This is a genomic window from Pseudomonas sp. MF6767 (genome assembly GCF_016405475.1).
Taxonomy (GTDB): domain Bacteria; phylum Pseudomonadota; class Gammaproteobacteria; order Pseudomonadales; family Pseudomonadaceae; genus Aquipseudomonas; species Aquipseudomonas paracarnis.
Genome location: NZ_JAEKCY010000002.1, coordinates 1 through 57,671, shown reverse-complemented (window position 1 = coordinate 57,671; position 57,671 = coordinate 1). Strand labels below are relative to the sequence as shown.

General features: G+C 59.0%; 47 protein-coding genes and 1 pseudogene. 15 read left to right on the top strand and 33 right to left on the bottom strand.

Going from position 1 to position 57,671, the window contains the following annotated elements; all coding sequences use genetic code 11:
• Positions 1–41 precede the first annotated feature (41 nt).
• Complete coding sequence (locus tag JFT58_RS03655) at positions 42–1,079, top strand: alpha/beta hydrolase family protein (RefSeq protein ID WP_054895936.1); 1,038 nt, start codon at positions 42–44, stop codon at positions 1,077–1,079.
• Here JFT58_RS03655 and JFT58_RS03650 read toward each other — a convergent pair.
• From JFT58_RS03650 to JFT58_RS03640, 3 genes are all read right to left on the bottom strand, one after another.
• On the bottom strand, positions 1,073–2,245 hold the full coding sequence (locus JFT58_RS03650) for an MFS transporter (RefSeq protein WP_054895935.1): 1,173 nt from the start codon (positions 2,243–2,245) through the stop codon (positions 1,073–1,075). The two genes, JFT58_RS03655 and JFT58_RS03650, sit on opposite strands and share 7 nt — an antisense overlap.
• A gap of 220 nt (positions 2,246–2,465) precedes the next feature.
• Positions 2,466–4,052, bottom strand: coding sequence for an ABC-F family ATPase (locus JFT58_RS03645; protein ID WP_003191057.1), 1,587 nt, complete (start codon positions 4,050–4,052; stop codon positions 2,466–2,468).
• 142 nt (positions 4,053–4,194) lie between these two features.
• Positions 4,195–5,433, bottom strand: coding sequence for an MFS transporter (locus JFT58_RS03640; RefSeq protein ID WP_054895934.1), 1,239 nt, complete (start codon positions 5,431–5,433; stop codon positions 4,195–4,197).
• Positions 5,434–5,587: 154 nt separating this feature from the next.
• Between JFT58_RS03640 and JFT58_RS03635 the strand changes: the two genes are divergently transcribed.
• Positions 5,588–6,400: a class I SAM-dependent methyltransferase gene (locus JFT58_RS03635; RefSeq protein ID WP_054895933.1), complete on the top strand. Its 813-nt coding sequence runs from the start codon at positions 5,588–5,590 to the stop codon at positions 6,398–6,400.
• A gap of 318 nt (positions 6,401–6,718) precedes the next feature.
• On the opposite strand, the gene JFT58_RS03630 is transcribed toward JFT58_RS03635, so the two are convergent.
• On the bottom strand, positions 6,719–7,105 hold the full coding sequence (locus JFT58_RS03630) for a TIGR03067 domain-containing protein (RefSeq protein WP_054895932.1): 387 nt from the start codon (positions 7,103–7,105) through the stop codon (positions 6,719–6,721).
• Positions 7,106–7,445: 340 nt separating this feature from the next.
• Between JFT58_RS03630 and JFT58_RS03625 the strand changes: the two genes are divergently transcribed.
• Together JFT58_RS03625 and lpxO are read left to right on the top strand one after the other, a co-directional pair.
• Positions 7,446–8,771 carry a Wzz/FepE/Etk N-terminal domain-containing protein gene (locus tag JFT58_RS03625; protein ID WP_054895931.1) on the top strand — a complete coding sequence of 442 codons (1,326 nt, stop codon included), beginning with the start codon at positions 7,446–7,448 and terminating at the stop codon, positions 8,769–8,771.
• 264 nt (positions 8,772–9,035) lie between these two features.
• Entirely contained in the window at positions 9,036–9,935 is a 900-nt protein-coding gene (gene lpxO, locus JFT58_RS03620) for a lipid A hydroxylase LpxO (protein ID WP_014718362.1), read from the top strand.
• 18 nt (positions 9,936–9,953) lie between these two features.
• Here the strand turns inward: lpxO and ligD are convergent, their stop codons facing one another.
• Entirely contained in the window at positions 9,954–12,473 is a 2,520-nt protein-coding gene (ligD, locus tag JFT58_RS03615; protein WP_054895930.1) for a DNA ligase D, read from the bottom strand.
• A 24-nt stretch (positions 12,474–12,497) separates the two neighbouring features.
• Entirely contained in the window at positions 12,498–13,337 is an 840-nt protein-coding gene (gene ku, locus JFT58_RS03610; protein ID WP_034127353.1) for a non-homologous end joining protein Ku, read from the bottom strand.
• A 185-nt stretch (positions 13,338–13,522) separates the two neighbouring features.
• On the opposite strand from ku, the gene JFT58_RS03605 reads away from it, so the two are divergent.
• A complete protein-coding gene (locus JFT58_RS03605) occupies positions 13,523–13,831 on the top strand; it encodes a hypothetical protein (protein ID WP_034127354.1) in 309 nt (102 codons plus the stop codon).
• Between the two features lie 12 nt (positions 13,832–13,843).
• Positions 13,844–15,001: a PQQ-dependent sugar dehydrogenase gene (locus JFT58_RS03600; protein WP_054895929.1), complete on the top strand. Its 1,158-nt coding sequence runs from the start codon at positions 13,844–13,846 to the stop codon at positions 14,999–15,001.
• Positions 15,002–15,174: 173 nt separating this feature from the next.
• On the opposite strand, the gene JFT58_RS03595 is transcribed toward JFT58_RS03600, so the two are convergent.
• Both JFT58_RS03595 and JFT58_RS03590 read right to left on the bottom strand, forming a co-directional pair.
• A complete protein-coding gene (locus JFT58_RS03595) occupies positions 15,175–15,654 on the bottom strand; it encodes a nuclear transport factor 2 family protein (protein WP_054895928.1) in 480 nt (159 codons plus the stop codon).
• A gap of 54 nt (positions 15,655–15,708) precedes the next feature.
• Positions 15,709–16,272: a TetR/AcrR family transcriptional regulator gene (locus tag JFT58_RS03590; protein WP_072448602.1), complete on the bottom strand. Its 564-nt coding sequence runs from the start codon at positions 16,270–16,272 to the stop codon at positions 15,709–15,711.
• Between the two features lie 124 nt (positions 16,273–16,396).
• On the opposite strand from JFT58_RS03590, the gene pssA reads away from it, so the two are divergent.
• The gene (pssA, locus tag JFT58_RS03585) at positions 16,397–17,740 is read left to right on the top strand and encodes a CDP-diacylglycerol--serine O-phosphatidyltransferase (protein ID WP_054895926.1); all 1,344 of its coding nucleotides are present in this window, start codon (positions 16,397–16,399) and stop codon (positions 17,738–17,740) included.
• Positions 17,741–17,860: 120 nt separating this feature from the next.
• A complete protein-coding gene (locus JFT58_RS03580) occupies positions 17,861–21,292 on the top strand; it encodes a hypothetical protein (RefSeq protein ID WP_198834297.1) in 3,432 nt (1,143 codons plus the stop codon).
• A 56-nt stretch (positions 21,293–21,348) separates the two neighbouring features.
• Here JFT58_RS03580 and efeO (JFT58_RS03575) read toward each other — a convergent pair whose 3' ends face one another.
• Genes efeO (JFT58_RS03575) through efeU form a run of 4 tightly spaced genes read right to left on the bottom strand, consistent with a single transcriptional unit; the run spans position 21,349 to position 25,567 of the window.
• Positions 21,349–22,164: an iron uptake system protein EfeO gene (gene efeO, locus JFT58_RS03575; RefSeq protein WP_034127360.1), complete on the bottom strand. Its 816-nt coding sequence runs from the start codon at positions 22,162–22,164 to the stop codon at positions 21,349–21,351.
• Between the two features lie 25 nt (positions 22,165–22,189).
• A complete protein-coding gene (gene efeB / locus JFT58_RS03570; RefSeq protein ID WP_198834296.1) occupies positions 22,190–23,494 on the bottom strand; it encodes an iron uptake transporter deferrochelatase/peroxidase subunit in 1,305 nt (434 codons plus the stop codon).
• A 14-nt stretch (positions 23,495–23,508) separates the two neighbouring features.
• Positions 23,509–24,711 carry an iron uptake system protein EfeO gene (gene efeO, locus JFT58_RS03565; protein ID WP_054895924.1) on the bottom strand — a complete coding sequence of 401 codons (1,203 nt, stop codon included), beginning with the start codon at positions 24,709–24,711 and terminating at the stop codon, positions 23,509–23,511.
• 10 nt (positions 24,712–24,721) lie between these two features.
• Complete coding sequence (gene efeU, locus JFT58_RS03560) at positions 24,722–25,567, bottom strand: iron uptake transporter permease EfeU (RefSeq protein WP_034127362.1); 846 nt, start codon at positions 25,565–25,567, stop codon at positions 24,722–24,724.
• A gap of 168 nt (positions 25,568–25,735) precedes the next feature.
• On the opposite strand from efeU, the gene JFT58_RS03555 reads away from it, so the two are divergent.
• The 3 genes from JFT58_RS03555 (at position 25,736) to JFT58_RS03545 (ending at position 31,160) form a co-directional block, all read left to right on the top strand.
• Entirely contained in the window at positions 25,736–26,749 is a 1,014-nt protein-coding gene (locus JFT58_RS03555) for an AraC family transcriptional regulator (protein WP_054895923.1), read from the top strand.
• A 303-nt stretch (positions 26,750–27,052) separates the two neighbouring features.
• Positions 27,053–30,454 carry a hypothetical protein gene (locus JFT58_RS03550; RefSeq protein WP_140915277.1) on the top strand — a complete coding sequence of 1,134 codons (3,402 nt, stop codon included), beginning with the start codon at positions 27,053–27,055 and terminating at the stop codon, positions 30,452–30,454.
• Between the two features lie 322 nt (positions 30,455–30,776).
• A complete protein-coding gene (locus JFT58_RS03545) occupies positions 30,777–31,160 on the top strand; it encodes a hypothetical protein (RefSeq protein WP_140915276.1) in 384 nt (127 codons plus the stop codon).
• Between the two features lie 64 nt (positions 31,161–31,224).
• On the opposite strand, the gene JFT58_RS03540 is transcribed toward JFT58_RS03545, so the two are convergent.
• From JFT58_RS03540 to JFT58_RS03520, 5 genes are all read right to left on the bottom strand, one after another.
• The gene (locus JFT58_RS03540; RefSeq protein WP_054895921.1) at positions 31,225–31,749 is read right to left on the bottom strand and encodes a hypothetical protein; all 525 of its coding nucleotides are present in this window, start codon (positions 31,747–31,749) and stop codon (positions 31,225–31,227) included.
• 218 nt (positions 31,750–31,967) lie between these two features.
• Positions 31,968–33,383 (bottom strand): efflux transporter outer membrane subunit, encoded by a 1,416-nt coding sequence (locus tag JFT58_RS03535; RefSeq protein WP_054895920.1) that lies wholly within the window; start codon positions 33,381–33,383, stop codon positions 31,968–31,970.
• The gene (locus tag JFT58_RS03530) at positions 33,380–36,559 is read right to left on the bottom strand and encodes an efflux RND transporter permease subunit (protein ID WP_034127367.1); all 3,180 of its coding nucleotides are present in this window, start codon (positions 36,557–36,559) and stop codon (positions 33,380–33,382) included. Before JFT58_RS03530 ends, JFT58_RS03535 begins: the two co-directional genes overlap by 4 nt.
• Positions 36,560–36,574: 15 nt before the next feature.
• Positions 36,575–37,816 carry a multidrug efflux RND transporter periplasmic adaptor subunit MexE gene (mexE, locus tag JFT58_RS03525; protein ID WP_038452140.1) on the bottom strand — a complete coding sequence of 414 codons (1,242 nt, stop codon included), beginning with the start codon at positions 37,814–37,816 and terminating at the stop codon, positions 36,575–36,577.
• 217 nt (positions 37,817–38,033) lie between these two features.
• Positions 38,034–38,930, bottom strand: a complete 897-nt coding sequence (locus tag JFT58_RS03520) for a LysR substrate-binding domain-containing protein (protein WP_054895919.1) — start codon at positions 38,928–38,930, stop codon at positions 38,034–38,036.
• Between the two features lie 103 nt (positions 38,931–39,033).
• Between JFT58_RS03520 and JFT58_RS03515 the strand changes: the two genes are divergently transcribed.
• Positions 39,034–40,311 carry a DUF2254 domain-containing protein gene (locus JFT58_RS03515; RefSeq protein WP_054895918.1) on the top strand — a complete coding sequence of 426 codons (1,278 nt, stop codon included), beginning with the start codon at positions 39,034–39,036 and terminating at the stop codon, positions 40,309–40,311.
• Positions 40,312–40,338: 27 nt separating this feature from the next.
• Here JFT58_RS03515 and JFT58_RS03510 read toward each other — a convergent pair whose 3' ends face one another.
• The 8 genes from JFT58_RS03510 to oxdA form a co-directional block, all read right to left on the bottom strand.
• Positions 40,339–40,920: a TetR/AcrR family transcriptional regulator gene (locus JFT58_RS03510; RefSeq protein WP_054895917.1), complete on the bottom strand. Its 582-nt coding sequence runs from the start codon at positions 40,918–40,920 to the stop codon at positions 40,339–40,341.
• The gene (locus tag JFT58_RS03505; protein WP_054895916.1) at positions 40,917–42,557 is read right to left on the bottom strand and encodes an AMP-binding protein; all 1,641 of its coding nucleotides are present in this window, start codon (positions 42,555–42,557) and stop codon (positions 40,917–40,919) included. Before JFT58_RS03505 ends, JFT58_RS03510 begins: the two co-directional genes overlap by 4 nt.
• Positions 42,558–42,627: 70 nt before the next feature.
• A complete protein-coding gene (locus tag JFT58_RS03500; protein WP_054895915.1) occupies positions 42,628–43,872 on the bottom strand; it encodes a GTP-binding protein in 1,245 nt (414 codons plus the stop codon).
• Positions 43,869–44,525 carry a nitrile hydratase subunit beta gene (gene nthB, locus JFT58_RS03495; RefSeq protein ID WP_054895914.1) on the bottom strand — a complete coding sequence of 219 codons (657 nt, stop codon included), beginning with the start codon at positions 44,523–44,525 and terminating at the stop codon, positions 43,869–43,871. Before nthB ends, JFT58_RS03500 begins: the two co-directional genes overlap by 4 nt.
• A 41-nt stretch (positions 44,526–44,566) precedes the next feature.
• Entirely contained in the window at positions 44,567–45,160 is a 594-nt protein-coding gene (nthA, locus tag JFT58_RS03490; RefSeq protein WP_054895913.1) for a nitrile hydratase subunit alpha, read from the bottom strand.
• A 75-nt stretch (positions 45,161–45,235) separates the two neighbouring features.
• Complete coding sequence (locus tag JFT58_RS03485) at positions 45,236–46,750, bottom strand: amidase (RefSeq protein ID WP_054895912.1); 1,515 nt, start codon at positions 46,748–46,750, stop codon at positions 45,236–45,238.
• Positions 46,751–46,920: 170 nt separating this feature from the next.
• Positions 46,921–47,787: a transporter gene (locus JFT58_RS03480; protein ID WP_054895911.1), complete on the bottom strand. Its 867-nt coding sequence runs from the start codon at positions 47,785–47,787 to the stop codon at positions 46,921–46,923.
• Between the two features lie 82 nt (positions 47,788–47,869).
• Entirely contained in the window at positions 47,870–48,928 is a 1,059-nt protein-coding gene (gene oxdA / locus JFT58_RS03475) for an aliphatic aldoxime dehydratase (RefSeq protein WP_054895910.1), read from the bottom strand.
• Between the two features lie 586 nt (positions 48,929–49,514).
• Between oxdA and JFT58_RS03470 the strand changes: the two genes are divergently transcribed.
• Complete coding sequence (locus JFT58_RS03470; protein ID WP_054895909.1) at positions 49,515–50,450, top strand: helix-turn-helix domain-containing protein; 936 nt, start codon at positions 49,515–49,517, stop codon at positions 50,448–50,450.
• A gap of 529 nt (positions 50,451–50,979) precedes the next feature.
• Positions 50,980–51,885 (top strand): tetratricopeptide repeat protein, encoded by a 906-nt coding sequence (locus JFT58_RS03460; protein ID WP_169918805.1) that lies wholly within the window; start codon positions 50,980–50,982, stop codon positions 51,883–51,885.
• Positions 51,886–52,662: 777 nt separating this feature from the next.
• Here the strand turns inward: JFT58_RS03460 and JFT58_RS03455 are convergent.
• From JFT58_RS03455 to JFT58_RS03430, 6 genes and pseudogenes are all read right to left on the bottom strand, one after another.
• Positions 52,663–53,019 (bottom strand): type II toxin-antitoxin system RelE/ParE family toxin, encoded by a 357-nt coding sequence (locus JFT58_RS03455; protein ID WP_065950676.1) that lies wholly within the window; start codon positions 53,017–53,019, stop codon positions 52,663–52,665.
• Between the two features lie 2 nt (positions 53,020–53,021).
• Positions 53,022–53,312 carry a type II toxin-antitoxin system ParD family antitoxin gene (locus JFT58_RS03450; protein ID WP_153351194.1) on the bottom strand — a complete coding sequence of 97 codons (291 nt, stop codon included), beginning with the start codon at positions 53,310–53,312 and terminating at the stop codon, positions 53,022–53,024.
• A gap of 109 nt (positions 53,313–53,421) precedes the next feature.
• Positions 53,422–53,871, bottom strand: a pseudogene (locus tag JFT58_RS03445) (exodeoxyribonuclease III); the annotation flags it as partial.
• A 93-nt stretch (positions 53,872–53,964) separates the two neighbouring features.
• Entirely contained in the window at positions 53,965–55,071 is a 1,107-nt protein-coding gene (locus tag JFT58_RS03440) for a Gfo/Idh/MocA family protein (protein ID WP_198834295.1), read from the bottom strand.
• Between the two features lie 198 nt (positions 55,072–55,269).
• Positions 55,270–56,046: an OBAP family protein gene (locus JFT58_RS03435; RefSeq protein WP_198834294.1), complete on the bottom strand. Its 777-nt coding sequence runs from the start codon at positions 56,044–56,046 to the stop codon at positions 55,270–55,272.
• A gap of 150 nt (positions 56,047–56,196) precedes the next feature.
• Positions 56,197–56,451, bottom strand: coding sequence for a DUF6555 family protein (locus JFT58_RS03430; protein ID WP_198834293.1), 255 nt, complete (start codon positions 56,449–56,451; stop codon positions 56,197–56,199).
• Between the two features lie 226 nt (positions 56,452–56,677).
• On the opposite strand from JFT58_RS03430, the gene JFT58_RS03425 reads away from it, so the two are divergent.
• A complete protein-coding gene (locus JFT58_RS03425; RefSeq protein WP_198834292.1) occupies positions 56,678–56,962 on the top strand; it encodes a DUF1652 domain-containing protein in 285 nt (94 codons plus the stop codon).
• 125 nt (positions 56,963–57,087) lie between these two features.
• Here JFT58_RS03425 and JFT58_RS03420 read toward each other — a convergent pair whose 3' ends face one another.
• Positions 57,088–57,498, bottom strand: coding sequence for a response regulator (locus JFT58_RS03420; RefSeq protein ID WP_078048973.1), 411 nt, complete (start codon positions 57,496–57,498; stop codon positions 57,088–57,090).
• A 64-nt stretch (positions 57,499–57,562) separates the two neighbouring features.
• The coding region (locus tag JFT58_RS03415) for an IS3 family transposase (protein WP_138762977.1) at positions 57,563–57,671 on the bottom strand (109 nt) is incomplete at its 5' end.

Here is a 57,671-nt window from a genome sequence, read left to right as displayed (position 1 = left end):
TTCGACAGGCCGGTTCTTGTGCAGCAAAGGTGGACGTCCCCATGATGCGTCTTTGTGCTGTTTTGGTACTTTCGCTGTTGGGCAGCCTGGTTTCAGTGCACGCCGCACCGGCATCGCACCCCCATTGGAGTGTGGGGTTTCATCGCATGAGTGTGCTCGACCCGCTGGATTCGCAGCCGATGAAGGCCATCGCGTTTTACCCTTCCACCGATACCGAACGCACCACGCCGCTGGGCGCCTATCAGGTCGCGGCCAGTGAAGATGCCAAGGTTGCTATCGGCCGTTTTCCGATGCTGATGCTGTCCCACGGCAACACCGGCACGCCCCTGGCCCTGCACGACCTGGCTACGTCACTGGTGCGTAAGGGGTTCGTAGTGGTGGCGGTCCTGCATCCCGGCGACAACTATAAGGACCACAGCCGCCTGGGCACCGTGAGTAATCTGTATGGCCGGCCGATCCAGATATCCCAGGCGATCACCGCCACCCTGGCCGATCCGATGCTGTCGCCCTTTGTCGATGTCGATCAGATTGGTGTCATCGGATATTCAGCCGGTGGCGAGACGGCATTGATTCTGGCAGGCGCCAAGCCTGATTTCGAGCGCCTGCGTCGCTACTGCCAGGAACGCCCCGAAGACCGCGACGCGTGCACCACCAAGGGCGAGTTGGTGGTTGATCGCGACGACTTGCAACCCCAGGCTGACCCGCGCATCCATGCGTTGATGCTGATGGCGCCGCTGAGCTTGATGTTTGGCCGCCATACCCTGGCGGACGTGCATGTGCCAGTGCTGCTCTACAGTGGCGATGGCGACCAGTTGGTGGCAGTGGACAAAAACGCCGCCGCCCTGGCGCGCAAACTGCCAGAGCCGCCGGACTTCAAGCTGTTGGCCGGGGCAGGGCACTTTGTATTCATGGCCCCGTGCGACAGTGATCAACTGGCGACAATGCCGGGCATCTGCACCGATGCCGATGGTGTCGACCGTGAAGGGATTCACCGCGATATGGTCTCCGAGGCCGGGCGCTTTTTCAGTCGCACCCTCGGTGAGGCAACGCGTGCCGGCCTGCAGACGGCTGATCAGTAGGCGCGGCGCCTGAGCAGTACGGTCAGGGCGAGCGCGCTGACCGACAGCAACGCGGCGCAGAAGAATATCCAGCCGTAGCCAAGATTCAACGCCACGGCGCCCATCAACGGCCCGGCGATCGCCAGGGCCAGGTCGAAAAATACCGCATACGCACTCAGCCCCGCGCCGCGGCTGCTGTCCGGCACTTGCTTGATAGCTTCCACGCCGAGCGCCGGGTAAACCAGTGACAAACCAAAACCGGTCAACCCTGCGCCGATCAAGGCCACGCTGGTAGACGGTGCCAGCCACAGCAGCGTCAGGCCCAGGGTTTCGATGAGCATGCAGGCGATGGCGGCGGTGAACCCGCCAAACCGGCTGATGGCTGAGATAAACACCAGGCGCGAGAGAATAAAGCACACACCAAATACCGTCAGGCAATACGCCGCACCGGCCCAGCCACGATTCAGGTAATACAGGGTGATAAAGGTCGTCAACGTGCCGTAGCCAATCGAAGCCAGGCACAGGCTGGCGCCGAATGGTGCGATACGCCCGAACACCGCCCAGAACGGCAGCCGCTCGCCACGTACCACCGGCACCGACGGTTTATTGCGGATCAGCACCAGGCCCAACGCCGCCAACACCGTCAGGGCAAGACCGAGGCTGGTGTAGCCGTAATCAGCCACCATCACCACGCCAAGTGGCGCACCAATCGCAATCGCGCCGTAGGAGGCGATGCCATTCCAGGAAATCGAGCGTGCGATGTGCTCGGCGCCCACCGCGCCCATGCACCAACTGATGGTCCCCACGCCAATCAGGCCCTGGGCCACGCCGAGTAACAGGCGACCGGCGATCAGAATACCCAGGCTCAAGCTCGGCAGACTTTCCAGCAGCGTGGCGATAAAGGTCAGTACACCGCTGATCAGAATGCCGGCCAGGCCCAGCACGATCGCGCGTTTGGTACCGACGTTATCCGACATCCGCCCGGCCATCGGACGGCTGAGCAGCGTGGCCAGGTACTGCGAACCGATGGTCACCCCGGCCACCACGGCGCTGAAACCCAGTTGCTCGTGCACATAGCCTGGAATCACCGCTATCGGCAGGCCGATGCAGATAAAGGCAATGAAAGTGTAGAAAACGATGGAAACGATCTGCAGGGTGATCGACAGGGAGGAGGGGGCGGCAGGCATGAGTACTCAATCGCTGGCGGGCGGTAAAGCATCATGGCATATCCCGCATTACTGTAGGAGCGAGCTTGCTCGCGAAGAACGTCAACGATAACGCGGGTTGCCTGATTCTGCGCGGCGTCCTCAGGTTTTTCGCGAGCAAGCTCGCTCCTACAGTAGTAGAGCGTATGCAAAAAAGCCCTGTCACAGGGACAGGGCTTTTGCTTGCAGCTAAGTGCTGTTCTTAGAACACCACACCCTGGCTACGCAGGTAGTCGTCATAGGTGCCGCTGAAGTCGATCACGCCGCTTGGGCTCAACTCGATGATGCGGGTGGCCAGGGACGATACGAACTCGCGGTCGTGGCTGACGAAGATCAGCGTGCCCGGGTAGTTCTCCAGCGCCAGGTTGAGCGCCTCGATGGATTCCATGTCCAAGTGGTTGGTTGGTTCGTCCATGATCAGCACGTTGGGCTTTTGCAGGATCAGCTTGCCGAACAGCATGCGACCTTGTTCACCACCGGAGATCACTTTGACCGACTTCTGGATCTCGTCGTTGGAGAACAACATACGACCCAGGGTGCCGCGAATCATTTGCTCGCCTTGGGTCCACTGGCCCATCCAGTCGAACAGGCTCACGTCGTCTTCGAAGTCGTGGGCGTGGTCCTGGGCGTAGTAGCCCAGTTCGGCGGCGTCGGTCCACTTGATGCTGCCGGCGTCCGGGGTCAGTTCGTTGACCAGGGTGCGCAGCAGGGTGGTCTTGCCGATACCGTTGGGGCCGATGATCGCCACGCGCTCGCCCGCTTCAACCTGGAAGCTGAAGTCCTTGAACAACGGCTTGCCGTCGAAACCTTTGGCCATTTTTTCGACCATGACCGCCTGGCGGTGCAGCTTTTTGTTCTGCTCGAAACGGATGAACGGGCTCACACGGCTCGACGGCTTGACTTCGGCCAGCTGGATCTTGTCGATCGCCTTGGCACGGGAGGTCGCCTGCTTGGCTTTCGAGGCGTTGGCCGAGAAGCGGCTGACGAAGGATTGCAGTTCGGAAATCTGCGCTTTCTTCTTGGCGTTGTCCGACAGCAATTGCTCGCGGGACTGGGTCGCCACGGTCATGTACTCGTCGTAGTTGCCCGGGAACAGGCGCAGCTCGCCGTAGTCCAGGTCAGCCATGTGGGTGCACACGCTGTTCAGGAAGTGACGGTCGTGAGAGATGATGATCATCAGGCTGGAGCGCTGGGTCAGGATGTTTTCCAGCCAGCGGATAGTGTTGATGTCCAAGTGGTTGGTCGGTTCGTCGAGCAACAGCACTTCCGGGTCGGAGAACAGCGCCTGGGCCAGCAGTACGCGCAGCTTCCAGCCGGGGGACACTTCGCTCATCGGGCCGAAATGCTGTTCCAGGGGAATACCCAGGCCCAGCAGCAGCTCGCCGGCGCGGGATTCGGCGGTGTAGCCGTCCATCTCGGCGAACTCGGTTTCCAGCTCGGCCACGGCCATGCCGTCTTCTTCGCTCATTTCCGGCAGCGAGTAGATGCGGTCGCGTTCGGCCTTGACCTTCCACAGCTCCTCGTGGCCCATGATCACGGTGTCGAGCACGGTGAATTCTTCGTAGGCGAACTGGTCCTGGCGCAGTTTACCCAAGCGCACATTCGGCTCCAGCATGACCTGGCCGCCGGACGGGTCGAGGTCGCCACCGAGGATTTTCATGAAGGTCGACTTGCCGCAACCGTTGGCACCGATCAGACCATAGCGGTTGCCGGCGCCGAACTTGACCGAGACGTTCTCGAAGAGCGGCTTGGCGCCGAACTGCATGGTGATGTTAGCTGTGGAGATCAATTACTTTACCTATCAATGGGTTGCGAGCGTGACGGCAGGTGCCTTCAGGCATGCGTCAACAGCGACATCAAGGCGCGAAACCCGGTCGCTGAACACAAAATTGGGGATGTGTGTTGGAATTTGGCGCGCATTGTCGCATATGTCAGGCGACAGTTGTATGGCGAGCGAAGGATGGTTTTGCCAATGTCTCAGGCATAGCCAGCCACAACAGCATCAAGGCAGCGGCTGCAACCGCTGCCAACGTCAGGAAGGCCGCGTTGTAGCCAGCCTGCTGCACCACGAAACCGGCCAGGCTGTTACTGAGTGCCGCGCCCAGGCCGAATACGGTGGAGAGGGCGCCCAGGCTGACGTTGAAGCGGCCAGTGCCTTGGGTAAGGTCCTTGACGATTACCGGGAACAGGGCGCCGAAAATACCAGCGCCGATACCGTCGAGCATCTGCACGGCTACCAACCAATATGGGTCGCTGGATAGGGTATAGAGCACGCCACGCAACGGCAGTATCAGGAAACCGGCAAGCAGCAGTGGCTTGCGCCCCCAGATATCGGCCTTGAGCCCGACCAGCCAGGCCATCGGCACCATCACCAACTGTGCGGCGACAATGCAGGCTGACGTCAGCGGGGTGGCCATCTGCAGATTGATCTGCGCCAGTTTCTGGCTGACCAGCGGCAGCATCGCGGCATTGGCCAGGTGAAACAGTGCGCAGCAGATGGCAAACAGTAGCAGCGGTTGGTTGGCCAGCAATGCTTTCAGGCCCGAGGGCTGTTCGTGGTCGGTGTGATGGGCCGGATCAAAACCACGGGCGACCTCATGGTCAATCGCCTCGGCCGGCACGCAACTTACCGCAATGACACTGGCGACGGCCATAAACGCCATCAGGTAGAACACCACCACCGGCCCGAACAGGTAGGCCAGCCCGCCGGCCAGCAATGCGGCCACGGCATTGCCGGCATGGTTGAAAGTCTCGTTGCGCCCGGTACGCCGGGTGAAGGCACGCGGCCCGGTGATCCCCAGCGAAATGGCGGAAATTGCTGGGGCAAAGACAGAGGCTGCTACGGCGCTGGCGGCCTGGGTCAACGCCACCCAGCCAAATGAACTGACAAAGGGCAGCATCAGACAACTGCCCGTCACCAACAGCGCGGCCAGGGCGACCACCGCACGTTTGCTGCGAGTGCGGTCGATCAACGCACCCGCGGGGCCTTGGGTCAGCAAGGCAGCGATGCCTGCGAGGGTCATGACCACGCCAATGCTGGCCGGCTCCCATTGATGCACGGCCAGCAGGTAGATCGCCAGGTACGGTCCGAGACCGTCGCGCACATCGGCGAGAAAGAAGTTCAGGCTGTCCAGGGATAAAGCGATGCGCAGGTCTGAATGACGGGCCACGATGCGACCTTCAAGAGCGGCGTTCAGGGGCTGAACACGCGTTGAATTAATGACTGGTGGGCTGGGTGATAAGTTTCGCGGTGGGCCAGGGTTTCCTCCTGCGCGCATTTAATTTACTTTCCGAAGCCCACTGGAATGAATTTCTGGAGAAGCAATGGACATGCCCTCAGCGCAAGAGGCGATCGCCAGCAATAGAAATGCCTGGGACGAATCCGCCGGGTTGCATAAAGACACCGCGACCTGGGCGGCACTGCTGGACTCGGTAGCCGAGCCTGATTTTTCCTGCCTTGACCCGACCATCACCACCTTGCTGCAAGAGGTAGGCGTGGTGGGCAAGGACGTGGTGCAATTGTGCTGCAACAACGGGCGCGAAAGCCTTTCGTTGTATGGCTTGGGCGCCCGTTCGGTGGTGGGGGTTGATCAATCCCGGGCGTTTCTTGAACAGGCGCGGGAGTTGGCCGAGGCCTCGCCACACAGCCCTGAGTTCATTGAGACCGATATCCACCATTTGCCCGAGCGTTTGCAGGCACGGTTCGATATTGCCCTGGTGACCATCGGCGTGCTGGGCTGGATGCCGGATGTGGCGTTGTTCATGCGCCAGGTTGCCAGTGTGCTGAAGCCCGGCGGTACGTTGGTCATGTACGAAACCCATCCCTTTCTTGAGATGTTTGACCCCTGTGGGGCCAACCCTATGCTGCCTGCCAGTTCTTACTTCCAGCGTGAACCCTTTGTGCTGCAGGAGGCAATTATCTATGAAGGGAAGGATGAGCGGCCCGGGCCGACCTCCTATTGGTATGTACATACCCTGGGCAGTGTCGTCAGCGGGGCTATCGCAGCGCAGTTGCAGATCGCTCATTTGCAGGAATACCCGCATTCCAACCGGGAAGAACTCTACGATCAATATGAGCATCAGGCCGCGCAACTGCCCCTGTGCTTTACCATGACAGCGATCAGGCGTGATGGCTGATCAAGGTTTGCACACGCAAAAAAAGGCCCGCGAGGAGAAGGCGGGCCAAGGGATTCACTGGAGTAGGTAGGCTTCACCCTATAGGTCGAAAAGTGAAGGCCTTGTGAAAATGCCGTGATCAAATCGGATAATCACGTCTTATGTGTCCACCTGTGCCGAGGGAGCTTGCTCCCGTAACGGCCTGCCAGCCACCGCCTATCTGCCTGACGCCCCGCGTTCAAACCTGTGGGAGCTGGCTTGCCTGCGATAGCGGTGTATCAGTGACAGATTAGTTGACTGACCCACCGCTATCGCAGGCAAGCCAGCTCCCACATTTGATCAAGAGCGCCGCACGAAGGTGCGCATGGTTTGCCCTGGGCCGGTGCTGAATACAGTGGGCCTGGGCATGCCCTCATCCGCTGCGATAAACACAAAATCATCGCCGTCGAGCCGGTAACTGGCGGGGAGTTGCTTGCCTGCATCTTCGCCGATGGCGTCCGTCCAGGTGATGCTTTTGGGCGTAGTACTGGCGTCCAGTACGAACCGCCCCGCCAATAATATTTCGCCATTGACCGTGGTCACTTCGAAGCGATCCCCCGCAATTGTCGTCATTGCTCCCGGTGCGCTGTGAGCATCCACGGGGTTGAGCACGCCACTGTCTTCAAGGGCTGTTTGTTCCCATTTGCCTTGCAGTGCGTGAAAGTCCGAGGCTGAAAGCGGTGACATGCAAACTCCTTATTGCTGTTCAAAAAAATGTTCAATTGTCTTGAGGCTGCCACTGTCCCCCATGAAGGCGAAATTTTTTTCTTTATAAGACAGGTATTTGACAGCTTTTTCATGTTGGATTGACTACGCTTGCAGCCAGATCAGTCTGACATGGCTGTGTGATTTGGCTTACTCACCGAAATGAAACCGAAATAATCCCTAAGTTTGTGGGATATTTCAGGGGACTGAGTGGTCACATCGCCACTGGTCTGCCGTATCCAGGGCGTTGTCCCTGATTTTTGAAGTCATTCAGACTTCTGAGAATGATGGCCTTTTAGTATTATTTTAAGGTGTTCTTATTTTGAATCGTACTTCCCCGCTTCCGCCTTCCGCAGCGTCTGATGAAATTGATTTATTTGAATTGTTTCACGCCATCTGGCGACAAAAAAAGCTGGTGGTCGGGTGTACGCTTCTGGCCGGGGTATTAGGCGCAGGTTATGCCTTCCTGGCACCCAAGACCTATGAGGTCAGCAGTGTGTTACGGCCTGCGGCTATCAACGAGTTGGACGCCTTGAACCGTTCGGAAGTGTATAAGTTGCCGCCTGCCGATGCGCTGCTCAAGGTGGGCGCGCAGTTGGATTCCTATGATGCGCGCCTGGGGTTCTTCAAGGATCATGAGGAGTTGTTCAAGGCGTTCAAGAAACCGGGGCAAACCCTTGAGCAGAGCTTTGAGGCGTTCAACCGCAATTCCGTCAATCTGATTCTGCCCGACCCCAAGAAATCCGATTCGTTGAGCAGTTATATCCGTCTGGAGTTGCAATACCCGACCGACGTCGATGGTGTTGCGATCCTCAACGGTTTTGTGGACTACGCCATCGCCGCCGAGCGTCAGCAGGTGGGTGCCGACCTGAAGGTTATCGTCAATAACCGCTTGAGCGAGCTCAAGGGCAAGATCGACGCTGCCCGCGCCAATTACGATACCGATAAAGAATCGAAAATCGCCAAGTTGCTGGAAGCTGACCGGCTCAAGCGTGCCCAATTGCAGGACGAGCTCAGCGCTTTGCGCTTGCAAATGAAGATGGAGCGCACCAACCGCTTGGCCGAGTTGGCCGAAGCGATCAGCATTGCCAAGTCCATGGGCATTCGTACACCAACAACGCCGTCCTCTATGGCCGACTCCACCCGCACAGGTTCGAGCCAGGTCATGCGGACCGAGGTGAACAACCAGAAGATTCCGCTGTATTTCATGGGGACCGAGGCGCTGGAAGCCGAACGCGCTGCATTGCAGCAGCGTACCAGCGACGATTTCACCAACCCGCGCATTGCCGAGATCGGCAAAGACTTGCAACTGTTGGAAAGCAACCGCGAGGTTGAGGTACTGCGCAAGCGGGGCAATGAAGACATCTTCTTGCAGGACGTCGAGCCGCTTCGCGCTGAAGTCGCCAGGTTGCGTGGTTTGAATATCGATATGAGCAACCTCAAGCTGGTGACCATTGACCGTCGAGCCCAGGAGCCTCTGTCGCCGATCAAGCCGAAAAAGCCGCTGGTTATCGCGTTGAGCCTCGTTGGTGGCCTGTTGCTGGGCCTGATGATTGCGCTGATCCGCTACTTCGTTCGCAGCCGCACTCAGGCCGTGCCCTATACGGCATTAGGGGATCGCCGCGAGGGTAAAGATTCGCCGCTTTAACCCTTCAAACGCCCTCAAACAGGCAGGCTCAAGGGCCTGCCTGCTCCTACCCCCAGCACACTCAATAGACAGCTTTTCACAATTCTTAGTTAACCTTTGGTTACAAAGTGTGGCTAAATAACTGCCAATGGTCGCACGCAGGCGGTTATCCCGCCGGCCGTGTCACCTGTATGTGAATTGTGATTTCAGGTGCTGCTTATCCATCCTCGGCCGTTGTGGGCCCGCAGGAGCAGCCTGTTCTCTCCCTGACGTGTGACGAATCCCTTGAAACTCATCATTGTTGCTCTCTACGTTGCTTCCATTGCGTATGTACACCTGCGTGGTCGGGTGCGACACAAGCTGGGTCGCCAGCTTAGTGATCACTCGACGTTCCTGGCGCCGATCAACTGTTTCCTGTACCTGTTCTCCAAGCAGCCCAGCCGTCCCTACCTTTCGCCCAGCGACTTTCCAGACCTGAGCCCATTGCAGGAGCACTGGGAAGAGATCCGCGAAGAAGGCCAGAATCTGATGCGGGCGGGTGAGATCAAACGCTCGGAGCAATACAACGACGTAGGGTTCAACTCGTTCTTCAAGACCGGCTGGAAGCGTTTCTACCTCAAGTGGTACGGCGACAGTCACCCCTCGGCGATGAAGCTGTGCCCACGCACCACCGAGCTGGTGCAAAGCATCGGCTCGATCAAGGCCGCGATGTTCGCCGAACTGCCTCCGGGCTCCAAGCTGGTGCGTCACCGCGACCCGTATGCGGGCTCGTACCGCTATCACCTGGGGCTGGATACGCCTAACGATCCAGGCTGCTACATCAACGTGGACGGCGAAAGCTATTACTGGCGCGACGGCGAGCCGGTGATGTTCGACGAGACCTACATTCACTACGCGGAAAACACCACCCAACAGAACCGCATCATACTGTTCTGTGATATCGAACGGCCGATGAAGTACCGCTGGGCGGCTGCGTTCAATCGCTGGTTTAGCCGCAATGTGATGGCGGCCGCAGGTTCGCCCAACGATGAGGGTGACAAGACCGGCGGCCTCAACCGTGCCTTCACCCGGCTGTACAAGATTCGCCTGCGTGGCAAGGAGCTCAAAAAGCGCAACCGCACGCGCTACTACCTGGAAAAGTGGGCGATCTTTGCCGGTCTGGCGCTGATCTTCATTCTTATCTGACCTGGCTCAGGGCGCGGATCACCCAGGGGGTTGCGCGCCCAACTTGTCCCACATTTTTTTGCTGATCTTCTGCCGATTGGCATACCCCGCCCACGGGTCGTCCTTCAAGGCCTGCAACCGTTGGTGCAGGTTCGCCACTGTCCACTGTTGGGCGCCGCGCAATCCTTTCAACTCCTCTCGACTCACCGGCACCGACACTGGCAAGCCCGGGCGTGCCCGCACTGAATACGCCGCCACGGTACTGGCGCCGCGGGCGTTACGCAGGTAATCGATAAAGATCTTGCCCACGCGGTTCTTGGGGCCACTGGTGGCGGTAAAGCGTTCGGGCAGTTGGCGGGTCATGAATTGGGCAATGGCTTTGGCGAATGCCTTGACGGTGTCCCAGTTATCGCGCCGGGCCAATGGCACGATCAAGTGCAGGCCCTTGCCGCCGCTGGTTTTGACGAAAGCCTGCAAGCCCAGCTCATCAAGTACCGACAGAGTCAGTTGGGCCGCTTCCAGCATGGCTTTCCAGGGCAAGGTCGGGTCCGGATCGAGATCGAGCACGAACAGGTCGGGCGTTTCAATCTTGTCTGCGGTAGCGCCCCAGGTGTGAAACTCGACCGTACCCATTTGCACCGCGCCGACCAGGGCTTCCACGCTGTCTATTTCCATCAGGCGCGCATGGCCTGGATCCAGCGCCGGGTCCAATTGCTTGATGTGGGGGATTGCCATGCGCTCTGAGTGTTTCTGGAAGAACTGCTCACCTTCGATCCCTTCCGGCGCGCGCAGCAGGGACACGGCACGTGCGCGCAGAAAGGGCAGGATCCATTCGCTGATATCGGTGTAGAACTGTGCCAATTGCTGTTTTTGCGTGCCGCTGTGCTTGTCGATAATGCGCTCGGGGTGAGTGATTTTCACGTTCTTCACCGTTGCCTGCGCTTTACCGGCTTTCGATGCCTGCGGTGCCTTGACCGACTTGGCCGCGCGCGGCTGTTCATGAATGATCTGCGAGGCTGGCTTGTCGGTGCGCAGGCTCACAAACGCGGCCTGGCGCACCACGCCTTCACGGGTCCATTCGGCAAATTGCACTTCGCCTACCAGGCTCGGCTCAACCCAATGCACGCCGCGGGCCTGGGCACTGGTCAATGGCTTTTGCAGTGGCGAGTCCTTGCGCTCGAGCGGCGTGAGCTTGGCATAGATGGTTTTCAGCGCCGCCTGATCAAAGCCCGTGCCCACGCGCCCGGCATAGACCAGGCCGGTGTCATCGTTGACCGCCAGCAGCAGCGCCCCAAAGCCGCTGCGCGAACCTTGGGGGCGGGTGTAGCCGACAATCACGAACTCCTGGCGCAGGCGGCATTTGAGCTTGATCCAGTCGGCACTGCGCCGCGACACGTAGGGGCTGCCGGCGCGCTTGCCGATCACGCCTTCGAGCGACAGGTCACAGGCGCTCTCGAAAATATCGCGCTGGCTGGCGGCAAAGGCTTCGGAGAAGCGCAGCAGTTTGCTTCGGCTGGCGGACAGTGCGGATTTAAGCGCAGCCCGACGCTCCTCGACCGGGTCTTCGCGCTGGTCGCGGCCATTCAAAAAGGGTGCATCGAACAGGTAATAGACGATGTCCAGGCTGCGGCCGATATCGAATGCGTTTTGCAGCGCCTGGAAATCCGGCAGCCCGTCGCCATTGAGGCTGACCACTTCGCCATCCAGCCAACTGTCTTTGAGCTTGAGCGCTTGCAAGGCTTTGCACTGACGCGGCAGGCGCTCGGTCCAGTCGTGGCCGTTGCGGGTGAACAGGCGCACTTCACCGTCGCGAATGCGCGCCATGATGCGGTAGCCGTCGAACTTGATTTCGTAGCGCCAATCACCCTCGGGGGCGCGGTCGACCAAGGTTGCCAGTTGGGGGGCAAACTCGTCAGGCAGCGCAGCGTTGCGCTTGGGCGCTTTGGCTTTTGGCGCGGCCTTGGGTTTGGCCTTGGCCTTGGCTTTTGGCTTGCCCACGACCGCGTCGCTGAGCACGCTGGCGGGCTCGGCCTCGACAATATCGAACTCAGAGGCCGGGCGCGCCTGCTGATCGTTTTCCTTGATCAACAGCCACTGCTCCTTGTCACCGCTGCCCTTGAGGCGGGTACGTACCAGCGCCCAATCACCGGAGAGTTTCTCACCCACCAAGGTGAATTTGAGTTTACCCGCCGCGTAGGCTTTGCGCGGGTCATCGTGGGGTTGCCAGATGCCTCGGTCCCACACGATTACATCCCCCGCACCGTATTGGCCGGTGGGGATACTGCCCTCGAAACTGCCATAGCTCAGTGGGTGGTCTTCAACATGCACCGCCAGGCGTTTCTGGCTCGGGTCCAGGCTTGGGCCCTTGGGCACCGCCCAGCTCAACAGCACGCCATCCAGTTCCAGGCGAAAGTCGTAATGCAGGTTGCGCGCATCATGCTTTTGAATCACAAAGCTCAGGGCCGAAGCGTTACGTTTGCTGGCGGGTGAGCTGCCTGCAGGTTCGGCGGTGATCTTGAAATCGCGCTTGCGGTTGTACTCGCTCAGGGGCTTTGCCATGTCGTTCTCCCGTCAATGGCAGGCTCAAGAGGCCTTGTTATTGGACTTTTTCGCGGCGCTCTTTTTCGCCGCAGGTTTACCCGCCAGGCTGCGTTTGAGCAGTTCCGTCAGGTCGATGACATCCGCGGATTTTCGCTCTTCGCCGCCTTCGGCCGTTTCCACATCTTCGATCTTGCCGGCCTTGGCCTTCTTCGCCACCAGCGCCCTGATCTTGTCCTGGAAGCTGTCACGGTACTCATCGGGCTGCCAATCGGCGCTCATGTCTTCCACCAGGCGCTTGGCCATGTCCAATTCACCTTTGGCCAGGGTCGGCTTTGTCACATCGCTGCCCAACTCCAACTCATCCAGGCTGCGCACTTCGGCGGGCCAGCGCAGCATGACCAGCACCAGCGCCGACTCCAGCGGCATCAACGCAGCCAGATGCTGCTTGGTGTGCAGCACCACATTGGCCAGGGCGACCTTGCCGGTTTTTTTCAGCGCTTCGCGCAGCAATGCATAGACCTTGCCGCCGCGTTTATCCGGGGCGAGAAAGTAGGGCGTGTCGATGTTTTGCAGGGGGATCTGGTCGCTGGCGACGAAGGCGATGATTTCGATGGTCTGGGTGGACTTGGGGTGTGCCGAGCGAATTTCGTCTTCGCTGAGCACCACATAGCGTCCTTTTTCAAAGGCCACGCCCTTGACGATATTGTCTTTGGTGACTTCCTTGCCGGTGGTTTTGTTGATGCGCTTATAGCCCACCGGGTCCATGCTGCGCTTGTCCAGCCAGTCGAAGTCGACGCCTTGTGAAGAGGTCGCCGAGACCAGCGATACCGGGATGTGAACCAAGCCGAAACTGATGGCGCCTTTCCAGATTGCCCGTGGCATAGGTGTTATTCCTCAACGAAGAGCCTGTGTGCTGGTGACTCGCAGAGCACGGCAAAAGTTTCGGCGGATAGATGCTCGGACAGATCGTGTTACACCTGATGAGAAACTATTTAGTGTCACAACGCGAACCCACGGCGTAGCGTGTTATCGAAAGCACGTAGTACTTGGCATAGAGAGGTTTGGCCATGAACCGTTGTGTACGTCATCTTTCAGCATTGGCGCTGGGCCTGGCCCTTGCGCCATTGGCCCAGGCGCAAAATCTGCCAGGGCGTAGCGACTACGGCCCTATTCACCGGGCCAACCCCAATAGCATGCAGGGCACCCAGCCCAATGCACCGGCGGTTCGCAGTATCCAGCCTGTCCCGGCAAACCCGCGGCCGACGCTGGAAAACGGCGGCATCGGCAACCGCTACCCCAAGCAGGAGGCGGCCCCCAGCCGACCAGCCACCGCACCCAAAGCGCCCACCTATGATGCCAACGGCAATCGCCGCTAAGGATTTCGCCTTATGTTTGTAAGTAAAACCCTGCTAGCCGCCCTGTGCGCCAGCGCGTTACTGCCGTTGAGCGCGGCGTATGCCGCCGATAGCCAACAGTTCCCCAGCGAGCAAGGCAGCATCACCGCCACGCCGGTTGCCAAGGGCCTTGACCATCCGTGGGCACTGGCGTTTTTGCCCGACCAGCAAGGTTTCCTGGTGACCGAACTGCCTGGAAACCTGCGTTTTGTGAGCCCGGACGGCAAGCTGTCTGCGCCCTTGAAGGGCGTGCCGCAGGTATGGGCCAAAGGGCAGGGTGGGTTGCTGGATGTGGTGCTGTCGCCAGACTTCAAGCAAGACCGCCTGGTTTACCTGTCGTACGCCGAAGGCGGCGGCGAGGGTGGAAAGGCCGGCACAGCCGTAGGGCGTGGGCGTTTGGCGGCCGACTTGAGCGGCTTGGAGGACTTCAAGGTGATACTGCGCCAGGAGCCCAAGCTGTCTACTGGCAACCACTTTGGCTCGCGCTTGGCCTTCGACCGTGATGGCTACCTGTTCGTGACTCTCGGGGAGAACAACGACCGCCCCACGGCCCAGGACCTGGACAAGCTGCAAGGTAAAGTGGTGCGCATCTACCCGGATGGGCGCGTGCCGGACGACAACCCTTTCGTCGGTCAACCCGGCGTGCGTCCGGAGATCTGGTCCTACGGGCAGCGTAACCCTCAGGGGCTGGCCCTGAACCCCTGGAGCGGCACGATCTGGGAACATGAACACGGGCCCCGTGGCGGCGACGAAGTCAATATCATCGAGCGCGGCAAGAACTTCGGTTGGCCGTTGGCAACCCATGGCATCAACTATTCCCTGCTGCCGATTCCGGAAGCCAAGGGCAAAACGGCAGAGGGCACAGTGGCGCCCCATCATGTCTGGGAGAAATCGCCGGGCATCAGTGGCATGGCGTTCTACGACGCCGACCGATTCAAGGCATGGCAGCACAACCTGTTTATCGGCGCGCTGGCCAGCCAAGAGCTGATTCGGTTGCAGTTCGAGGGGGACAAGGTGATCCACGAAGAACGCTTGTTGGGCGAATTGAAAGCGCGAATTCGCGATGTGCGGCAGGGGCCGGATGGCTTTCTGTATGTGCTGACCGATGAGGATGACGGCGTGTTGTATCGGGTTGGGCTGAATCAGGACTAAACGTACGTGGGGCTGACAGCAGACGCTGATCCAATTGATGCCCTGCGATCCAAGTGTGGGAGCTGGCTTGCCTGCGAAGGCGGTGTTTCAGGCGCTGAATCTGTTACTGCACCACCGCTTTCTTAGGCAAGCCAGCTCCCACATTGGATCTCATTCGGTCTGCAGAGTCGGGGTTATAGCCCCAGCTCTGACAGGCCTGGATGGTCATCCGGGCGCCGCCCCAGCGGCCAATGGAACTGGCGCTCGTTCTCTTTGATCGGCATATCGTTGATGCAGGCAAAGCGGTTGGCCATCAAGCCGTTCTCGTCGAACTCCCAGTTCTCATTGCCGTACGAGCGAAACCAGTTACCCGAATCATCGTGCCATTCATAGGCATAGCGCACCGCGATGCGGTTATCGGTGAAGGCCCACAATTCCTTGATCAGTCGATAATCCAGCTCCTTGGCCCATTTGCGGCTCAGGAACTGCTTGGCTTCTTCGCGGTTATGGGCAAATTCGGCGCGGTTGCGCCAGTTCGTATCCAGGGTGTAGGCCAGAGACACGCGTTGTGGGTCGCGGGAGTTCCAGCCGTCTTCCGCCAGGCGGACTTTTTCGATGGCCGAATCGCGGGTAAACGGCGGCAGGGGTGGACGGACGTCTTCTTGGGCTGACATGGGCGGCTCCTCAAAGTAATTAAGGTTGGGTCGAAAGTTGCCTGGTCTGTGAGTTCAAAGTTGCAGTAAGGTCCGCGCCATGCATTGCGCATTATCGGCAGCTGTTGAATCACCCATGACCAGGGCGACGGTAATGGCACCATCGATCAGGATCAGCAGTTGCGCGGCCTGCTGCTCCGGGTCGGGAGTGCCATGTGCTTGGCACAGTTCGAGTGCGTAATCGAACAGTTTGCGTTTATGGGCCTTGGCCAACAGGCGCACCGGGTCCTGGGCGTCGCCGGTTTCACCGCTGGTGTTGATAAAGGCGCAGCCGCGAAAGTCCGCCGAGCCGAACCAGCGCTTGAGCGCGCTGAACAGCTCCAGCAGGCGCTGGCCGCTGTCGTCGCTGTGTTCCACTTCGCTGCGCAGCCACTGCATCCAGCGCTCGTCGCGGCGTTGAAGGGCAGCAATCACCAACTCATCCTTGTTGGCGAAGTAGCGGTAGATACTCTTTCTCGACACCCCGGCGGTTTTCACCAGTAAGTCCATGCCGGTGGCAGCAATGCCGTGGCGATAGATCAATTTTTCGGTGACGTCGAGGATGATGTCGCGGGTTTCATTCTGAGTGATATCGTTCATGTTTCGCACAGTAGAACGATCGTTCTTCATGGTCAACCGGTTTTTTGAATTGCCCACTGCGAGACCTGAGCAGCCTCATGGTGTAAGCTTTGGGCCTCTTCGGATTCGACCCATTGCGAGCCCTATGCCGTCGTTCTTCAAACGCTCCCTGTTGCCCAAGCTGCGCGGTTTCCCGTTGTCCAACGAGGCCATTGAAGTGCTGCCCAGCGCCGACGCCTACCGTCGCTGCTTGTTGGAGAAAATCGCCCAGGCCACGCGGCGTATCTACATCGTTGCCTTGTACTTGCAGCAGGATGAGGCGGGGCAGGAAATCTACGACGCGCTGCATGCCGCCAAGGCCGCACGGCCCGAACTGGACATCGTGGTGATGGTTGATTGGCTGCGTGCCCAGCGCGGGTTGATCGGCGCGGGCAAGCAACCGGGCAACAGCGCCTGGTACCAAGCGATGACTCAGCGCCACGCCACCGAAGTACCGGTGTACGGCGTGCCGGTGCAAACCCGCGAGCTGTTCGGCGTGTTGCACCTCAAGGGTTTCGTGATCGATGACAGCGTGCTGTACAGCGGCGCCAGCCTGAACAATGTGTACCTGCACAAGTTCGATAAATACCGCTTCGACCGTTACCATCTGATCCATAGCCAACCTTTGGCCGATTCGATGCAGCATCTGGTGGAACACGGCCTGGTGGCGTCCAAGGCCGTGCATCGCCTGGACCTGCCGAACCCGCCCACCACTCGCAGCCTGCGCAACGACATCGGCGACCTGCGCAGCCGTCTCAAGCATGCGGCCTACGACACCACGGCCGGCCAGTTTCCCAACGGTCATCTGTCGGTCAGCCCATTGCTGGGCGTCGGCAAGAACAACCCGTTGAGCCGGGTGATCCTCGAATTGATCGCCAGCGCCCAGCAGCAGCTGACTATTTGCACGCCGTATTTCAACCTCCCATTGCCGGTGACCCGTGAGATCAACCGCGCTCTGGCACGCGGTGTGAAGATCGACATCGTGGTGGGCGACAAGACCGCCAACGATTTCTACATTCCGCCCACCGATCCTTTCAAGGTGATTGCGGCGTTGCCGTACCTGTACGAGATCAGCCTGCGACGCTTTGCCAAGCGGCATCAGCCGATGATCAACAGCGGCCAGTTGAACCTGCACTTATGGCGCGACGGCGATAACACCTACCATCTAAAGGGCATGTGGGTGGATGAGCGCTACACCTTGCTCACCGGCAACAACCTCAACCCTCGGGCGTTTCGCCTCGATTTGGAAAACGGCTTGCTGATCGACGATCCACAAGGGCAGTGGCTAGCGCCGCGGCGTACCGAGTTGGCCCAGATCTTCCAGCACGTAACCCGTATCGAGGGCTACCAACAGTTGCAAACGCTGGTGGATTATCCACCCGCGGTGGGCAAGTTCCTGCGCCGGGTCAGTCGAGTGCGCATCGAGCGGTTGCTGTACCGTATTCTGTAGGACTGTTTTCACCGCCTTAGGAGTTTACCTACTCGCATAGCTTGTGTTGGTTGCTACGTTGTTTCTCGACGGTTCTTAGGGACGAGAACTCTGCCCTTGATTGGTTCAGAGGAAACAGACATGTCGAGTATCAGCCCTAGTCGCGACACCCTTGCGTTTACGCCGCCGCTACATTCTGTGAGCCCGGCGGCAAACGCCTTCCCCGACCCCGTTGTTCGCAGCAAGCGCGAAGCAGCCTCAAATCCTGCTGTAGATAGTCCCCGACGATGGACGCTGCAACCTGTGCCCTTGGCGTCGAGCGAGGGTGATCACCGCCTGCGTAACGAGCTGGCGACATCAGCCACGCGCCACGCGTGGGATTCCCTCGTCCAGATCCCCACCGACAGCACTTTCTACGCAGGCTTTGCCGCTTTGCGCAGTGCGTTCAATACTGATGAAGTCAAGGCGTGGATTATGAGCAAAGGCATGGCCCTGGATACCGTGGTGGTGAAACCGGATTCGATCACAGGGCTGGTCTTAAGCGGTCGCGTGGGAACGCGAAAGACGTTCACTCTGAACGACGATTCTGGCTGGTGGCAGGTCGGGGCCCGATTGCGCGCCGCTGCCACGGCGTTGGATAGGGCGGGTAATGGGGTGGCTTATGTGCCGGAACAGTCCGACCGGTTTTCTCGCAATGCTGTCTTGCAGTGGCATGACATCACCCCGCCAACGAATGCCGATGAGTTGGCGTTGGTGCGTGGACAACTGTTGGCGGAGGAATGGTCCGGTTGGTCAACCGAGACAAAAGGCCGGCTGCAGGGCAGCAGCCTTGCGGCAAGAAAAACCATCGACCGGCTGGACGAGCGTCAATACCTGGCAGGTTGCCTGGCTGATCTGGTTCGCAATCGACCCGACGACGAAGAGGTGTCGCTGGCCGATGCGCAGACGCCGATCGGCGCCACGTCGGTGCTTGCCACAGACGGTGCCGACAAGGCCGCCGTGCGTGATGTACTGATTTCTCACGGCTTCCTCGTACCCAAGACCGCGAAGGAAGTGCGCAATGTCATTCGCTGGTTGCAAGCTGCGGTGGCGCCTGCCCCTGCGCTGGGTAATTACGCGCAATTGCTTGCACGACCATGGGCACCGGGCATGTTGTCTGAAAATGACAAACGTTTGGTAGCTCAGTTCATGCGCGACGATGCCATCAGCCGCAGCGAACCGAGTCTATTGCGCGCCTTGGATTTTCGCGGCGTACTCGATGAGCACACCCCGCAAGAAGTGCGTGCCAACGCCGACAAGATACTGGAGCGGATCCTCGACCACCCGTCAGCCCTGAACTGGGGCAAGGCCGCTGCTCGCAGTTTGTATTTTCAGAGCGCGTCCGGCACCTATGACTTATCGACCCTAGAAGCCAAACAGTGGGCACTCACTGCGGCTCTGTTGCAGATTGACCCCGAGATGCCTCGGCGCCCTGGAAACGTTGCCGGTTATGACATCTATCAGCCCGCCAACAGTGGACGGACGATGGCATCGGTACGCGCTGAAATCGAGACCCAACTGGCTCAGAACACCTTGCTCGATCCAAAGACGGTACCGCTGGCCGCGCATCTGTTGTTGGCCAGTAGCGCGCCCGAGTTTCTGGTCCGGGATATCCCTTCCACGATGCGGATAGGCTCGGTGGAATGGGCCGACTTTCGCCTGGGGGTCACGTTTGCCGAGCGGCAAGGTGGGCCTGGTTGCTCGCGGCGCATGAGCCACACCGAAATTATGGGACTCAGCCGGCTGAGCACCAGTACGCCGGGCGAAGCGGCGGTATTGGATAATTATGGGATCGACGTGTTACTCAATTGGGGCTTGATGCGCGGGCTTTATGAAAAGCCAGTGGATGGCCGCTACACACAGCAGCACCATCTGCAGGCCATCACGGCTTTCAATGAGGAGTGCGAGCAACTCGTTTATGCGTTGGAGCAGTTCAACCTGCCGCTGCCTATACGAGAAGACTCGGCGATCAGGAACTTGCAGACAGTATTTCCAGGCCTGAGCGCGGAACAGTTGAAAGCCATGCGGGTGTACATCGCAGACGCGGATGAACGCCGCAACATGAAGCTGTCCGAGCCGAGAACGCGTACGCTGATCGAGACGTACATGACCGGCGACCTTACAAGGGACCGGTGGATGCTGCTGGCGCCCGGGGAGCAGCCGCCACAACCAGCCCGGCGCACCTCTCCATTTGTAATTCCGCGGCTGAGCGCATCCGACCAGGCAGCCGTTGATGCCAACGTGCAAGCGTTGAACGCCAGGATCGCCCATTTACCGGATGTGCAGGCCCAGTTGCCCGGTGAAGTCGATGCCTACCTGGACAAACTCAAGCAGGGTTTGAGCATCGCCACAAGACGCATGATCGCCCAACTGCCGTTGGCTGATCGCCAAGCCTTGGAGTGGGGGGACGTGGACCTGTTTGCCTTGCGCGAGGCAACCGATAGCGTGCCTGAGATAGATGTAACACCGGAGCAGGTGGAGGAGCGCAGAGGGCGAAAGGGCACGCTGATACGCTGCAATTACAACGGGGTAATCAGCTACTTCGAGGTGTTCCCGGACAAGCTGTTGATCGTCAAGCGCGAAGACCTGCCGCGTGATTTGGCCCTCGGAGGGACCTTTCAAACGGTGCCGAAGACGTATGGGCCATGGGCGGTGTCAGAGCTCCCCGTGCGGCTGGGCGCGGTGGAACCATTTGATTTTGCCGCTTACAGCTCCAATGCCTTGCCCAGGCCCGGTGTGACCTCGCCAGGTGTCATTATTGATAAGCTGGGCGAGACCCTGCACGCTACGCCGGTCTCTGTACAGGGCGAGGCATCCAACCAGGTGCCTAACAGTTTTTCGTCGCCCCGCACCCAGTCAATTGTCGATCGGATCATGCAGGGCAATTTTATCCATCATCGTGCCAGCGTGCTGAAGGTCGCGCATGGCATGTTGCCGCTGGAACAAAAGCGCGAAATATTGCGACGCAACGACAGTATTTTGTTGAGCATGATCCCGTTTGTCGGGGCCGTCATTGACCTGACCAAAGGCAACATCGTTGAAGGGATGCGCGGGCTGATCATCGACACCGCCGGGGCATTCGCAGGTGGGGCATTTGGAACCTTGAAACCGCTCGTCAAGTCCACAAAAGCTGTGGCTCCCTTCGGCGTCAAGGCGTTTCGCGTACTGGAAAAGGGGGTTGAGGTGGTCAGTGGCTTCTTGAACCCACTGGATGGCGCGGCAGATTTGATGGCCGCTGGAGGGAAAGGGCTCGTCGCGCTGCCTAAAGCGTTAGGCAGGGCATCGAACCCCTCAGTGCTTTTAAAGCTTGGCGTGGTGGAAGAAAAACTGCGCACTTGCCTGGGTGTATCAAACCAGTTGCAGGCGCCGCACAATGTCCAGGAGCAGGCGGTTCAGCCTGGTGCTCATAACGGACACAATCATTCGATACCGGTGTACGCGGTACAGACCGATGGACGTTGGTACGCGACCCATCCAAAGACCGGGTTGCCGACCGGCACGCCGCTGGATGGGTTTGAAGCACTGCCCGCATGACGACCTGAAACACTTCAGGCAGCGCCCTCGCCGTGACGTACGGGGGGCGCTTTCGATCAGTTGAGTCCCAACTTCCCACGCAAAGTGGACAAATCTTCCGCCAGTGTATTGACCGGGCCCACTAAAGCCTTACGGTCGTTTTCCTTGACTTTGTCGTAGGTCTCGAAGCCGCCATCCGAGGTCTTGTATTTGGCCAGGATCTTGTCCACGGCGGCGAAGTTTTTATCGACCTTGGCCAAAAATGCCTTGTCTTGGTGGTCGATCTGGCCACGGAACAGGTCGACGATTTTCTTTGCACCGTCGATGTTGCCTTGAAAGTCGTACAGGTCGGTATGGCTGTAGCGGTCTTCCTCACCGGAAATCTTGGTGGCGGCGACTTCCTCAAGCAGCGCTGCGGCGCCGCCGACGACTTTTTCAGGCGGGAAGGTCAGGCCGTCAACCCGGGTTTTCAGGTCCAGCACGTCCTTGTTGAGTTTATCGGCCAGGGCGGCGAGACCCTGGGTGGTGTTCTCGGAGAACAGGCTGTACTCGATGCGGTGGAAACCGGTGAAGTCTTCGGCCTTGACGCCTTTCTCGTGATCGTCGACGCGTGAGTCGATGGACGCATCGAGGTCGCTGAACAGCTCGGCGATCGGCTCGATGGACTCATAGTGCACGCGAGTCGGCGCGTAGAGCTTCTTGGCGGTGGCCAGGTCGCCTTTATTGATGGCGTCAGTAAACGCCTGGGTCTGGGTGACCAGCTCAGCGATTTCTTCGGTGACGTAGATTTTGTAATCCGACACCGGGCCCACCAGGTCCAACGGCGCAGTAGCGGCGAAGCTTGCCAGTGGCGAAAGGCTGAGTAACAACAACGCGATAGACGACTTCTTCATGGGATGCATTCCGCTGTGGGGTGTTTTAGGTCTTGGCAGGGGGGTGAGGGTGCGTTGCGGCGAGCAGCGTGCGTCCGATGAAATCCTTGGGCCCGGTGACACCCGGCAAGGTAAAGAAATACCCGCCACCCACTGGCTTGAGGTACTCCTCCAGCGGTTCGCCGTTGAGCCGGGTTTGCACGCTGATAAAGCCTTTCTCCAGGTCAGCCTGGTAGCAGATGAACAACAAGCCCATGTCCAGTTGACCGTTTTTGTTGACGCCGTTGGAGTAGTTGAACGGCCGCCGCAGGATCAGGTTGGCCTGGGTCTGCGGGGTGCGCGGGTTGGCCAGGCGGATGTGAGCATCAAGCTTGGTCAACTTGCCTTGCGGGTCCTTGCGGTAGTCCGGGACCTGGGTTTCGTGCTGGCCGTCCATGGGCGCGCCCGTGGGTTTGATACGGCCGATGATGCTTTCCTGTTCTTGCAGCGGGGTGCGATCCCAGCGCTCGACAAAGTTACGGATGATGCGCACGGCCTGGTAACTGCCATGAGCGGCCCAGGCCGGCTCGTCGCTGGTGGGCTGTACCCAGACGATCTGGTCCATGGCCTTGTCATCGTTGGAGTTGGGGTTGGCCGAGCCATCGCGAAAGCCCAGGAAGTTGCGCGCACTCTGTGCCGGTTCGCCGGGCTTGGCCGGTGCCTGGGGCGGCACGCTGCCTTCTTGCTTCCAGCGCACCAGCAGCAGGTCGGGCAGGTTTCTGACGATGTCACGCAGCGCGTGGATATTGGTGTCCGGCGTGTTGGAGCTGAACTGCAGGCTCAGGTCGCCGTGACACTGCGCCGGTTCCAGTGCATCGTTGGGAAAGCCGACCATGCGACTCAGGCGCTTGGGCTTGGCGGCGGCAAGGCCGAAGCGTTCGTCGAACAACGACTCACCGACCGATACTGTAATGGTCAGGTTATCCGGTGTGACCACAGGGCCAAGGATGCCGGAATCGGTGGGCGGCAATTTCGGGTCGACCTGGGGCACGGTGCCGCCGGTCATCAGAAATGCGATGCGCTCGTTGAGGGTGCGGAACAGACGTTCCAGGTCTTGGCGGTCGCTGGCCAGTACATCGAACGCCACGACCATGCCGCAGGCCGGGCGCGGGGTGACGATGCCGCTTTGGTGCTTGCCGAAAAACGCCTGGTGGTCCTGGGTCTTGTCACTGCGCGGTGCGGTGGTGACTTGCTCAGCCGCTGCCGCCATCGCCGGGCAGGTCAGGCTGCTGCCGGCAATCGCAGCGCCGGTGGCCGCCATGCCCAACAGGACGCGGCGACGTTGGAGGTCAAACTGTTCTGTATCACTCATGTATGCGGTCGTCTTCACTGCAGGCCGGAAAGGCCAAGGGCGGGGTCGATTCCATCGAGTGCAACGGCCAGTGCCTTGGCCTTGTCGCCGATCTGCTTGCGCTGATCGGCTGTAACCTTGTCGTAGCTGGGGTAGCGGTCATTCACCTTGAGCCCGTCGAGTTCGCTGTCGAAGGCGTTGAGCGCGCTGTCGATAGCGGGCAACAGGTCGGCGGCGGACTTGACCAGCAACGGGCGCATCAGGTCGACCACCTTGCGCGCGACCTGCTGATTGGCGGCAAAGCCGTTCAAGTCGATGTGGCTGTAGCGTTCCTCTTCACCGCTCGCCGCTCGCACGTCCGCCAGGCTGTTGAGGTTGCGGACCACGATGCTCACCAGTTGCTCCGGGGGCAGGGACTGGGCCAGTAATTGCTGCTTGAGCGTGGTGACGTCGGTAACCAGGCGTTGGGCGACCGGCGCGAGGCCATCAAGGCTGTGTTGCTGGAACAGGCTGTATTCGAGGCGGTGGAAGCCGCTGAAGGCGGGGTCCTGCTCGCGCTGTTCAAAATAATCGGCGCGGGCATTGATCGCGTTATCCAATTCGGCCAGACGCTGAGACGCCGGCGCCAGGCGCTGATACGCCTCGCGCGCCGGTACATACAGCGCCTGGGCCTGGGCCAGGTCGCCGGCGGCGATGGCCTGTTGCAGGACCGTTACGGCCTTGACCAGCGCACCGCCTTGGCTGCTCAGGTACACGCGAAACTCCGACAACGGGCCGATAAAGGCCACCATCGACGGCTTGGCCTTGGCCTGGGCGTCAGACTCTGCCGTGGGCGTGACATGCAAGGTGCCGCGAGGGTTGCTCAGCAGGCCACAGGTAATGGCGTAGTCGCCGGGCAGCAGGTTGGCGTTGATCACTTGGCTCAGGCCTGGGGCGATGTTTTCCCGCTCTTCGACCACCAGCACGCCGTCGAGGATTTCCCACTCCACCGCGCGGTCGGAGCGGTTGATGATGCGAAAGCTGGCATGTCCTGCTGGTACCGTCAGGGCGTTGGGTTCGCAGGCGTGGCCGTGGATGGTCACCGCGATTTCATTGTGGTTGGTCTGGCGCTTGCCGGCGGCCAATTGCGAGGCGTAGTAGAACAGGCCTCCGGCGGCGATCATCACCACCACCGAGCCGGCCACGCCCCAGCGCAGGGCGCGGGACGGCGGGGCCGATTGAGGGGTTGGGTTGGACAAGAGACGGTCCTTACTGGCTGGAAACTGAAGAGGTATTGGCAACGGGCTGGGTAGGGGCCGCGGGCAGGAAGAACATCACCAGGGCCACCACCAGGTAAATCAGATAGGCGCCCAGGGTGCTCACGGTCGGCGCCTCCTGGTAACCGAACATACCGGCCAGTACCGAACCGAGCGGGCTGTCCATGGGCAACGCAGCGCTGAAGTCGAATAGCACGGTCTGCCAGTGATTCCACACGCCGGCTTCATGCAGGGCTTGCACCGAATTGGCGAGAATGCCGGCCGCGACCACCAGGATGAACAGGCCGGTCCAGCGGAAAAACGCACTGAGGTTCAGGCGCATGCTGCCGGAATAAATCAGCAAACCCACAACAATGGCCAGCGCCAGGCCAAGCAGGGCGCCCACCGGAGCGCCCGGACCTTCGCTTTGCTGGAACACGGCCAACAGGAAGAACACCGTCTCCAGCCCTTCGCGGGCCACGGCGAAGAACACCATGGCGATCAAGGCGAACACCTGATGCCTGGAGCCGGCCAGCGCATGATCGAGGGATTCATGCAGCGAGTGTTTAATCGAGCGCGCCACTTTGCGCATCCAGAACACCATGGAACTGAGGATGCCCACGGCCACCAGACCGACGACACCTTCAAACAATTCCTGCTGCTTTTGCGGGAATTCCGCACTGACCAACTCCAGGCCGCCGCCCACCAGCAGCGCCAGCGCTGCCGCCAGGAACACGCCGATCCACACTGCAGGCATCCACTGGCCACGCCCGGTCTGTTGCAGGTAACTGGCGATAATGCCAACGATTAATGCCGCTTCAATGCCTTCGCGCAGCATGATTAAAAAAGGAACGAGCATCGGGCACCCGGGCACAACTAGTTAGGGAGCTAAGTTGTAACATAATGATACTCATTGCTAAACAAGAAATATTGACCTTTGCTGAACGTGGGCTGAACGGTGGTGGCGAAGCGCAACCGCCTTTATGATGCAGACCACCCAGACTGCAGCCGGACAGTTCAACGCCCCATGTCGGAAAAAGACACTATCTCCATCCACCTTGTGCGCGAAGCGCTGTTGCACAGTTGCGCGCCGGGAGCGGCCACCGTTGAGGCATTGAGCAAAGTCGGGATTGACCCGGCGTTGCTTGAGCAGCCCGACGCTCGCGTGGCGGCCACGGCCTATGCACGTCTGTGGCGCTTGCTGGCGCGGCGCAGGGACGATGAGTTTTTTGGCATGGACCCACGCACACTCAAGTCCGGTAGCCTGGCGTTCCTGTGTCGCGCCTCCATGGCGCAACCCAGCCTGGCGGCCGGCCTGGAAACCGGCTTGGGGTTTCTCTCGTTGATGCTTGAGCATCTTCCGGCCCAACTGGTTCGCCAGCAGAGTCTGGCGGAGATTGTCCTGCTCGAACCTGATGAGCCAAAACGCGCTTTTACCTATTTCACCTATTGGATGATCGTCCACGGCGTCGCCTGCTGGCTGGCGGGGCGGCGCATCCCGATCCTCGCCATTGAACTGCGTTGCGCGCAGCCGGACTTCTGTGACGATTACCGGGTGATGTTTTCTGACAACCTGCGCTTTGACCGACCACGCACACGCATGATTTTTTCAGCCGATTGTCTCGACCTGCCGATCAAGCGCAGTCCGGAAGAACTCAAGCGCTTCCTTGCCCGTGCGCCGGCCAACATCCTGGTCAAATACCGCGATCCCGAAAGCCTCGCCACCCGTATCAAGCACGACCTGCGCCAGATGCCGCCCCATACCTGGCCTGAAACCGAGGGCCTTGCGGCCAGCTTGTGCATTTCCGCTTCCACACTGCGCCGCCGCCTGGCAGAGGAGGGGCAGACTTATCAGGGCCTCAAAGACGGTGTACGCAAGGAGCTGGCGATTGTGTGGCTGGCTGAACCGCAGATCAGTTTTGCCGAGATTGCGTCGCGGTTGGGGTTTGCCGATACCAGTTCGTTCTACAAGGCGTTCCGCAAGTGGTCCGGGTCCAATCCGGGGCACTTGCGCAGCCTGATTCTGCGCGACGCGAGTTGAATCGGCGGCAATTAGCGTAGCGAAAGGTCTGGCTTGCGCCTCGTCTTTTTCCTATGGAGCCAGCGCAGACCTTCTCTCAGTCTGGAAACCCTTATTGAACGCTGGGTCATGGACGTGTTATCAAAAGTTCCTGCAGCAATACCTCTTCTCTCTTCAGCGCGTTTCGGTCCCCCACCTTTTGTTACCCCCCCTGAGGTCTCGTCATCGTGGGTTGCCGGGTCGGATCCCGCGCAACACAGATTCACTCAAGCCGAGGCGGACGCGATTGACCGGCAAGCCTGGTTGACCGTGTTGGAGCGCAGTGTGCTCGATAAGGCTGACTATGCCTTCGTCGACCTGGCGAACCTGCGGTTTAACCTGGCACCCCGTCCTGGCGCCGTCGACAAAGACACCACCGCGCTGGCGTTTCTGCAACAACGTTTTCCAGGGCTGAGTGGTGAAAACCTGCCGCGAACGGCCGCGCAGGTGCGTAACCTGATCAATTGGCAGCGTCTTGGGCTACCATCGAGTCCTGCCTTGGGCAACTACACCTGGGCATCTGCGCAGGCACCGGAGCCAGGCCACCCAAGCCTGAGCCTTGACGAACGCCAACGCTTGGTCGAGGCGTTAAGAACCTATGTCGGCGACGGCATCCTCACCAGCATGAACGTGACCACGCAAAACATGGATGATCAGATCACTCGGCATCTGAGTAGCCATGCACCGCTCAATCGCTATCGGCAGAACACATTGCTGGCTGCGATTGGGCGTGATCCTGCCGGGTTTTCAAACGACCAGCGCAACCAATTGCTGCTGACTGCCCTGATGTTGAGCATTGACCCCGAGCTGGGGCAGCGTAGAAACCATATCGCAGGTTATGACCTGTACTCACCGGCTAACGCCGGGCGTACCCTGGCAGAAGTCAAGGGCGACTTGAAGGCGCATCTGGTGCGCAATGGGCGCGTGCGGCCCGAGGCGGTGGATGCCACTGTGCATATCATGCTGGCCAGTGTCGCTCCAGAGTTTGTGCTGCCAGACACGCCGGATACGTTGCGCATCGGCTCTCCTGCCTGGGTGGTACTCAGGAAAACTGTCGCGTTGCTGGAGGAGTCAGCAGAGGGCTCCAGCCGCACCCTCACCTATGACCAGGTGCTGGAGCGCGCCATCCTCCAGGCCCAGACGCCGGAGCAAGTGGTGTTGTTTCATGCCATCGAAACAGAACCGCTGCTTGATTGGGCAACGATGCACGGGGTCATTGCTCGGCGAGCGGACGATCAGTACACCACCCAAGACCTGCAAGTCGCGGCGACAAAATACAACGACTATATCGAGAGCTCTCATCAGGCCCTTGTAACATTGAGCACCCCGATAAAAGACCGGCGAGCGCGAGCACAGGCTGACCTCGAACGCGTGCTTCCCGGGCACGATCTGAACGAACCGATGCATACCGTGGCGTACCGGTTTCCCCAGTTGCTGTCTAATATGGTGCCCGGGTTACCCTGGTTGCAGCGCAGTCTCGGCTTTAAGGAAAGCCTGGTTGACCTGCACATGAGCGGCAATCTCAAGTACGGTGAATTTGCCTCGACCAGGCTTGAGGATATGACTGGCGCCACGCTGTTCAAAGATGAATATGACCCCAGGCTGGCCTCCCTGCGGGTGCACTTCACGAGGTTGAAACATTCCGGGCAGTCCCTTGCCGAGGCTGTCAAGGGTGATACCGAGCGTTTTCAAAAGGCCGTCTCCACGGGCCTGAAAGACATTCTCAGCAAAATGCCCTACGCGGACCGGCAGGCACTGGCCACTCAGGAACTGACCTTCTATCGAGTCGAGGCCGAGTCCATTAATGGCGCAGGTACTTCCATAACAGATGCCGATGAGCAACTCCAGGCGGTGAGGGGGCGCTATGGCTTCCTGATCGGCGTCGGGCAGGGCAAAGATGCCAAGTGTTATGAGTTTTTTCCCATGAGCGGGACCTATGTCGAACGGCACGACTTCAAGGCGATGCTGGACAAAGGCGAGGCAATCGTCCCGCGGTTGTGGGTGACCCGTATGAAGTCCCACGTGGACGGTCCACGGGCGGGGGCATCCGAGGTGCAGATCAGGGCATTGCGCGAAACACTGCCGGCGGCGACATCTTCACAAACGCTGGCACCGCTTGGTTTTTTTTCGGAGCGGGCCAATGCGATTGCTGACTACGTAGCCCAACGCAATCTGGTGCTGGATCCCGAACAACTCCTCACTACCGCAATGGGGCAAACGGCCTCGGAGCGTTTCCAGGATCGGGTCAAACGGGTCAGTAAAACACTTGTAAATACATTGATTCCCTTCAAGGCTTGCTACGACGACATTGTCTCCGGGCACGTCAAAAAAGATCTGAGAGCGTTGACAGGGTGCGCCACCGACGTTGCGGTAGCCATTACTGTCGTCGCAGGAGGTGCAGCGGAGGGGGCTGCAGCGTTCGATAAGGCGCAAACCGGCTTTTCCAGGCTGGCGGCGGCTACCCGGGCGGTGGGGACAGTCACCAACGGTTTGCTCAATCCATTCGCCGGCCTCTCTGAACCTCTGCTCAAAGCCGCCAAGTGGGTAGGAAGCCGCCTGTATCGGCTTGGAGAGAAGTCCCAGAGCGTGGTGCGCGCCGCTTGGAAAGCGCAACTCGAAGAACAACGGGTCGGGCGCGTTCGGCAAATGCGCCGCGACTCGCTAAAAAGCACAGAAAAGCCGCAGGAAGAGCGCCCGGTGGAGACGCAACCGAACGAAGGCAAGGTCAAGCCAGGGCCGAGAGCCACACGCGCGGAGGTCAAGGAACTCATCGAGCGTTCGCAGCCGCTGATGGTGTCCAAGGTGGACGATGCACTTAAAGCGCTAGCAGACCCTGCGCTGACTGAAGACGTGGACTTTGTGCTCAAGAGCTTCCAGGGCATTAGACCTGATCACGCACGAACACTGATGACCTCTCGCCTTACACGGCTCAAGACCAACGCTCAAGCGCTGACCACCAGAAATATAAAGTTCATGCGCTCCCGGGACCAACGATGGGTGGCGCAGGTCATCCCGGAAGATTTCAAGGTCGATAAGACGGGGAAATTCATGGAGGTCAACATCGATGGTGCCAAGCGCTATTACCAGCATTTCGGCTCCCACGAAGGCGCTATGAGCAACGCGTTGATTCATGAATTGGACCACCTGCCAGGCCCTGTGAGCCGAGGTACGCTTGATCTCGCCTACCTCACGCGGTTGAGAACAGATGAAGAAAATGCGGCAGGTTTGCTCAACCTGGCCAACGGGCATACCGACCCTGCAGTGTTGGTCCTGCCAGGTGAAGATGCACCAGTCCTTGTGGGCAAGACGGGCGTCAACATGTATGGCTCCCGCGCCGGCAATCTCAACGCGGAGTCCACGATGACCAGTGTTGCCCTGCTGTCTCAGCTCAAGACAGACCCCAACTTGTTCAAGCAGAACCGCGCGATAATTGAAGCCGCGCAGGCGGCTTTTGGGGAATTACCGATCACCGATCAGGTACCCATAAGAATCGTCAGCAAACGCTCTGCGCGCGCCCCCGCGCCAGGGTTGATCTACGCGATGGACCAGGGCTCCAGGAAGCTGATCGGAGTTTACCGATTAATGCAGCAGCCTCCCGGTACAGTGCTTCCCGAGCGCCCGCTCACGCATCAGCCGGCACGTGACCAGGCGTTCAAGGCCTATGTGCAAGAGCACTTGGTATTTTAAAAAAGGTTCTTTTTAGAATGGGCGGCCAGGACGGCACCTGACTTGCTTGAAAGTGGCGTTACAGGCGGGATCAGGAAATAACTGACAGCGCCCTTCGCTTGAGTATGACAGACCCTGCCTTATTGTTTTTAGGAAGTGGCTGGCATATCCGAAGCAAAAAATCGTGCACAGTTTTAATGGTGATCCTACGCGGCCGCTACAGAGGCTTTTGGGTAGAGGGGTCACAGTACTTAACTGTTAGGGCGTTGCTATAGCTGAATGAGCACGTGGTGTGATGACCTTCATGCGTTAAGTTTTCAATCCATAATGTGATGGTGAACTTATGAAGCGTTTAATTGCGTTACCCTTTAGTGCGTTGATGGTGGTGTCTGTTCAGGTGTCTGCGCTTTGCTTGAATATTTCAGAGAGCTTCACCGGGATAATCGGGCCTGGAGGTGATAGTGTCGCCCATGGTCCCTTCACGATAAGTGGTGCGAACGGTTGCTCCGGCGCAAATATAAATGCCATGGTTTCCGCTGGCGGTGCAGGGAGAAGTCCTCAGATTTATATTGATCAAGAGGTCGGCAGTTCCTGGAAAGCCGTCGCCGGTAACGCGCTTTCAGCCAATACTTCCTGGGTAGGAACCTTAGGTACCTATCGAGTGAGGCTTCACAACCCGGATGGGGAATCAAAGTCCTATTCGGGTACCGTTAGATACGGCCGCTGACCCATAGATAAATAAGGTGTGCCAGAGGTTCTGGCACACTTCGATTTGGGTTTCTGCGTCGGGATCAAGCATGCTCTTCGACTGACAGATCATTTTTCGAAGAGTTCGAGAAGTACGCCAACGCATTAATAGCGCGATTAGCATCCACCATCCCTTTTATGTATTCAGGAATGCCTTGCGATCGCCCCACGCTTGGGTTGCTTTTAACAAAGTCAAGGTAATCATCCAGCTTTTCGTTGAATAGGGCGATTGCGTTGAATTTTACCTGTGTGTTTGTTTGTTTTCCGTTGGCATCAAATGCACCATCTCCAAATGTGAATACGCCGAAAGCGTTTGCATCAATGATATTGCTCTCGTACAACCGCCTTCCGACCACTTTTAGCTCGTCAGTGCTAATAGATGTCATGTCATAGCTCTTTAAAAACTGCTTCAGGTCAGCAAGATGCGTTTGCTGCCACACTCGCAGCTCATCAACGGCTTTGGACTCTTCAGTAAAAGTAAACGTGTTCGTCGTTTTCTCTGGGTTTTTGATGACAAAAGCATCTGCCTGCTTAGAAATCGCATTGGGCATTACCACTCTCATATCCATGCTCGTCTCCTTATAGGATGAAAGGTTCACCCTGCTATCGACCCCTTGCGACAGATATTTAACCTGTTTGAATATTTGGGAAACTTCTTTCAGATAAGTATTACACGTAGGCCAAATTGATTGATCCGCTAATGCCAGGGTAAAAAAAAGCCCCGCGACCGAATGGACCGCAGGGCTAAAAATTGGCTGGATGCGACCAACCAAAGGAGCTCTTTACATCACTTGTTGCTAGCCACCACTGTATCCGGCTGCCAACCACCCCCAAGGGCCTTGTAGATTGCGACGATGCCGCGATACAGGTCGACTTCGGCCTGGGCCTGGGCGTCTTCGGCGGCCAGGCGTTCGCGCTGGGCGTCGAGCAGGACCAGGAAGTCCACGGTGCCTTCGCGGTAGCGGATCGCCGCAAGGTCGGCGGCGGCGCGGCTGGATTCGCTTTGGCGGATCAGCGAGACCAAACGTTGCTGGCGCTTGCCGTAGTCGCTGAAGGCGTTTTCAGACTCTTCCAATGCCAGCAACACTTGCTGTTCATAGGTCGCCAGTGCGCCATCGGCTTCGGCATTCGCGCCACGCAAACGCGCGCGTACGCTGCCCAGGTCAAACGCGGCCCAAGTGATGCTCGGCCCTAGAGACCAGGCATTCGCGGCGGCCGAGCCGATCTGCGAACCGCGCCCGGCGGTGAATCCGAGGAAACCGCTGAGGCTCACCCGTGGGAACAGGTCGGCCTTGGCCACGCCGATACGTGCGGTGGCGGCGGCCAGTTTGCGTTCGGCGCTGAGGATGTCCGGGCGCCGTTGCAGCAGTTGCCCTGGGTCGCCAATCGGCAACGCCTTGGCAATCGCTGGCAAGTCTTTCGGGCTCAGGTCCACGCTCAGCTCGTCGGGGCGCTGGCCGAGGAGGGTGGCGATGCGGTTGCGCTCGCGCACTTGTTCGGCCTGCAGTTGCGGCACGCTGGCTTCCACCGCCGCCAGGCGCGCATCGGCACGTTCCACGTCGAGCTGATCACCCACGCCAGCATCACGCAGGCTGACGGTGATGGCACGCGACTCCTGCTGGTTCTTCAGGTTGTCCAGGGCAATACGTTCGCGCAGTTGCGCACCGCGCAGTTGGCCGTAGGCATCCACCAGCTCGGCAATCATGGTGACTTGCAGCTGGTACAGGTCGGCTTCGGCCACCTGCTGGTCGGCGTCACTGGCTTCCAGGTTGCGGCGGATACGTCCGAACAAATCCACTTCCCAGGCCATGTCCAGGCCCAGGTCGTAGCGCTCGCTGTTGACGCGTTTGGTGGTCTGGCCGGGAATCTGGCCCTTGCCCACATCGCTGCTGGCGCGGGAGGTGACCACCGGCATGATGTCGTTGGCCGCATCATCACGGATGGCCCGTGCCGCCCGCAGACGGGCGAAGGCCACGCGCAGGTCGCGGTTGCCGCTCAGGGACTGGGTCACCAGTTGGTTGAGGGTCGGGTCGTCGAACTGCTGCCACCAGATGCCTTCGTATTTGGCGTGGTCGTAGCTCTTGGTGTCGGCGGCGGCCGTGATATTGGCCGCCTCCAGTTGCTGGGTCTTGTAGTCCGGGCCTACGGCACAGGCGGCGAGCGCCAGCACCAACAGGCTCGGCAGGAATACTTTCACACTCATTGCTGTGTCTCCAGCTTCAAGGCCTTGGCCGCTTTGCGCGCTTCACTGCGCTCGACATAGCGACGGATCAGTACGTAGAACACTGGTGTCAGCAACAGACCGAAGAAGGTCACACCGATCATCCCGGAGAACACCGCCACGCCCATGGCATGGCGCATCTCGGCGCCGGCACCGCTGGAGAGCACCAACGGCACCACACCCATGATGAACGCGAACGAGGTCATCAGGATCGGCCGCAGACGCAGGCGGCAGGCTTCCAGTACCGCGGCGAGCGGATCGAGGCCTTCCTGCTGTTTATCCTTGGCAAATTCGACGATCAGAATCGCGTTCTTGCACGCCAGGCCCACCAGTACGATCAGGCCGATCTGGGTGAAGATGTTGTTGTCGCCGCCCGAGATGATTACCCCGGTAATGGCCGACAGCAGCGTCATCGGTACGATCAGGATCACCGCCAGTGGCAGGCTCCAGCTTTCGTATTGGGCGGCGAGCACCAGGAACGCCAGCAGTACGCAGAGCGGGAACACGAACAGCGCAGTATTGCCCGAGAGGATTTGCTGATAGGTCAGGTCGGTCCACTCGTAGGTCATGCCGTTGGGCAGTTCATCTTTGAGCAGTTTTTCAATCGCGGCCTGGGCCTGGCCGGAGCTGTAGCCCGGCGCGGCGTTGCCGTTGATTTCTGCGGTGATGAAACCGTTGTAGTGCATCACGCGGTCCGGCCCCGAGGTGTCGCTGACCTTGATAAAGGTCGCCAGCGGGATCATCTCGCCTTTGTTGTTACGCACTTTCAGTTGGCCGATCTGGTCGGAGTCCTGACGGAACTGTTGCTCGGCCTGCACGTTGACCTGGTAGGTACGCCCAAAGCGGTTGAAGTCGTTGGCATACAGCGAACCCAGGTAGACCTGCAACGTGTCGAAGATGTCGCTGATCGCCACGCCGTGGGTCTTGGCCTTTTCGCGGTCGATGGCGGCGTCGACTTGCGGCACGTTCACTGTGTAGCTGGTGAACAGGCCGAACAGTTCAGGCACGCCGTGGCTCTTGGCGATCACGTTCTGCACTTCTTTATACAGCTCGTCATAGCCGAGGTTGCCACGGTCTTCGATCTGCAGGCGGAACCCGCCGATGGTGCCCAGGCCTTGTACCGGCGGCGGCGGGAAGATCGCCATGTAGGCTTCTTCGATATTGGCGTATTGGCCGTTCAGTGCACCGGCAATCGCACCGGCAGACATGCTTGGGTCTTTGCGCTCATCAAAGGGCTTCAAGGTCACGAACACGATGCCGCTGTTCGGGCTGTTGGTGAACCCGTTGATCGACAGGCCCGGGAAGGCAATTGCGGCTTCCACGCCGGGTTGTTTAAGGGCGATCTCCGACATGCGCTTCATCACGTTTTCGGTGCGGTCCAGGCTTGCGGCGTCGGGCAGTTGGGCGAAGGCCACCAGGTATTGCTTGTCCTGGGCCGGTACGAAACCGGTCGGCGTGTGGGCAAACCCGAAGAACGTCAGCACCATCAAACCTGCGTAGACGAACAAGGCAATACCGCTGCCGCGAATCACTCGGCGTACGGTGCCTACGTAGCCATGGCTGGCCTTTTCGAAAAAGCGGTTGAAGGGACGGAACAGCCAGCCCCCGAAGACCTTGTCGAGGAACTTGGAGAAACGGTCCTTCGGCGCGTCGTGGCCGCGCAGCAGCACAGCGGCCAGGGCAGGGGACAGGGTCAGGGAGTTGAACGCCGAGATCACGGTTGAGATCGCGATGGTCAAGGCGAACTGCTTGTAGAACTGCCCGGTCAAGCCACTGATAAAGGCGGCTGGAATGAACACCGCGCACAGCACCAGCGCCGTGGCGATGATCGGGCCGGTAACCTCGCTCATGGCTTTTTCGGTCGCCGGGAACGGCTCCAGGCCCAGTTCGATATTACGCTCGACGTTCTCCACCACCACGATGGCGTCGTCCACCACGATACCGATGGCCAGCACCAGGCCGAACAATGACAGGGCGTTGAGCGAGAACCCGAACAGGTGCATCACCGCAAAGGTACCGATCAAGGATACCGGCACCGCCACCAATGGAATGATCGAGGCGCGCCAGGTCTGCAGGAACAGAATCACCACCAGCACCACGAGGATCAGTGCTTCAAACAGGGTATGCACCACCGCTTCGATGGAGCCGCGTACAAAGATGGTCGGGTCATAGGCGATGCGATAATCCATGCCCGCCGGAAAGCTCTTTTTCAGCTCGGCCATCTTGCTGCGCACATCGTTGGAGATGTCGATGGCATTGGAGCCGGGACGCTGGAAAATCGGAATCGCAACGGCGGGCTGGTTATCGATCAACGAGCGCAGCGCGTATTGGCTGGAGCCCAGTTCGACCCTGGCGATGTCCTTGAGGCGCGTGATTTCACCGTTGGCGCCGGCACGAATCACAATGTTCTCGAACTCTTCCTCAGTGACCAGGCGGCCCTGGGTATTGACCGACAACTGGAAGCTTGTGTCACTCGGCGCAGGTTGGGCGCCCAGGGCACCGGCTGCCACCTGGCGGTTCTGCTCGCGGATCGCCGTGACCACATCGGTGGCGGTCAGGTTGCGTGAGGCGGTCTTGTTCGGGTCCAGCCACACGCGCAGGGAGTAGTCGCCCATGCCGAACAACTGCACGTCACCGACGCCGCCCAGGCGGGCCAGTTCGTCCTTGATATTGAGGATCGCGTAGTTGGACAGGTACAACATGTCATAACGCTGATCCGGGGAGGTCAAGTGCACCACCATGGTCAGGTCGGGGGAGGCCTTGTCCACGGTAATACCGATGCGCGTCACTTCCTCCGGCAGCTTGGGCTGGGTGCGCGTCACACGGTTTTGCACCTGCACCTGCGCGTTGTCCAGGTCGGTGCCCAGGGCGAAGGTGATGGTCAGGGTCAGCTTGCCGTCGGCGGTGGACTGCGAGGACATGTACAGCATGTTCTCGACACCAGTGATGGCTTGCTCCAACGGCGCGGCCACGGTTTCACCGATGACTTTGGGGTTGGCACCCGGGAAGTTGGCGCGCACTACCACGGTCGGCGGCACCACCTCCGGGTATTCGCTGATCGGCAGTTGGAACAGCGAGATTGCACCGGCGATCAGGATCAACAGCGACAGCACCGCTGCGAAGATCGGCCGTGAAATGAAGAACTTGGAAAAATTCATCTTGAGTCGTATCCCTTAACCGCGTGGAGTCGCGACGCTTGCGAGCTTGGGCGCGGGTTTTTCCGGCGCCACTTGCTCCAGGTTGCTGGCTTCAAGCGCTTGTCGTTGTTGGGCCAAGGCGGCGAGGGTTTCCTTGCTGGCCATCGGGATGGTTTCGGGTGCGACCGGCGAGCCTGGGCGTACACGCTGCAGGCCCTTGACGATCACGGTGTCGTCCTTGGTCAGGCCGCTGCGCACGATGCGCAAGCCTTCGATTTTCGGCCCCAGTTCCACCGCGCGATAAGCCGGCTTGTCGCCGTCCATCACCAGTACGAATTTCTTGCCCAGGTCGGTGCCGACGGCTTCGTCATTGATCAACACCGCCGAATAGGTGCCGCTGCCGACCAGCTTCAAGCGCGCATACAGGCCAGGGGTGTATTCGCCCTTGCTGTTGTCGAACACCGCACGGCCACGAATGGTGCCGGTGGCCGGGTTGACCTGGTTGTCGACGAAGTTCATCTGGCCCAGGTGCGGGTTGCCGGTTTCGTTGGACAGGCCCAGGTACACAGGGGTGGTTGCGCCGCGCCGGCCTTCACGGGCCAGTTCGGTGTACTTGAGGAACACGCGCTCATCGGCATCGAAGTAGGCATAGACCTTGTCGGTGGAGACCACACTGGTGAGCGCAGTGGTATCGGCGGTTACCAGGTTGCCGGCGGTGATTTCGGCACGGCTGACGCGGCCACTGATGGGCGAGGTCACGCGGGTGAAGCTCAGGTTCAGCTTGGCCAGGTCCAACTGCGCCTGGATCCCGGCCATCGCGGCACGGGCTTCCTGGGCGGCGGTGGTGCGCGAGTCGGCCAGTTCGGCGGAGATCGCATTGCTCTGGCGCAGGCGTTCGCCGCGTTGCGCTTCGTTTTCGCTGCGGGTGGCGGCGGCTTTGGTCTGAGCCAGTTGGGCCTCCAGGCGGCGTACTTCGGCCTGGAACGGGCGCGGGTCGATCTGGAACAGCAGGTCGCCTTTCTTGACCAAAGCGCCTTCAGTAAAAGCGACTTGGTCAATCTGGCCGGACACCCGAGGACGAATCTGCACGGTTTCCGGCGCTTCAAGGCGCCCGGTGAACTCGTCCCACTCGTTGACCGGCTGTTCCAGCACCTTGGCCACGCTGACCTTGGCAGGAGGCATGGCGGCCGCTTGTTCCGGGGACTTGCCGCATGCGCTCATCACCACCACGGCCAAGATCGCCAAGGGGAAGCGCAAAAGTTTGAGTGACTGTTCCATGAGGTGCATCCGCCAATGTATTTGAGATGGGCGGATCATGCGCGGGGAGGTGCTAGGTCACGAATCGAATGAAGCAAAGGTAACTATCATTCGGAATGATATAAGCGCGGAGTCAGCCCTCTAGCATGGGGGTTTTGTTAGGGAGCTATCAATGTGATTGATGACAAAAGACTGTTGCTGAGGGTGCAAGGAACTTTCCCAGCAATCCGTGGGAGCATCACGGCGCCTCAAACGCGTCGCCCAGAAAGTCGATCAAGGACCGCACCGACGGCATCAGCCCACGCCTGGAGGGGAACACGGCGGTGATCACGCCTTCAGCGGGTTGCCATTCAGGCAATACGGCAATCAAGCGGCCATCGGCCAGTTCGTCTTTCACGACTACCTGCGGCAGGTTGGCGATGCCCACGCCCGCCAGTGCTGCGTTTTTCAGGGTCGACATATCATCACTGACCAGGCGTGGCGTGTGCGCGACCTGGGCCGTCGCGCCGTCCGGCCCGGTCAGGTCCCACAGGTACGCAAGCAACGGGTTGCCCCAATGGATCGTCGCCAGCCCGGCAAGGTCAGCCGGTAGCGAGGGCAGGGGAGCGTCCTGCAGAAAAGTCGCGCTCGCCACCAGTACCTGAGGACTTTTAGCCAGTACCTTCATGACCAGCTCACTGCTTTCCAGCGGCGGGAAACACAGGTTCAAGGCCATGTCATAGCCTTCGCTGATGATGTCGACCTTGCGGTTGAAGCTTTTCACGTTCAGTTCGACGCTGGCGCATTGGGCCATGAATTGGGCAAGCATCGGCGCCACCCAGTAGTTGAGCAGCGCAGTGGTGCAACTCAAGCGGATCACGCCCCGCGGCTCTGATTTGTTGAAGGCAATCACATCTTCGGCCGACTCGGCTTCGGCAATCATCGCCACGCAATGGCGGTAATAGGCCTGGCCGATATCGGTGACCTGGAACTGGCGCGTCGAACGCTGTATCAGCCGCGCCCCCAGCCTGGCTTCAAGCTGGCTGACTCTGCGGCTCAAGGTCGATTTGGGCAGGTTCAGCGCACGGCCCGCCGCCGCAAAGCCGCCGTGCTCGACCACCTTGGCGTAGAGGAAGAGTTCGTTGAGGTCGAACATGGGCAGTGTTCCATTTTTGAGATGGCCAAAATTAATTCAACTTAGCCAGTATCGACGGCCATGTACACTCCGTTCAAATCAACGCAGTCACCGAGGGCACCACATGATCGACCGTTTGCGCTGGGCAACCCATCGTCTCACCAAGCGATTGTGGTTCAGAGCCTCCTTGTTCTCGCTTCTAGGGGTCGCTACGGCACTGCTTGCCGTTGTGTTCAAAGACTTCGTTCCCGAGTCCCTGCCCACGCGCATCGGTGCAGATGCGGTGGACAAGATTCTGGGCATCATTGCGTCCAGCATGCTGGCCGTCACGACCTTTTCGTTGAGCACGATGGTCACCGCGTACGGTGCCGCAAGTAGTGGTGTGACCCCGCGAGCCACCACTTTGGTGATGGAAGACACTACGACGCAAAACGCCCTCGCTACGTTTATTGGCTCATTTCTTTTCAGCCTGGTAGGCATCATTGCCCTGAGCACCGGCGCCTACGGCGCGCAGGGTCGCGTGCTGCTGTTCGCGGTGACCATCGCCGTGGTTGTACTGGTGGTCTACACCCTGCTGCGGTGGATCGACCATTTGTCCAAGCTCGGCAGGGTAGGAGAAACCATCGACCGCGTCGAAAAAGCGGCCATGGCGGCCATCAGCCAACGCGCCCAATGGCCCTGCCTCGGCGCTGCAGCCTACCCGACCGATCACGCTCTGGCCCCCGGCGCAATGACCATCGAAAGTGAGCAGACGGGCTATGTGCAGCATATCGACGTGTTGGCCTTGGGCGCTATCGCGCAGCACGACTGCACGCATATTTACCTGGAGGTGGTGCCGGGAACCTTCGTACACGAAGGCATGCCACTGTTGCACGTGGTCAGCCTGGGCACCTGGCAAGACGATGGCACACAGGCCACCAGGGAAAAGATCTTGTCTACGCTGACCATCGGTAACCGTCGCACATTCGAACACGATCCCCGTTTCGGGCTCTGCGTCCTCTCTGAAATCGCTTCGCGCGCGTTGTCACCTGCCGTCAACGATCCAGGTACCGCTATTGATGTGATTGGTCGGGGAGTGAGAACGTTGACATGCTGGGGTAAGCCCGGCGGGTCTGGCCGGCAGACAGATCAGCAGTGTGAGCAGGTATTTGTTCGAGGGCTGAACGTCGATGATCTGTTTGAGGATTTCTTCGCCCCGATCAGCAGAGACGGTGCAGGTGTGTTCGAAGTGGATGCTCGCCTGTTGAAAGCCCTTATCAGCCTTGCCGAAATAAACCCTGTTCTGTTCAAAACGGCGTGCCTTAGGCAGGCGGACCAACTCGTCACACGCGCGCATGCAACACTGACACTGCAGCATGAGAAGGAGCGACTAAGCGCCTTGGCCAAGGCGATAGGCGTGTAGGAGGCTACTGGGCCTGCGCAGCGGCACTCAAGGTAGGGAATTAATGGCCTTTATGACCGCATCGGCGATGGTCTTTGTAATAAGCCGACGCTGACAGTTATCAATCGTCGGGCTCAGCCATGTGGGCAGGCTGTTCAGTACGGGCAAAATCGCCGTGAGCGCTCCCTCACGCAACGGCCCGCCGGGCTGATGGCCCTGCTGGCCGATCACCTTCATGAGTTGCGACTCATAGGCTCGCCTCAATCGCTCAACGCTCGCCTGCATCGGAACGCCCAGGCAATTGGCGTCCATGACCGCTAACTTGAAGTGCCCGGTCATCTGTTCATGCAATTGAAGATGGCCTTCGATCAGTGTTGTCAGACGTTGTGCCGGCGTCAATCTACGGGTGTTGATCCGGTCGACGTGCGACAAGAGCGCCTGATACAGCTCTATCAGCCACTCATACAACATGGCTTCCTTGCTCTCTACATGGTGATAAATTGCTCCCGGGCTGATGCCAACATGCGCTGCCAATTCGCGCATGCTGACCTGGCTGAAACTACGCTCCTTGAACAGCTCCAGGGCTCTGCGCTGAAACTCCGAGCGGCTGAGCGCGAGAGCCGTCCTCATGTGTCGAGTGCCTGCTGCTTGGCAATTTCCTGGTTGCGCAGTATGAACCGCTGCAACTTACCACTGGGGGTCTTGGGCAGTTGCTCGACGAACTCGATTTCCCGTGGGTACGCATGCGCAGCCAGGCGCTGTCGGACATGCAGGCGCAAGACTTCTGCCAACTCGACACTGGGCAGGTACTCACGATTGAGCACGACAAACGCCTTGATCAGTTCGGTGCGTTGCGGGTCGGGCTTGCCGATCACCGCGGTTTCGACGACTGCCGGATGTTCGACGAGCGCGCTCTCCACATCGAAAGGCCCCACGCGGTAGCCGGACGTGGTGATCACATCGTCGTTACGGCCGACAAAGCTGATACTGGCGTCCTCATTGAGCTCCACGATATCGCCGCTCAAGTAGTAACGGCCCACAAACGCCTTGGTGGGCATGTGAAGGTAGCCATTGAACCAGCACAGGGGCGAGCGCTCGCGATCCACCGCCAGTACGCCCGGCTGGCCTGTCGGCAACTCCCTTTGCGCATCGTCCAGCACGACAATCCGGTACCCCGGCACCGCATAACCGGCAGAACCCTCGCGGACCCGATGGCGTAACCCATGGTGATTGCACAGCACCATGCCGATTTCGGTTTGGCCGTAATGATCGTGAATGACCACGCCGAGCTGTTCGGCGAACCAACGGATGACTTGTGGGTTGAGCGGTTCGCCGGCGCTGCTGACGACACGCAGTTGGCCACGTACGGCGTCGGCGAACTCGGCCCCGGCGTCAATCAACAGGCGAAAGGCCGTAGGCGAGCCGGCCAGGTTGCTGATCCCGTACTTGGCGATAATCCGGCTGGTGCTTTGCGTGGTGAAAGGGCCGTCATGGAACAGCGTAGCCCGGCCGCACGCCAGTGGCCCGGTCACTGCGTAATACAAGCCATAGGCCCAGCCGGGGTCGGCGAGGTTCCAGAAACGGTCGTCTTCGCGCAGGTCGATTGAATCGCGCATATAACTTTTGAAGGCAAGGATGGCGCTCAAAGGCACCTCCAGCGGCTTGGCCGGCCCTGTGGTGCCCGAGGTGCACATCAGCAGGAACGGCGCACGGGCGTCCAGCAGCTCAGGTGTGCAGTCGGGTTGTTGATGTTCCAGCACATCCCAAAACGCGTAGTCGCTGGGACGCCGTGAGGTGGCGTCGGTCACGATGACGTGGGGGCAGTCGAAGAGCTCGTCCAGCTTGGGACGATTGTGGGCGTCGGTCACGATCCAGCGCGCGTTGGAACAGTCCAGTCGCTGTTCAATGGCCTTGGGGCCGAACGCGGTAAAGAGTGGTTGGTAGACCGCCCCGATGCGCCAGGTTCCCAAGATGGCAATCACCAGTTCAACCGTGCGTGGCATCAGGCCGGCAACCCGATCCCCCGGCTGCACGCCATGGGCTCGCAGGAAGTTGCCGAAGCGCGCCGCGTGCGCCTGCAGTTCGCTGAAGGTGTGCTGCGTGGCGTGGCCATCGCGCGTTTCACAATACAACGCCACGCCATTGCCATGGGCATGCCGGTCGCAGCATTCAATGCAGGCATTCAAGGCGCCGGGTTCGCCGTGCAAGTCCCGGGCAGCCAGCTGTAGATAATCGAAGGATGAGACTGCTGAGTCGTAATCGCGCATAACGTACCTGGTTATTATTGTTGGAATATGTGCTTTGCCCACGCAGGCTGCGCGGCCACCTCTACCTCGGTCAAATGGGGTCAGCCTGCAAGGACGGCGTCGGCGCCGATAAGGCCAGGGAGTCAAAGGTTGTCGCCCCCGGCAGGGCTTGCCAGGCCGAGGGGCCAGCGGCGATTTCCTGAGCGCTCAGCAGGCAATTGTCGAGTGCGCGCTGCAGTGCCTGGGTGTCCAGGCCCTGGCCGATAAAGACCAGCTCTTGCCGGCAATCGCCGACAATGCTGTCCCACTTGGCCATGATGTTCTGCAACCGATATTCATCCAGCGGCCATTGCGCCTGCTCGATGAAGTTCCACCAGTGCGCGACGTAGTCCCACTGGAATTGCCTGCCGCTTTGCACCAGCAGGCCGGTTTCCAAGTGCCTGCTGGCGAGCCAGAAGTAACCTTTGCTGCGCAACAGTCGCCCGTTTCGCCAGGGCTGCTGGAGAAAATCGAGTAATCGCTGTGGGTGAAAAGGGGCACGCTCGCGGTACACCCAGGAGGTCACGCCATAGGTGTCCGATTCAGAGGCCGGTGCGTCGTCGGCCTGCATTTTTTTCATCCAGCCGGGCGAGGCCACAAGGCTGGGCAAATCAAACAGGTGAGTACCGAGGATGGCGGATAACTCCACGTTACCCTGAGTCATCGGTATGATCCGCGCGCTCGGGTTAAGGCCGGCGAGGATCGCGTGCACGGCCTTGTAGCCGGGCTCGTCGATCAGGTCCAGTTTGTTGACGAGAATGACATTGGCGTATTCCACTTGCTCGATCAGCAGGTCGGTCAGGTGGCGCGTGGGTGCGTCGTCGCGGTCCACAATGTCCGGCGATTCGAGCAATGCCTCAAAGCGACTGCCATCGACCACCGTCACCAACGTATCGAGCCGCGCCAGTTCGCTTAGGCTGAAGCCCTGCGCGTCGAGGAAGGCGAACGTCTCGGCAACCGGCATCGGCTCGGAAATCCCCGTGGACTCGATCAACAAGTAGTCGAAACGTTGCTGGCGTGCCAGGGCGCTGATCTGCTCGAGCAAATCGGCGCGCAGCGTGCAGCAGATGCAGCCATTGCTCATCTCGATCAACTCATCGCGGCCCCGGTGCAGCGCTACGTCGCGCCGCACCTGCTCGGCATCGATGTTGACCTCGCTCATATCATTGACGATGACCGCTACGCGCAGGCCGTCGCGATTGCGCAGGATATGGTTGAGGAGAGTGGTTTTGCCGGCGCCGAGGAAGCCGGAAAGCACCGTCACCGGCAGTCGGCCTGCCAAGGCACCGTCCATCATGCGTTCACCGTGCCATCGGCGTGGTCCAGGTAGCTTTCGAACAGGTCGACCACCACGAACCCCTCATCTTCTGCATCGCCCCAGAGATCTTTCACGCGAAACTCGACGTGGTAGGTCGGCTGATGCGCCGCGCTCAGATCACCGTGGCCGATAGCGTCAGGGAAGGGCCACTTTTGCACGGTGCGGTGCACAACCACGCCTTCTTTGCCGCGCACGTAGGCCGGCATGCGGGTATGCCCGGCCACATACTCGTTGCGCACCACCACCCGGTCGCCCACTTCAAAGGGCGGGCGGCCGCTGATCGCCGGGCGCCCGCTGGCATGCGCGGGGTTCGCCAGCTTGAAGTGCGAACCCAGGGCCTGGTCGAGTTCCGCCTGGGTGATCACACCGGTTTCGACCAACAGGGTGGCGGTCGCGATGACATAGCGTTCGTAGTATTGGGTGCCGACATGTTGGCGCACGTCGAGGCGCTCCACGGCATGGCGAACTTCGTCCACGCTGAACTTTTTCAAGTGATCGGCACCGACAAACATCAGGCTGTAGGCCAGGTGTTCCCAGTCCTGCTTGAACACGGGTTGGTAGCTCAGGCTGTTGATGGTGTGAGGGATTTTGCCAAAGCCTTGAAACCCACCGAGATCGTGAAAGCCATCCATTGTGAATACCTCTGAAAAATGCAAAAAACAAAGGGCACCGTTTACGCCACGTAAGGCAGCGCCACGCCGATAAGGACATCCTTGGTGATCAGTTTTCGCAGGGCCTCTTCATCCATGGATTCGCTGCCCTTGGGCCGTACAGGCAGCACCAGATAGCGGGTTTCGGCGCTGGTGTCCCACACCTTGACGATGACGTCGGCCGGCAGCTCGGTGCCCAGCTCCCGCAGGACGGTGCGCCCTTCGCGCACCAGTCGGGCGCGGAACTCGAAGCCCTTGTACCACTCCGGCGGCAAACCCAGGACGGGCCAGTTGGTGCAGGAGCACAGGCTGCACACAATCACGTTTTTCACGCTGGGCGTGTCTGGCAGCGCAACAATGTATTCACCCTGCGGGCCGGTATAGCCAAATTGGGCGCACGCCGCGGTGCCGTCTTTGAGCAGCAGTTCGCGAAACTGCGGGTCCACCCAGGCTCTGGCGACCACTTGGGCCCCGTTCTCCGGGCTCCATTGGTGTGCCATCAGCTGTGTCATGTGGTCGATGTAACCGTCGGGGATCAGATCCTTCTGTTTGAGCACTTGCAGTAGCGCTTGTGCGCGTTCTCCCGGTGTTGATGTGGTTGCTTCATGTGCGCTCATAAGTTGACTCCTCATCGTTGAGCTTCTGGGCAGCGCCTGGCGGCTTGTTCTTTTTGCGCTGCGCGGGATTACCGGCTAACAGTTTTTCCAGTCAACCGACGCCTCGAACGCTGCGCCAGCCTGGTAAATCGTGCCTTCGGCATAGTGCTTGCTGACCAGCATCATCCCGACAGGTAAACCGTCTACCAGACCACAGGGAATCGACATGGCCGGATGCCCGGTGATGTCCTGGGCAGAGGCATTGCCGATCATTTCCAGTGCACGGGCCACGTACTCGGTAATCGAGCAACCCGGCTGCGGGTGGGGTTGGGCGATGATCGGGACGGTGGGCATCACCAGCAGGTCATACCGCGCCAACGCGGCGTCATACCCGGCACGTGCCACGCGCCTGAGGTTTTGTGCCTTGGCGTAGAAACGTCCGTTGTAGCGTTCCAGACCGTATTGCCCGACGAACATGCACAGCTTGAGAGAGGCGGACAGGTCATTGGCCTGATCGCGCCATCCGGCTTGCTGGTCCAGCAACCCGAGGTCATACAGCCCTTGCCAGTTAAAACCGGCCCCATTGCCGTGCATCATCTGCATCATCAAGCCTTCACAGCCGATGGGGTGCCATAGCGAACCGGCAATGCTGTGCTCAGGCACCGACACCTCCTCGACCTGCGCGCCCAGCCGCGAAAACGCTGCAATGGCTTGACGTACGCAAGAGGCCACACGTGGGTCCTGGTTGGCCAGTTCAAAACCTTCGCGCAGGATGCCGATCCTCAGCCCGCTGACACCGCGTTCCAGGTAATCGCTGTAAGCTTCGACCTGCGGCGCGGCTTGTCGCGGATCGAGCCCATCGGCGCCGGCCATGACTTCCAGCATCAAGGCGTTGTCGCGCACGTTTGCGGTAATGGGGCCGGCGTGATCGATAGTCGCTTCGATGGCCATGATGCCGGTGTAGGGCACCAGTCCGTGGGTCGGCTTCATGCCGTAAGTGCCGCAGAAGGCGGAAGGGATGCGGATTGACCCGCCCTGGTCACCGCCGACTGCCAGGTCGACCTCGCCGGCGGCAACCAGTGCTGCGCTGCCGGAAGACGAGCCTCCCGAGGCAAAGCCCTGGCGAAAGGGGTTGTGCACCGGTGCAGGATCGGAGGTGTGGCTGCCGCCGGACAGGCAGTAGTGTTCGCACGTTGCCTTGCCGAGGATGGTCGCGCCGGCATCCAGCAAGCGCGTGACAACCGTGGCATCGAAGGCGGGAACGAAGCCTTCAAGCGGCTTGGCACCATTCATCATGGGGACGCCAGCCAGTGAAATATTGTCCTTGAGGGCGACCGTTTTACCCGCCAGCTTGCCTTCGCGCGCACCGTTGACTTCGGTGCGGAAGTACCAGGCGTTGAGCGGGTTGTGTGCGGCCGAGGGACGATAGCCCGAGCTGCGTTCATAACGGACCGGCGGGATGAAGTCCGGCAGCTCGTCAACCAGGTCATATGCGTCGAAGCTTGCCTGCATAAGCGCCAGGTATTCATCGGCTTGCTTTGCACTGAGTTGCATGTGCAGGCTGCTCGAAATATCCAATAGCTGTTCAAGGGTGGGGCGAGCGATTGCCATGGTTGGGCTGTCCTTATCGTAAGTGGCCGAAGAGCACTGCGTGCTCAATATCAGCGAGCCTGGGGCTCAAGATAGTCCGCGCATCCAGCCGGCGGCTTGGTTGAGAAAGACATCGACTTGGTTGAGCCGGACACCCAGGCGCCAAGGGCGCGCGGTCGCAGTTTCTGGCGTTAAAAAATGTGCGCGTAACGCAGGTTCATGCGAAAGTCTTCGCGGGTGCCGTTGTCCACCGAGAGGTCTTTGCCCAATTGCAGTTGCACCTGGTCGGTGGGGGTGACGAATTTGGTGGCGGTAAGGCGCACGTTGGTGGTGCCCAACTCGTTGTCCTGATTGACATGCTCGATGTTTGTCTCGCCTCCCCAGGTACGCCCCAAGCCGATACCAAAGGTGGTGGTGGCGTCCGGCATGTAACGCCCCATGATCTGCGCTGCGTAGGACACGTCCTGCTTCAGGCGGTCGGCATTGGCACCGTAATCGGTGTTGTCGCCATACCAGGTCGCGCCGCCGACCAGGTCCATCGCCCATTTCTCTGTGAAGTGCTTGACGTAGGCGCTCTGCAGTTCGAATTTCCAGCGGTTCTCCCCTAGGTTAAGCGCGTCGTCCTTGTCATACGTCCCCGAAGGCACATACACATAGGGGGCGATACTGAGGGTGTCGCGGGCTTCGTTGAACCGCCATTTCACCGGCGCGGTGAGGATCAAGTCGCCCACGCCTCGAGTACTGCCCAGTGCTGAGGCGTCACCTGCGCCGGAGACGTGCCCGAAAGGCAAGAGGAATTGCGGGTCGATAGTGACTGTGTCGCTGAGCGCATACACATGGAGCAGACGCAGGATGCCAACGTCGGAGGTCACCCTGAAGTCAGAGCTGACCTTGTGTCCGTTGGCGTAAGCCGAGTCCGTAGTGGCGTGCTGATAATAAATCGCACCGATAGTGGCGCCGACCGGATATTGCTCGTAATCGCCAGGCGCGACTTCACCCGCGTTGGCGTGGAGGGCGGGCAACAGGGTTGAGAGAGTCAGCAGGTGGATCTTGTTCATTGTTTATTCCTCGCACAGGGGACCGGGCCACCCGTGAAGGGTGGCAGGCGGTAGAAGCCGGGTTGTTAAACGCCGCGGGCGCTCAGGCTGTGGGCGGCAAGGCGTCGCGCAACATGCCGGTTTGCGAGTGACAGTTGATGTACTCGAAGACCTGGCTCTTGGCGTCGGACACGGACACCTCGTGGTACAGCCTCAACTTCTTCAAACCCGCGGCCACGCGAAAGAACGTCACGAAAATACGCAGGTGGGTAGGGTGGGATTCAGCCCAGCGTTCGAGTTTCTCCACCGAGCGCCAGTGACCGATGTTGTAGCTCAGGTCGAGAACATTGCCGTCCAGGTCAATATTGCGCACGAACCTGTTGCTGTAGCAGCCCAGCGGCTGACCGTTGTCACGCAGGAAGTCCATGCCGTCCTGCAACGTCGGTAAAATTTCGTCGAGGTAGAGGGAGCGCTCGTCTGCCTCGGCATCCGCCCAGTCCTGGCCTGAACGAATCAGTGTGAGGTTGTCGTGCCCCAGCACCACGACGCGTCCGCCCTTGGCGGGGTCGCCCGCGACCACTTGCAGCTCGCTCGTGGGCTTCATCCAGTCGGTCTGGGAGATCGGGAAACGGTCGCGCATCGAGCCCCAATAGCCGTGCTCTTCGATCTCGCCACTGGTGGCATCCATGACTGCGCCGACACCGGGCAGGTTTTCCTGGAAGGCGTATAGCGTCTCGAACTGCTCGGCGCGTGGCGCGGTGATTTCGCGGAAGTAACCCAGGCCTTCACGCAGGCGATCCGGTGAACTCCACCAGTCATTCACCTGGGGTGAGCGCAACCAGCGGCAATGGGCGGCAGGGTCTTTCCAGTACCCGACCACAATCAGATTATCAAAGCCGCTGCTGTCGGTGTGCTGGGTCAAATCGTAGTTCTGCGGGCCCTCTGCCAGGCTGAAACTGCCGACGATGTGGCGCATAGCCTGCAAGGCCGCCTCGCGCTGGGCATCTCCTTGATATTGCACGCCCAGATAAGCCATCACCACTTGTTGCAGTTGCTCATCGGCGCGCGCCACCCACATCGGGAACGGCGGTTGATACTCTTCGGGTACACGGCGGGACAGGGTGCGTGGGCATTTCAGATGTGTGTCGATTGCAGATTCCATCTTGAGCTCCTCGTTATTTTCGTTCAGGCCTACGGGTGGGCGTCATCGCGTCGGCGGCAGGGGGCGCTTGGCGACCTGCCGTCGCTGCAGTAGCTGCATGGCCCCCCATTCAATCAACCAATAAGCCGACTCCTCAGGCGCGAGGTCGCGCCGTTGCAGAAGCCAGGAGGAATCAGCCAGTCGTGGTGCAGAGTGTCGATGCATGGCGTGCCTCATCAGCGGGGTATGAGCTGCTGCGAGGTGGAAATTAGGCCGGCAGAGAAGGCCGCGCTTTGTTAGGCGAGACAACCGCTTGGTTGGCAAAGACAGTCCTGCTACGGAGGTTCACCTGTGGTCTGCGCTGGTGCACACGGGCTGATGGCGTGATGTGATGTGCCCTTAAACGGGCATAGACGCGAGACCTGTGGCGAGGGAGCTTGCTCCCGTGACGGCCTGACAGCCGCCTCCCTCTATCTGACACCCGTCGGTGCAAATGTGGAAGCTGGCTTGCCACTGCATTTGGCGTGTTAATTGCTTCGATGGCTGACAATCGGCCGCACGTTACAACTTCTCGAGCGCCTATTGCATCGTTGTCGAGGTCAGCGTCATGAACCCGAACACTCAGTATTCGACCCTTGCCGTCCCTGCAACACGTCGGTTTGATTATTGGAAAGAAGTGGTCTGTCGTCATTGCTTGGCGGCCGATAGCAAACCCTTGTCCCAGAGCCGCTTTGATGGCTCGCTCACCCTTAATACAGTCGGCGCGCTGGACATCTGTACGCTGTCTTCGCCGCTGCATTACTGGGAGCGTTCCGAGCAGCACCTGCGCAGCGGTCCGGCCGAAGATTTATGGTTGGGTTTCGCTCGAAAGGGCCATGGGCAAATCGAACAAGGCTCAAGAAAAGCCAACCTGGCGACGGGCAACTTGTTTCTTTATGACGCAACCCAGGCGTTTCGCTTCAGCCTGGGTGGTACCGAAAACCACTTGATCCGTATTCCCAGAGCGTTGCTCACCGAACGCCTGCCGCGTATTGCCGAGTACACCGCGATGGTCCTCGACGACCGGCGCCCAGGCGTCGTGCCCTTGCGTGAAATGCTGCACCAGGCCGCGAGCACGCCTGCGTCGCTGCAGGATGAGCGCATCTCGAATCGTTACTCAAGTGCTGTGCTTGATCTGCTTGTAATCAGCCTGGAACTCCAGGACCTGAAAACCAGCCATCAGGAAATGGACCTCTACGGCCGCATCATGCAGTACATCCAACGCCACCTGACCGAGCCGGAGCTGTCGATTGAAGCCATCGCCAAAGCCCACAATGTGTCCACCCGCACCGTTACACGGGCCTTCGCACGCTACCAGAAAACCCCCGTTGCAGAGATCTGGAAAGAGCGCTTGAATGCCAGCCGAGAAGCAATCGAGCGTGGCCAGGTACGCAGTGTGTCCGAAGCGGCGCTGGACTTTGGGTTTTCTGATTTCTCGCATTTCAGCCATGCGTTTCGCAAGGCGTTTGGCGTGGCACCGAATACGCTTTTACGCCGCGATTGAATTGCAAGAAGGAGCGCTTGTGCCGGGTAGCGAGCCTCTGAAAAGCCAGGAATGAAAGAGGCTATCCGGATCCCCGCAAAGCATTTTGATTGGGCTCCAGGACAATGTTTTCAGGTTGATAACGCTTTTGTTTGCCCTCATTCGCATCGAGTGTGCGATTGATCGCCAATGGCGATTTCCGAAGGACTCCAGTCTGGCAGGCGCTGGTACTCAGTGTTTTTCTCTCGCAGGGATCGTTTTTGTGGTTTGGCCGAGATTCTTGAGCTTATCGGTCAGCATCATTCGTTCAGTGCAGCACCGAGTGCAGCCAGCGCTACGGCATTGCGATTCGATATAGCGGGACGAGGTTGCTTCGGCGTGATCGCCAACGTGAGCGCCCCTTCTACGGCAGCTGTAACCGCGTGCGCCTGAGTGCCAGTGGGTGGTTGCACGGGTGTCTTTCCTCCAGCAAAAGCCACTATTTGGGCGATATCCTCTGCTCAAAGGCTGGCATAATGCCTTGCTTTTACCGCAAGGACGCATGGACGCCATGTTAAAACCAGCCTACCTTCTTTTGTTTTTCTTCACCCTCGCGGGCTGTCAAAGCCTGCTTCGACCTGCTGATTACGATTCCCTCCACGTTGGTTTTCGCTGCATGGGCCTTGCCGGTATAGAGCCCTTCAACCGAGACAACTTGCGTTATATCGAACGCTTCGCCGGTTACGGCAACGCCACCTGCATGGCCATGCTGGGCAAGCTGTATCAGGAAGGCGGGCACGGCGTCGATCAGGATTTTCGCAAGGCCCGTGCCTTGTTCGTCGAGTCCGCCAAGATTAAACCGGCCACCAATGTGCTGTTGGGTCAGATGGCCGAACGCGGCGAGGGTGAGCCCGTGGACTATGCCAAGGCGCGCCAGTTCTATCGCCTGTCTGGCAACAATGCCGTGCTGGCGCTGGGGCGTTTAATGGAGGAAGGCAAGGGTGGCCCGCAGGATTTGCCTGGCGCCTTGGCACTCTATCTGGGCGCAATCCGTTACTGTGGCGACGAAGAGTGGCAAGCCATGAATCGTCTGCGTCTGGCAGGACAACCGCTGACTGAAGACCAAATGAAACGTTATCAGCAAATCTGGCTGACGAGTTTTCTCAAACTGCAGACTCGGCGGCTGGCTGTCCGGGAAGTGTTTGAAGCGGTCAATGCCACGGGCGAGAAGAAGAGCGTGCGGCTGTCCTATCGCTTCACGTCAGACAGCGGTACGCCGAAAGTAACGATGCTCACAGGTTCGGGCGACGCGAATGTCGACGCATGGGTCATGAAGGCCGCGTCGCAAATCACAATGGGCAACGCCGCGCCGCTGACCGACAGTTCGGGCGTGCGGGAGATCGTGGCGCCGCTGGTCTTCGTGCCTCAAGACACCCAGCGCATGATGGGGTTGTGCGGGAGAAAGCCCTGCGGTTGACGGGTTTCTCGCGATTTGTAGCGCTCATGAATATCTGCACGCTGAGAGTCCAACATGGAGAAGGCCAGGACGCGGTCAACTGCTTCCAAGAGGTCTCGGTGCACCGCGTCGTCGAATGGAGTGGATGAGTTTCCCAGGGATGAGAAGGGGCAGAAATGATCAGCTAAACAGCCTGCCACATGGTCCCTATAAACTTTCGGGATCCCCAAAGAACATTTTGACTGGGCTCTAGAGCGGTAGTTACAGCCTGAAAAAAACGAATTATGCCCCCAGTTATGCCCCCAATTGCGCCGAGTGTTCGAGCGATCGCGAATGGCGATTTCTGACGCGGACCTGGGTGGCCGTGGCTGGCATTAAATGCACCCCCCGTATACTGGATGACCAAACCGAATCGGGCAAATCCTAGATGATTCGATATCCTTAATCGGAGTTGTCCGGGCTGTCCTTCAGCACCTGTCCTGAAATTGGCATCGCCAGATAGTCATGCTCTGCGCGATGTTTCAATGGCGCTGGTCGCCAGAGGGATCGATACGCTTATCCATCGGGAGTTGGGGCCCAATGCCAGGCGTCTAGATACGCAATCGGCGTTAAAAAAGCGGGGCAAAGTTGAGCATCGTGTTTGTGGTCCTAGATCTCGATAGTGCACTAGGGCCTAAAACCCTGTGCTCCAATTGACCGTTGAGTCGGCTGGCAGCGCGGGGGTTGAGGTTGAGATCTAGAGGGGGCGTCTCACCTTTGTTGTTCCTGGCCAGTCATGTCTGTGTTCTGGATCGCTGATCAGTCATTAGGCAAGTGCAACTGCACGTCCATGGCGTCATGAAGGAGTCGGACGACCTCGATCACCTCGTCATTTGCCACACGATAGAACACGACGTGGCGTGGGCTTTTGACCGTCCCATGAGGGTGTTTAGCTTGCTGGCGTGAATACACGAGGTGATAGCTGCGAAGGCCCGGTGCAAGCTCATCGCGCTCGTGGCTGCCAATGCGATAAGGCGTGCCGGCAATCGCTTGCAGCGCCGCGAGGATCAGTTTTTGATACCGTTGCCGTGCTTGATCACCGAACTGCGTCTGGGAGACCTTGAGGATGTCGACAATGTCGGCACGAGCCGCATTGGAAATCCGATACTGCGACATGCTCAGTGTTTCTCTTTCGTCGGGATTGTTGCCTCCAGGCTCAAGCCCTCGAGGTAGTGCTCCAGATCCCCTTCGTTCACCTGAGTAAAGCGCCCGTGCTCAAGATCCATGATGCCGATTGAGGTCGCCTGACGCAGGGCCTCAATTTTGGCGGTGTCTTCGGCGACGCGCTGCTCCAATAAACGTAAACCTTCTCGCATCACTTCGCTGGCATTCTGATAACGGCCGGATTGCACCAGGTCATGGATAACCTGTTCCTGGTGAGGGGTGAGTACAACGTTTCGCGTCGCCATGATTAGCTCCAGCTCTGGACACACAGGTCCTTCGACTATTGGCATATTATGCCATTTTACCTGCTAGCACATAGTTTGGGATTTTTATCTGACGACTGAGTGGTACTGGGTCACCTGCGAGAACAACAGGGTGTTCGCTGGCTTGTAGTGTTTCTGCATGGGCCATCAGATGCTCAAACCACCTCAGCTTGTAATCAAATTTTGGCCCCGGTTGCGGGTTTCCATTTGGGAGATACAGGCACCCGACGATGACACCATGGACAGCAGCTTCTAGGTATCGAGACTGCGTGTCGCCTTCGGCCCCGGGCAGGCCTTTGTGAATCAGAAGGGGTTCGGAATCGCGCGCAAGAATGGCCACTCCGTTCCATGCGGCTTGGCCATGGTGCAGTGAACCATAACCCGCCGCCTCAAGATCGCCTGCCGGGAAAGCTTTGTTCTGTGCCTTCAGTTCCTGCAAACATACGATGTCCGGTCGCTCCTTCTCAAGCCATTGCAGGAGGTTAGGTAAGCGCGCCCCTATGCCGTTGACGTTGAACGTGGCGATCTTGAGGTTTTGCATTGCCCGAACTCCTCAACTTATCCAATGATTCTTAGGGGGGCACACGTGCGCTGCTTTTTTGGACTGCCCACCCTGTACGTCATGGGTGTCTCCTCATTCAGTGGGCGATTCTGTTTCAATGTAATCGGGGACTTTGGCGAGCTCAAAGTGGCGCTTTTGGTCGGAGTTCGGCACTGCCTTATTAGGTAGGGGATCAAGCTTCTGAGTTTGGCCAGTCGCCAATGCTCGCTCCACTGCTAGCAGAACCCGAACGTCCCTAAAGCCTTCTTCACCGCTTGGCTCTGGTGCTAAATTATTCAGGATGCAGTCGGAGAAGTAAGCTGTTTCTCCCGCGAACTGGTCTACCACGGGATGCGAGAGCTTTTGGGTTTGATCGCCGACAGTGGCGCGGTAGGTAATACCTACACCCTCGCCGTAACCGAAACAGGGAGATGCTTCAATTTCTCCATCAGTACCAATGAGCTGGAAACGTTCGCTGCTTGGAAGGGTGTAGCTGATGGTGAATTGCGCCATGCGCTCTTCGGAAAACCTAAGGCACACGCTCACCGTATCAGGGGTTCCCAGTTTACTGCCGGGTGCGGTCGTACCGACCGCGCTGACGTCGATGGGCTCATCACCAAATAGTTGTCGAACCATATTCAGCGGGTACGGCCCCATATCCAGTACGGGGCCTGCTGCAAAGCCGTTCTGCATCCGATGATTCGTTGGTTTCACCGTCTGTGTAAAGGTCGACGTGAACAGGCGAGGTCGTCCGAAGTCGCCGGCATGCACGCGCTCGATCATTTCAAGAGTGCCTGGCTCAGAGTGTAAACGGTAAGCAATCATAAACTTTGCATTCGAGCGTTGCGCCGCTGCGAGCATCGCTTTGCAATCATCCTCGTTCGCGGCCATCGGCTTTTCCAGCAGCACATGTATGCCTGCTTCCAGTGCGGGTACTACAAATTCACGGTGCAGGAAGTTGGGTGTAGCGACGTAGACGGCATCAATCTCGCCGGATGCCAACAACTCGGGGTATTGCGTGTAGCTGTAGCTTTTCAGGTGGTAGCGTTTGGCGAGCTTATCTGCCTTGATTGGGTCACCCGTTACAAGGGCAGTCATGACGGAATTTTCGGTCTGTCCGATCCCTGGCATAAAGGCACCTTGGGAAATCGATCCGCCGCCGACCACTGCGTAACGAATTTTGCCGTTCAAATCGGGCATGTGAGCCTCCTTGTGTTTAGGCAATCAACGTGTCGCCTGCTAAATGTCGGCCATCGTAGAAGCCTGGAGTTCCATCTACGTGCAGATGGAAACCAGGTACCGATTCAAAATTGTCATTGCAGGCGACGTTTTTCGGGAGCGTACGAGCGAGCGCCGTCGTCAATGGCTGGAGCCATTACGCCAATACCAGTGATGAAATCAGTGTTGATGCGGTGTGTTCGTCGGATCCACTATCTGAAAAACCTCACCCTGACTCCACGCATCCGCGCCTGGCGCAACGACGGGCGTCGGTATGTCCGCTCGAGCTTTCTTCTTCTGCGCGCTATCCAACCTGAATCGACGATCCCGATCTGCAACCATCTGTGGATCCGCTTGCCCGTCTGCTGTAAAGCCCATCATGAGCTGAGGAACGCCAAGGGGTAGGTCTTTATTGAGGTCGGTATGCCAGGTATGCCACGTCTTGCCGTAGGTATGGACGAGTTTTTCCATCAATGCATGCTCGGCTACCTCAGGGATCCCAGGCGCTACGAGCTGACCTGATTTCACTTCGTGAACATGACTGTGCCAAAGCGCTTGTTCGGCTTTGGGAAGACCTGCGAACAATTGTTCGCTGATGATGTACTCGACCCCCATCAGCTTGGCGTCCTTACGATTGCCATCGTAGATCACGCACTGGATAACTTCCTCATTGAGAATCGCGCAGTAATGGTGTGCTTCCATCTGGGCATCCATGTGCCCGTTATAAAAATGAAAGCCGTCCAGGTACGCATTCAATGCGTCTATTGGAGGGCGTGATTGAAGCAAGGCAGCGCCGGCATCAAGGGACTGAGTGGCGGGCGATTCGATATCGCCAGGAGCAACAACGTTGGAATCCGAGTTATCACCTGCACATGCAGTAAGCAAAGTGATAAACCCTGCGAAAAGGAGTGGGAAGACTGCTTTGGTGTTAGCCCGATATATTATGACGCTATTCATCAAAGATTCCTTTCTATCAATTGTTCCAAACGAGGCAGTTTCGAAGCTGTTTTTTTAAATTCTTAACTGGCCCGTTAGAGAGTGGGATCCACCCTGCGTTTCGTCTCTTGCTAATGACATGCAACAAGCTCTGCTGCATCCATCCTGGTTTCACGGTACAGCTATTTCAGTCCAATTAGGTGCCGCAGACTCCTTCCACCTTACGTCTGAAAGGCCATACTGCTCAGCTTGCGGTTTCGACACCAGCTTCAAAGGAGGTCGACCTGGCTTGGGAATTGGAGCGATACCGGCGTCGCAGCTTGCCCAGTGCCAGGCATCTGCATTGCGCATCATCTTGGATCGAATGATGAATGACTTTTGCTCGCCGTGGAGCTGGTATTCGATGATGTAGAGATCGGTATTCATAAGGCCCCCATAACGTTCATAAAGAATGAGTCGTTGCATCAGGAAAAATTCAACTCACATGATTGCCGTGTCCAATGCGAATGGATTGTCATGAGTGTGACGTCCCTGAAATTAATAGTTAAACGATTCACGTTGAAGAAAAAGGGCGCGCGTCAGCACTTTTCCGCCACACGGCTACTCTCTATTGAGTCCAAATATTCAACATCAATTGTAAGGAGCCACTCCGATGATTTCCGCGCTTGAGCTTAGGCACATTATTGAATGCGGCTTTTTGCCGCTTTCCTGTCGATGCACAGTCAACCCTGACGGATCGTTGATGATCAAGGTGTTCGAGCCGGCCTCTGGCCGCGTAGACCTTTTAGTCACGTCTGTGACGACCGACGGGCTTATCTCGAGTCGTGCAATTGCCAATTTGATCGGAGAGCTGCGTAGTGAAATGTCGGAACGATCTGTGAGTTTTTCTGAGGTGCGTATAGCTGGGAGCAGGAAGACAGAGTCTTATTCAAAATAGAGAGGCAAACTGAATTCGGCTCCTGAGTGCGGTTGGAGGGGCCGGTGTCCTGACTGATATCGGGATTCAAGGCTGCTGTTTCCCGACAGCAGCAGCGACTTTGGTGTCTTCGATGTGGGAGAGATTTAGGTCTTCCTGAGGGGATGACCGGGCTGTAACAGCGCGGCGACTGAGACAACGAGCTCATCCAAAGACCAAGGTTTATGCAGATAAATAGTCGCGGGTGGGAGTGTGGATAGATCAAGGGCATACCCGGAAGTGAGAATCGCCTCAATAGAGGGCCATCTGCCTTTGACCATTTCAACAAATTCTGTGCCCTGAATCTGCCCAGGTACCCCGTGATCTGCAATCACCATACGACATTTTTCGTGATTCTGAAGAAGGTAAGTTAGAGCTCCGTCAGCCGAATCAAACTGCCGCACCGTTGCGCCAATTTCAGAGACGATGTCGACCATGAGCAGCCGTAACGTGGGATCGTCCTCTACGACGATTATTTCTCCCAGGATTGGTAGTAGCCCTTCCCAATTTACGTTCACTCTCAATGCCCTCAGCCGGCGATTGCCAGCGTTTCCGAAGTCATTCTGAATCGCCCCGGGTTTCCTAGACACTCTCCAGGCTCGCTGCGTAACGCTTTTCAAACTCTACCGGTGACAGCTGATTGTTGAAACTGTGGCGTCGTTTTGGGTTGTAAAACATCTCGATGTAATCG

Excerpts from the sequence above, each read along its gene's own strand:
- JFT58_RS03655 (WP_054895936.1), top strand. The coding sequence starts at position 42 with ATGATGCGTCTTTGTGCTGTTTTGGTACTTTCGCTGTTGGGCAGCCTG.
- JFT58_RS03650 (WP_054895935.1), bottom strand. The coding sequence starts at position 2,245 with ATGCCTGCCGCCCCCTCCTCCCTGTCGATCACCCTGCAGATCGTTTCC.
- JFT58_RS03635 (WP_054895933.1), top strand. The coding sequence starts at position 5,588 with ATGGACATGCCCTCAGCGCAAGAGGCGATCGCCAGCAATAGAAATGCC.
- JFT58_RS03630 (WP_054895932.1), bottom strand. The coding sequence starts at position 7,105 with ATGTCACCGCTTTCAGCCTCGGACTTTCACGCACTGCAAGGCAAATGG.
- ligD (WP_054895930.1), bottom strand. The coding sequence starts at position 12,473 with ATGGCAAAGCCCCTGAGCGAGTACAACCGCAAGCGCGATTTCAAGATC.
- ku (WP_034127353.1), bottom strand. The coding sequence starts at position 13,337 with ATGCCACGGGCAATCTGGAAAGGCGCCATCAGTTTCGGCTTGGTTCAC.
- JFT58_RS03605 (WP_034127354.1), top strand. The coding sequence starts at position 13,523 with ATGAACCGTTGTGTACGTCATCTTTCAGCATTGGCGCTGGGCCTGGCC.
- JFT58_RS03600 (WP_054895929.1), top strand. The coding sequence starts at position 13,844 with ATGTTTGTAAGTAAAACCCTGCTAGCCGCCCTGTGCGCCAGCGCGTTA.
- JFT58_RS03595 (WP_054895928.1), bottom strand. The coding sequence starts at position 15,654 with ATGTCAGCCCAAGAAGACGTCCGTCCACCCCTGCCGCCGTTTACCCGC.
- JFT58_RS03590 (WP_072448602.1), bottom strand. The coding sequence starts at position 16,272 with ATGAACGATATCACTCAGAATGAAACCCGCGACATCATCCTCGACGTC.
- pssA (WP_054895926.1), top strand. The coding sequence starts at position 16,397 with ATGCCGTCGTTCTTCAAACGCTCCCTGTTGCCCAAGCTGCGCGGTTTC.
- JFT58_RS03580 (WP_198834297.1), top strand. The coding sequence starts at position 17,861 with ATGTCGAGTATCAGCCCTAGTCGCGACACCCTTGCGTTTACGCCGCCG.
- efeO (WP_034127360.1), bottom strand. The coding sequence starts at position 22,164 with ATGAAGAAGTCGTCTATCGCGTTGTTGTTACTCAGCCTTTCGCCACTG.
- efeB (WP_198834296.1), bottom strand. The coding sequence starts at position 23,494 with ATGAGTGATACAGAACAGTTTGACCTCCAACGTCGCCGCGTCCTGTTG.
- efeU (WP_034127362.1), bottom strand. The coding sequence starts at position 25,567 with ATGCTCGTTCCTTTTTTAATCATGCTGCGCGAAGGCATTGAAGCGGCA.
- JFT58_RS03555 (WP_054895923.1), top strand. The coding sequence starts at position 25,736 with ATGTCGGAAAAAGACACTATCTCCATCCACCTTGTGCGCGAAGCGCTG.
- JFT58_RS03545 (WP_140915276.1), top strand. The coding sequence starts at position 30,777 with ATGAAGCGTTTAATTGCGTTACCCTTTAGTGCGTTGATGGTGGTGTCT.
- JFT58_RS03540 (WP_054895921.1), bottom strand. The coding sequence starts at position 31,749 with ATGGATATGAGAGTGGTAATGCCCAATGCGATTTCTAAGCAGGCAGAT.
- JFT58_RS03535 (WP_054895920.1), bottom strand. The coding sequence starts at position 33,383 with ATGAGTGTGAAAGTATTCCTGCCGAGCCTGTTGGTGCTGGCGCTCGCC.
- JFT58_RS03530 (WP_034127367.1), bottom strand. The coding sequence starts at position 36,559 with ATGAATTTTTCCAAGTTCTTCATTTCACGGCCGATCTTCGCAGCGGTG.
- mexE (WP_038452140.1), bottom strand. The coding sequence starts at position 37,816 with ATGGAACAGTCACTCAAACTTTTGCGCTTCCCCTTGGCGATCTTGGCC.
- JFT58_RS03520 (WP_054895919.1), bottom strand. The coding sequence starts at position 38,930 with ATGTTCGACCTCAACGAACTCTTCCTCTACGCCAAGGTGGTCGAGCAC.
- JFT58_RS03515 (WP_054895918.1), top strand. The coding sequence starts at position 39,034 with ATGATCGACCGTTTGCGCTGGGCAACCCATCGTCTCACCAAGCGATTG.
- JFT58_RS03510 (WP_054895917.1), bottom strand. The coding sequence starts at position 40,920 with ATGAGGACGGCTCTCGCGCTCAGCCGCTCGGAGTTTCAGCGCAGAGCC.
- JFT58_RS03505 (WP_054895916.1), bottom strand. The coding sequence starts at position 42,557 with ATGCGCGATTACGACTCAGCAGTCTCATCCTTCGATTATCTACAGCTG.
- JFT58_RS03500 (WP_054895915.1), bottom strand. The coding sequence starts at position 43,872 with ATGATGGACGGTGCCTTGGCAGGCCGACTGCCGGTGACGGTGCTTTCC.
- nthB (WP_054895914.1), bottom strand. The coding sequence starts at position 44,525 with ATGGATGGCTTTCACGATCTCGGTGGGTTTCAAGGCTTTGGCAAAATC.
- nthA (WP_054895913.1), bottom strand. The coding sequence starts at position 45,160 with ATGAGCGCACATGAAGCAACCACATCAACACCGGGAGAACGCGCACAA.
- JFT58_RS03485 (WP_054895912.1), bottom strand. The coding sequence starts at position 46,750 with ATGGCAATCGCTCGCCCCACCCTTGAACAGCTATTGGATATTTCGAGC.
- JFT58_RS03480 (WP_054895911.1), bottom strand. The coding sequence starts at position 47,787 with ATGAACAAGATCCACCTGCTGACTCTCTCAACCCTGTTGCCCGCCCTC.
- oxdA (WP_054895910.1), bottom strand. The coding sequence starts at position 48,928 with ATGGAATCTGCAATCGACACACATCTGAAATGCCCACGCACCCTGTCC.
- JFT58_RS03470 (WP_054895909.1), top strand. The coding sequence starts at position 49,515 with ATGAACCCGAACACTCAGTATTCGACCCTTGCCGTCCCTGCAACACGT.
- JFT58_RS03460 (WP_169918805.1), top strand. The coding sequence starts at position 50,980 with ATGTTAAAACCAGCCTACCTTCTTTTGTTTTTCTTCACCCTCGCGGGC.
- JFT58_RS03455 (WP_065950676.1), bottom strand. The coding sequence starts at position 53,019 with ATGTCGCAGTATCGGATTTCCAATGCGGCTCGTGCCGACATTGTCGAC.
- JFT58_RS03450 (WP_153351194.1), bottom strand. The coding sequence starts at position 53,312 with ATGGCGACGCGAAACGTTGTACTCACCCCTCACCAGGAACAGGTTATC.
- JFT58_RS03440 (WP_198834295.1), bottom strand. The coding sequence starts at position 55,071 with ATGCCCGATTTGAACGGCAAAATTCGTTACGCAGTGGTCGGCGGCGGA.
- JFT58_RS03435 (WP_198834294.1), bottom strand. The coding sequence starts at position 56,046 with ATGAATAGCGTCATAATATATCGGGCTAACACCAAAGCAGTCTTCCCA.
- JFT58_RS03430 (WP_198834293.1), bottom strand. The coding sequence starts at position 56,451 with ATGAATACCGATCTCTACATCATCGAATACCAGCTCCACGGCGAGCAA.
- JFT58_RS03425 (WP_198834292.1), top strand. The coding sequence starts at position 56,678 with ATGATTTCCGCGCTTGAGCTTAGGCACATTATTGAATGCGGCTTTTTG.